Annotated in this window: 60 protein-coding genes (1 of these 60 only partly in view); 30 read left to right on the top strand and 30 right to left on the bottom strand. The window is 57.1% G+C overall.

Features of this window, described 5'->3' with window-relative positions; all coding sequences use genetic code 11:
* The 11 genes from B9Z42_RS15215 to hpaR form a co-directional block, all read right to left on the bottom strand.
* The coding region (locus tag B9Z42_RS15215; protein WP_100134269.1) for a 2-dehydropantoate 2-reductase at positions 1–1,021 on the bottom strand (1,021 nt) is incomplete at its 3' end.
* Positions 1,018–1,779 (bottom strand): class II aldolase/adducin family protein, encoded by a 762-nt coding sequence (locus tag B9Z42_RS15220; RefSeq protein WP_100134270.1) that lies wholly within the window; start codon positions 1,777–1,779, stop codon positions 1,018–1,020. The genes B9Z42_RS15215 and B9Z42_RS15220, both read right to left, overlap by 4 nt.
* Before the next feature lie 41 nt (positions 1,780–1,820).
* Entirely contained in the window at positions 1,821–2,642 is an 822-nt protein-coding gene (locus B9Z42_RS15225) for an aldolase/citrate lyase family protein (protein ID WP_100134271.1), read from the bottom strand.
* A 94-nt stretch (positions 2,643–2,736) separates the two neighbouring features.
* Complete coding sequence (hpaH, locus tag B9Z42_RS15230; RefSeq protein ID WP_100134272.1) at positions 2,737–3,552, bottom strand: 2-oxo-hept-4-ene-1,7-dioate hydratase; 816 nt, start codon at positions 3,550–3,552, stop codon at positions 2,737–2,739.
* Positions 3,553–3,575: 23 nt separating this feature from the next.
* Positions 3,576–4,049 carry a 5-carboxymethyl-2-hydroxymuconate Delta-isomerase gene (locus tag B9Z42_RS15235; RefSeq protein ID WP_100134273.1) on the bottom strand — a complete coding sequence of 158 codons (474 nt, stop codon included), beginning with the start codon at positions 4,047–4,049 and terminating at the stop codon, positions 3,576–3,578.
* Positions 4,050–4,062: 13 nt separating this feature from the next.
* Positions 4,063–4,986 carry a 3,4-dihydroxyphenylacetate 2,3-dioxygenase gene (gene hpaD / locus B9Z42_RS15240; protein ID WP_100134274.1) on the bottom strand — a complete coding sequence of 308 codons (924 nt, stop codon included), beginning with the start codon at positions 4,984–4,986 and terminating at the stop codon, positions 4,063–4,065.
* 14 nt (positions 4,987–5,000) lie between these two features.
* The gene (locus tag B9Z42_RS15245; RefSeq protein ID WP_100134275.1) at positions 5,001–5,975 is read right to left on the bottom strand and encodes a tripartite tricarboxylate transporter substrate binding protein; all 975 of its coding nucleotides are present in this window, start codon (positions 5,973–5,975) and stop codon (positions 5,001–5,003) included.
* Positions 5,976–5,977: 2 nt separating this feature from the next.
* A complete protein-coding gene (gene hpaE / locus B9Z42_RS15250; protein WP_100134276.1) occupies positions 5,978–7,450 on the bottom strand; it encodes a 5-carboxymethyl-2-hydroxymuconate semialdehyde dehydrogenase in 1,473 nt (490 codons plus the stop codon).
* Positions 7,451–7,505: 55 nt separating this feature from the next.
* The gene (locus B9Z42_RS15255) at positions 7,506–8,312 is read right to left on the bottom strand and encodes a fumarylacetoacetate hydrolase family protein (protein ID WP_100134277.1); all 807 of its coding nucleotides are present in this window, start codon (positions 8,310–8,312) and stop codon (positions 7,506–7,508) included.
* Positions 8,309–9,016, bottom strand: coding sequence for a fumarylacetoacetate hydrolase family protein (locus B9Z42_RS15260; RefSeq protein ID WP_100134278.1), 708 nt, complete (start codon positions 9,014–9,016; stop codon positions 8,309–8,311). The genes B9Z42_RS15255 and B9Z42_RS15260 overlap by 4 nt, the downstream gene beginning before the upstream one ends.
* A gap of 16 nt (positions 9,017–9,032) precedes the next feature.
* Positions 9,033–9,509: a homoprotocatechuate degradation operon regulator HpaR gene (gene hpaR, locus B9Z42_RS15265; protein ID WP_369806886.1), complete on the bottom strand. Its 477-nt coding sequence runs from the start codon at positions 9,507–9,509 to the stop codon at positions 9,033–9,035.
* A 202-nt stretch (positions 9,510–9,711) separates the two neighbouring features.
* Between hpaR and B9Z42_RS15270 the strand changes: the two genes are divergently transcribed.
* The 11 genes from B9Z42_RS15270 (at position 9,712) to waaF (ending at position 20,322) form a co-directional block, all read left to right on the top strand.
* Positions 9,712–12,459: a response regulator gene (locus B9Z42_RS15270; RefSeq protein WP_100134280.1), complete on the top strand. Its 2,748-nt coding sequence runs from the start codon at positions 9,712–9,714 to the stop codon at positions 12,457–12,459.
* A gap of 42 nt (positions 12,460–12,501) precedes the next feature.
* Positions 12,502–13,875 carry a DNA repair protein RadA gene (gene radA / locus B9Z42_RS15275; RefSeq protein WP_100134281.1) on the top strand — a complete coding sequence of 458 codons (1,374 nt, stop codon included), beginning with the start codon at positions 12,502–12,504 and terminating at the stop codon, positions 13,873–13,875.
* Positions 13,876–14,084: 209 nt separating this feature from the next.
* A complete protein-coding gene (locus tag B9Z42_RS15280; RefSeq protein ID WP_100134282.1) occupies positions 14,085–14,465 on the top strand; it encodes a DUF1924 domain-containing protein in 381 nt (126 codons plus the stop codon).
* Between the two features lie 12 nt (positions 14,466–14,477).
* Positions 14,478–14,948, top strand: a complete 471-nt coding sequence (locus B9Z42_RS15285; RefSeq protein ID WP_100134360.1) for a diheme cytochrome c — start codon at positions 14,478–14,480, stop codon at positions 14,946–14,948.
* On the top strand, positions 14,945–15,553 hold the full coding sequence (locus B9Z42_RS15290; protein ID WP_100134283.1) for a cytochrome b/b6 domain-containing protein: 609 nt from the start codon (positions 14,945–14,947) through the stop codon (positions 15,551–15,553). The genes B9Z42_RS15285 and B9Z42_RS15290 overlap by 4 nt, the downstream gene beginning before the upstream one ends.
* Positions 15,528–16,184 carry a winged helix-turn-helix domain-containing protein gene (locus B9Z42_RS15295; protein WP_100134284.1) on the top strand — a complete coding sequence of 219 codons (657 nt, stop codon included), beginning with the start codon at positions 15,528–15,530 and terminating at the stop codon, positions 16,182–16,184. Before B9Z42_RS15290 ends, B9Z42_RS15295 begins: the two co-directional genes overlap by 26 nt.
* Positions 16,185–16,201: 17 nt before the next feature.
* Complete coding sequence (locus tag B9Z42_RS15300; RefSeq protein ID WP_100134361.1) at positions 16,202–17,539, top strand: ATP-binding protein; 1,338 nt, start codon at positions 16,202–16,204, stop codon at positions 17,537–17,539.
* A 36-nt stretch (positions 17,540–17,575) separates the two neighbouring features.
* Positions 17,576–18,010, top strand: coding sequence for a glycerate kinase (locus B9Z42_RS15305; RefSeq protein ID WP_100134285.1), 435 nt, complete (start codon positions 17,576–17,578; stop codon positions 18,008–18,010).
* Between the two features lie 87 nt (positions 18,011–18,097).
* Entirely contained in the window at positions 18,098–19,048 is a 951-nt protein-coding gene (locus B9Z42_RS15310; protein WP_100134362.1) for a branched-chain amino acid transaminase, read from the top strand.
* 4 nt (positions 19,049–19,052) lie between these two features.
* Positions 19,053–19,256, top strand: coding sequence for a zinc-finger domain-containing protein (locus B9Z42_RS15315; RefSeq protein ID WP_100134286.1), 204 nt, complete (start codon positions 19,053–19,055; stop codon positions 19,254–19,256).
* Positions 19,257–19,263: 7 nt separating this feature from the next.
* Positions 19,264–20,322: a lipopolysaccharide heptosyltransferase II gene (gene waaF, locus B9Z42_RS15320; protein WP_369806888.1), complete on the top strand. Its 1,059-nt coding sequence runs from the start codon at positions 19,264–19,266 to the stop codon at positions 20,320–20,322.
* A gap of 27 nt (positions 20,323–20,349) precedes the next feature.
* Here the strand turns inward: waaF and B9Z42_RS15325 are convergent, their stop codons facing one another.
* From B9Z42_RS15325 to B9Z42_RS15335, 3 genes are read right to left on the bottom strand one after another with little or no spacing between them, the layout of a single operon-like run.
* A complete protein-coding gene (locus tag B9Z42_RS15325; RefSeq protein WP_233203671.1) occupies positions 20,350–21,585 on the bottom strand; it encodes a sensor histidine kinase KdpD in 1,236 nt (411 codons plus the stop codon).
* Positions 21,586–21,589: 4 nt separating this feature from the next.
* The gene (locus B9Z42_RS15330; RefSeq protein WP_100134289.1) at positions 21,590–22,324 is read right to left on the bottom strand and encodes a response regulator; all 735 of its coding nucleotides are present in this window, start codon (positions 22,322–22,324) and stop codon (positions 21,590–21,592) included.
* A gap of 10 nt (positions 22,325–22,334) precedes the next feature.
* Complete coding sequence (locus tag B9Z42_RS15335) at positions 22,335–23,714, bottom strand: MFS transporter (RefSeq protein ID WP_100134290.1); 1,380 nt, start codon at positions 23,712–23,714, stop codon at positions 22,335–22,337.
* A gap of 35 nt (positions 23,715–23,749) precedes the next feature.
* Between B9Z42_RS15335 and B9Z42_RS15340 the strand changes: the two genes are divergently transcribed.
* Positions 23,750–24,583 (top strand): M48 family metallopeptidase, encoded by an 834-nt coding sequence (locus B9Z42_RS15340; RefSeq protein WP_100134291.1) that lies wholly within the window; start codon positions 23,750–23,752, stop codon positions 24,581–24,583.
* Positions 24,584–24,616: 33 nt separating this feature from the next.
* On the opposite strand, the gene B9Z42_RS15345 is transcribed toward B9Z42_RS15340, so the two are convergent.
* Positions 24,617–25,255 (bottom strand): MBL fold metallo-hydrolase, encoded by a 639-nt coding sequence (locus B9Z42_RS15345; protein WP_100134292.1) that lies wholly within the window; start codon positions 25,253–25,255, stop codon positions 24,617–24,619.
* 330 nt (positions 25,256–25,585) lie between these two features.
* Here B9Z42_RS15345 and pxpB point away from each other — a divergent pair, with 330 nt between their 5' ends.
* Genes pxpB through B9Z42_RS15360 form a run of 3 tightly spaced genes read left to right on the top strand, consistent with a single transcriptional unit; the run spans position 25,586 to position 28,154 of the window.
* Entirely contained in the window at positions 25,586–26,344 is a 759-nt protein-coding gene (pxpB, locus tag B9Z42_RS15350) for a 5-oxoprolinase subunit PxpB (protein ID WP_100134293.1), read from the top strand.
* Complete coding sequence (locus B9Z42_RS15355; protein WP_100134294.1) at positions 26,341–27,402, top strand: biotin-dependent carboxyltransferase family protein; 1,062 nt, start codon at positions 26,341–26,343, stop codon at positions 27,400–27,402. Before pxpB ends, B9Z42_RS15355 begins: the two co-directional genes overlap by 4 nt.
* Positions 27,399–28,154 carry a sulfite exporter TauE/SafE family protein gene (locus B9Z42_RS15360; protein ID WP_100134295.1) on the top strand — a complete coding sequence of 252 codons (756 nt, stop codon included), beginning with the start codon at positions 27,399–27,401 and terminating at the stop codon, positions 28,152–28,154. The genes B9Z42_RS15355 and B9Z42_RS15360 overlap by 4 nt, the downstream gene beginning before the upstream one ends.
* 89 nt (positions 28,155–28,243) lie before the next feature.
* Here the strand turns inward: B9Z42_RS15360 and B9Z42_RS15365 are convergent, their stop codons facing one another.
* Positions 28,244–29,032 carry an IclR family transcriptional regulator gene (locus B9Z42_RS15365; RefSeq protein WP_100134296.1) on the bottom strand — a complete coding sequence of 263 codons (789 nt, stop codon included), beginning with the start codon at positions 29,030–29,032 and terminating at the stop codon, positions 28,244–28,246.
* Positions 29,033–29,146: 114 nt separating this feature from the next.
* On the opposite strand from B9Z42_RS15365, the gene B9Z42_RS15370 reads away from it, so the two are divergent.
* The 8 genes from B9Z42_RS15370 to B9Z42_RS15405 are packed head-to-tail and all read left to right on the top strand — an operon-like array spanning position 29,147 to position 36,815.
* Positions 29,147–30,127: a tripartite tricarboxylate transporter substrate binding protein gene (locus tag B9Z42_RS15370; protein WP_100134297.1), complete on the top strand. Its 981-nt coding sequence runs from the start codon at positions 29,147–29,149 to the stop codon at positions 30,125–30,127.
* A gap of 28 nt (positions 30,128–30,155) precedes the next feature.
* On the top strand, positions 30,156–30,707 hold the full coding sequence (locus tag B9Z42_RS15375) for a cupin domain-containing protein (protein ID WP_100134298.1): 552 nt from the start codon (positions 30,156–30,158) through the stop codon (positions 30,705–30,707).
* A 25-nt stretch (positions 30,708–30,732) separates the two neighbouring features.
* Positions 30,733–31,761, top strand: a complete 1,029-nt coding sequence (locus tag B9Z42_RS15380; protein WP_100134299.1) for an LLM class flavin-dependent oxidoreductase — start codon at positions 30,733–30,735, stop codon at positions 31,759–31,761.
* 11 nt (positions 31,762–31,772) lie between these two features.
* Entirely contained in the window at positions 31,773–32,747 is a 975-nt protein-coding gene (locus tag B9Z42_RS15385; protein WP_100134300.1) for a tripartite tricarboxylate transporter substrate binding protein, read from the top strand.
* 35 nt (positions 32,748–32,782) lie between these two features.
* Entirely contained in the window at positions 32,783–33,745 is a 963-nt protein-coding gene (locus B9Z42_RS15390; protein WP_143474105.1) for a tripartite tricarboxylate transporter substrate binding protein, read from the top strand.
* 40 nt (positions 33,746–33,785) lie between these two features.
* Positions 33,786–34,754, top strand: coding sequence for a D-2-hydroxyacid dehydrogenase family protein (locus B9Z42_RS15395; RefSeq protein ID WP_100134302.1), 969 nt, complete (start codon positions 33,786–33,788; stop codon positions 34,752–34,754).
* Positions 34,755–34,800: 46 nt separating this feature from the next.
* Positions 34,801–36,015 carry a cupin domain-containing protein gene (locus B9Z42_RS15400; protein WP_100134303.1) on the top strand — a complete coding sequence of 405 codons (1,215 nt, stop codon included), beginning with the start codon at positions 34,801–34,803 and terminating at the stop codon, positions 36,013–36,015.
* Between the two features lie 20 nt (positions 36,016–36,035).
* Entirely contained in the window at positions 36,036–36,815 is a 780-nt protein-coding gene (locus B9Z42_RS15405; RefSeq protein ID WP_100134304.1) for an SDR family oxidoreductase, read from the top strand.
* Positions 36,816–36,874: 59 nt separating this feature from the next.
* On the opposite strand, the gene B9Z42_RS15410 is transcribed toward B9Z42_RS15405, so the two are convergent.
* The 9 genes from B9Z42_RS15410 to B9Z42_RS15445 all read right to left on the bottom strand — a co-directional run bounded on the left by B9Z42_RS15410 (position 36,875) and on the right by B9Z42_RS15445 (position 42,336).
* Positions 36,875–37,135, bottom strand: a complete 261-nt coding sequence (locus B9Z42_RS15410) for a type II toxin-antitoxin system prevent-host-death family antitoxin (protein WP_100134305.1) — start codon at positions 37,133–37,135, stop codon at positions 36,875–36,877.
* Positions 37,136–37,512: 377 nt separating this feature from the next.
* Positions 37,513–37,989, bottom strand: coding sequence for a hypothetical protein (locus B9Z42_RS16150; RefSeq protein WP_143474106.1), 477 nt, complete (start codon positions 37,987–37,989; stop codon positions 37,513–37,515).
* Positions 37,990–38,044: 55 nt separating this feature from the next.
* Complete coding sequence (panD, locus tag B9Z42_RS15415) at positions 38,045–38,449, bottom strand: aspartate 1-decarboxylase (protein WP_100134363.1); 405 nt, start codon at positions 38,447–38,449, stop codon at positions 38,045–38,047.
* A 52-nt stretch (positions 38,450–38,501) separates the two neighbouring features.
* Positions 38,502–38,981, bottom strand: a complete 480-nt coding sequence (locus B9Z42_RS15420) for a cytochrome c (RefSeq protein ID WP_100134306.1) — start codon at positions 38,979–38,981, stop codon at positions 38,502–38,504.
* Positions 38,982–39,437 (bottom strand): cytochrome c, encoded by a 456-nt coding sequence (locus B9Z42_RS15425; protein ID WP_100134307.1) that lies wholly within the window; start codon positions 39,435–39,437, stop codon positions 38,982–38,984. It abuts the gene before it with no gap.
* A complete protein-coding gene (locus tag B9Z42_RS15430) occupies positions 39,434–39,970 on the bottom strand; it encodes a methylamine dehydrogenase light chain (protein ID WP_100134308.1) in 537 nt (178 codons plus the stop codon). The genes B9Z42_RS15425 and B9Z42_RS15430 overlap by 4 nt, the downstream gene beginning before the upstream one ends.
* A 12-nt stretch (positions 39,971–39,982) precedes the next feature.
* Entirely contained in the window at positions 39,983–40,573 is a 591-nt protein-coding gene (gene mauD, locus B9Z42_RS15435) for a methylamine dehydrogenase accessory protein MauD (RefSeq protein WP_100134309.1), read from the bottom strand.
* On the bottom strand, positions 40,573–41,115 hold the full coding sequence (locus tag B9Z42_RS15440; RefSeq protein WP_100134310.1) for a MauE/DoxX family redox-associated membrane protein: 543 nt from the start codon (positions 41,113–41,115) through the stop codon (positions 40,573–40,575). Before B9Z42_RS15440 ends, mauD begins: the two co-directional genes overlap by 1 nt.
* A 9-nt stretch (positions 41,116–41,124) precedes the next feature.
* Entirely contained in the window at positions 41,125–42,336 is a 1,212-nt protein-coding gene (locus tag B9Z42_RS15445) for an amine dehydrogenase large subunit (protein WP_158235975.1), read from the bottom strand.
* A gap of 119 nt (positions 42,337–42,455) precedes the next feature.
* On the opposite strand from B9Z42_RS15445, the gene B9Z42_RS15450 reads away from it, so the two are divergent.
* From B9Z42_RS15450 to B9Z42_RS15465, 4 genes are all read left to right on the top strand, one after another.
* Positions 42,456–43,451 (top strand): helix-turn-helix domain-containing protein, encoded by a 996-nt coding sequence (locus tag B9Z42_RS15450; protein WP_100134312.1) that lies wholly within the window; start codon positions 42,456–42,458, stop codon positions 43,449–43,451.
* A gap of 121 nt (positions 43,452–43,572) precedes the next feature.
* A complete protein-coding gene (locus B9Z42_RS15455; RefSeq protein WP_100134313.1) occupies positions 43,573–44,559 on the top strand; it encodes a tripartite tricarboxylate transporter substrate binding protein in 987 nt (328 codons plus the stop codon).
* A gap of 48 nt (positions 44,560–44,607) precedes the next feature.
* Complete coding sequence (locus tag B9Z42_RS15460; protein ID WP_255408008.1) at positions 44,608–46,059, top strand: amidase; 1,452 nt, start codon at positions 44,608–44,610, stop codon at positions 46,057–46,059.
* Positions 46,060–46,070: 11 nt separating this feature from the next.
* Entirely contained in the window at positions 46,071–47,504 is a 1,434-nt protein-coding gene (locus B9Z42_RS15465; protein ID WP_100134315.1) for an amidase, read from the top strand.
* A 62-nt stretch (positions 47,505–47,566) separates the two neighbouring features.
* On the opposite strand, the gene B9Z42_RS15470 is transcribed toward B9Z42_RS15465, so the two are convergent.
* Positions 47,567–48,883 carry a TIGR03862 family flavoprotein gene (locus B9Z42_RS15470; protein WP_100134316.1) on the bottom strand — a complete coding sequence of 439 codons (1,317 nt, stop codon included), beginning with the start codon at positions 48,881–48,883 and terminating at the stop codon, positions 47,567–47,569.
* Between the two features lie 96 nt (positions 48,884–48,979).
* On the opposite strand from B9Z42_RS15470, the gene B9Z42_RS15475 reads away from it, so the two are divergent.
* The gene (locus B9Z42_RS15475) at positions 48,980–49,945 is read left to right on the top strand and encodes a tripartite tricarboxylate transporter substrate binding protein (RefSeq protein ID WP_100134317.1); all 966 of its coding nucleotides are present in this window, start codon (positions 48,980–48,982) and stop codon (positions 49,943–49,945) included.
* Positions 49,946–50,086: 141 nt separating this feature from the next.
* Positions 50,087–51,181, top strand: coding sequence for a Rieske 2Fe-2S domain-containing protein (locus tag B9Z42_RS15480; RefSeq protein WP_233203672.1), 1,095 nt, complete (start codon positions 50,087–50,089; stop codon positions 51,179–51,181).
* A gap of 64 nt (positions 51,182–51,245) precedes the next feature.
* On the opposite strand, the gene B9Z42_RS15485 is transcribed toward B9Z42_RS15480, so the two are convergent.
* Positions 51,246–52,037: an exodeoxyribonuclease III gene (locus B9Z42_RS15485; RefSeq protein WP_100134319.1), complete on the bottom strand. Its 792-nt coding sequence runs from the start codon at positions 52,035–52,037 to the stop codon at positions 51,246–51,248.
* An 11-nt stretch (positions 52,038–52,048) separates the two neighbouring features.
* On the opposite strand from B9Z42_RS15485, the gene pyrE reads away from it, so the two are divergent.
* Positions 52,049–52,747, top strand: a complete 699-nt coding sequence (gene pyrE, locus B9Z42_RS15490; RefSeq protein WP_100134320.1) for an orotate phosphoribosyltransferase — start codon at positions 52,049–52,051, stop codon at positions 52,745–52,747.
* Positions 52,748–52,792: 45 nt separating this feature from the next.
* Here pyrE and B9Z42_RS15495 read toward each other — a convergent pair whose 3' ends face one another.
* The 3 genes in view from B9Z42_RS15495 to B9Z42_RS15505 are tightly spaced (at most 40 nt apart) and all read right to left on the bottom strand, a layout consistent with a single transcriptional unit that may run on beyond the window.
* Positions 52,793–53,761 carry a tripartite tricarboxylate transporter substrate binding protein gene (locus B9Z42_RS15495; RefSeq protein WP_100134321.1) on the bottom strand — a complete coding sequence of 323 codons (969 nt, stop codon included), beginning with the start codon at positions 53,759–53,761 and terminating at the stop codon, positions 52,793–52,795.
* A 40-nt stretch (positions 53,762–53,801) separates the two neighbouring features.
* Complete coding sequence (locus tag B9Z42_RS15500; protein ID WP_100134322.1) at positions 53,802–54,791, bottom strand: tripartite tricarboxylate transporter substrate binding protein; 990 nt, start codon at positions 54,789–54,791, stop codon at positions 53,802–53,804.
* Positions 54,791–55,488: the 3' portion of an alpha/beta fold hydrolase gene (locus B9Z42_RS15505; RefSeq protein WP_100134323.1), read on the bottom strand. Its footprint extends 166 nt past the window's final position; only the last 698 of its 864 coding nucleotides appear in the window; its start codon lies beyond the right edge, outside the window — the gene reads right to left on this strand; its stop codon occupies positions 54,791–54,793. Before B9Z42_RS15505 ends, B9Z42_RS15500 begins: the two co-directional genes overlap by 1 nt.

Consider the following 55,488-nt stretch of genomic DNA (forward strand, 5'->3'; position numbering starts at 1 on the left):
TCTCCTGTGCCTGCAACCTAGCCAACCCAAGCAGAGCATCGGTAAAAGGCGTTGCCACCCCCACAATCTGCCCCAACTCCCGCACCGCCCCCACCAACGCATCCAGCTCCACAGCACGCTTGGCCTCCACGTCCTGCAGCATCGAGGTTTTGAAGGCCCCCAGCTTACGCGTGACCGCATGCCGGTCCTCAGGTTGTTGGTCGATGGGAATGCCGATGGCCGCGCCAATCGCCTTGGCCTCCAACATCACCTGCGAGATGAAGCCGCGCACCAGCGGATCGTTCAAAATTTTGTCGGTCGTGGCACCCGTCAACGCACTGACGGGGTTGACCGTCATGTTGCCCCACAGCTTGTACCAAGTGTCCTTTTGAATCTGCGGCGACAGCGTGGCGTCAAACCCTGCGCTTTGCAGCAAAGCATGCAGCGCCTGCACGCGTGGGCTGACCTCGCCCGAAGGTTCGCCAATGATCAGTCCATTCCCAAAGTGATGCTGCACTTCGGCGGGGCCGCGCAGAGAACAACTTGAATGCACCACACAGCCGATGATGTGTTGTGCGGGAATAGCTTGGGCGATGCGGCCTTGCGGGTCCACGCTGGCCAGCGACGTGTTGGCGTGCTCGCCACCAAAGCCTTGCAAAAACCACCACGGCACGCCGTTCATCGCGGTCAGCACCACGGTGTGTGAGCCGATCAGTGGTGCGATGTGTTGCGCGAGCTCGGCCAACGCCGGCGCTTTGACGGCGATGACCACGAGGTCTTGCACGCCTAAATCGGCAGGCTGTGCGCTGGTCTTCACAGGTACACAAAGTGGGGATGGTTGGGCTGCGGGTGATGAAGAAGCATGAGCACCAGCCACATTGGGCGTCGTCATGTGCAAGCGCAGTCCATGTTGTTGCAACGCCGCCAGCGTGGCACCCCGTGCCACCACCGAGAGTTCTACGCCAGGCTGCTGTGCCAGTCGCGCACCGATCCAGCCGCCAATCGCGCCTGCGCCGTAAATACAAACTTTGGAAAACGTCATTGTTGGTAGCTCGCGTCGATGCGGTTGACTTGACGGACCAGCGCGTCAAACACGTCCACGCCAGCGCCGCCGTGTTGGTTGTCGAATTGCAGCGAGTCGCGGGTACATTTGGCAGCCACGGCTTCGGGCACCGCAATAGGCGCGCCCATGCTCAAGGTCGCCAGTTGAATTTCGCAGGCCCGTTGCAGGGTCCACAAAATGACGAAGGTTTCGGGCACGGTGCTGCCCCATGCCAACAGGCCGTGGTTACGCAAGATCACGGCTTGTTTGCGGCCAATGCTTTGCAGCACGCGTGGCCCCTCGTCGGCGTGGATGGTGATGCCCTCAAAGTCGTGGTACGCCACCATGTCGTGCAGCTGCGCCGAGTAAAAGTTGCTTTGCGACAAGCCGCCTTGCAAGCTGGCCACTGCCACACCGGCCGTGGTGTGGGTGTGCATCACGCAGTGCGCACCTTCTAGCCCCGCGTGCAAGGTGGCGTGCACCACAAAGCCAGCCGGGTTCACGCGGTGGGTGGAGCCGTCAAGCACTTCGCCTTGGAGGTTGATCTTTACCAAGTTGCTGGCGGTCACCTCGCTGTAGTGCAAACCAAACGGGTTGATCAAAAACTGCTTCTCATCGCCGCTCACGCTGTGCGGCACGCGCACCGTGATGTGGTTGTAGATCATCTCGGTCCAGCCCTGCATGGCGAAGATTCGGTAGCAGGCCGCGAGCTGCACGCGGGCAGCCCACTCGTCGGGGTGAAAGCGGTGTTCAGACATGGTGAGTTCCTCGCAATTCAAGGCAAAGCACAAAGCTTGTTTTAGTAAACACGGCCTTTGTCATTGGCGGGGTTGGCCGTTGGCAGGCTGTCTTTGAACTTGGCGGCGAGTGCCGAGGTTTGACGGGCCAAGATCACCGCGTCCACACCCACGGCGACAAACAAAGCGCCGAGTGACAGGTAGTGACGGGCCAAGGTTTCGTCACCCATCAAGATGCCGGGGGCCTTGCCTGCTTTGCGGATGCGGGCAATCGCATCTTCAATGGCAGCTTGCACGTCGGGATGCATGGGGTTGCCGATGTGGCCCATGGAGGCCGACAAATCGGCGGGGCCGATGAACACGCCGTCCACGCCTTCGGTGGCGGCGATGGCGTCGAGGTTGTTCAGGGCTTCACGGGTTTCGGCTTGCACCAGCACGCACACCTGTGCGTTGGCTTCTTTGCCGTAGTTGGGGTAGCGGCCCCAGCGTGCGGCGCGGGTGCCGGCCATGCCGCGGATGCCGCCTTTGCCGTCGTCTTGTGGGTAGCGGCAGGCTTGGACGATGGCGGCGGCTTGCTCGGCCGTGTCCACCATGGGCACCAACACGGTGGGGGCGCCAATGTCCAAGACTTGTTTCAGCAACGCGGGGTGGTCGTGGGGCACGCGCACCACGGGGTTGGCGCCAGGGTAGGCGGCCACGGTTTGCAGTTGCGCGAGCAAGGTGGTCAGGTCGTTGGGGCCGTGCTCGCCGTCGAGCACCAGCCAATCAAAGCCAGCGCCGGCACAAATTTCGGCGGAGACCGCGTTGCCCAAACCCATCCATAAACCGATTTGGGCTTGCTTGTTGTGAAGGGCTTGTTTGAAGGCGTTGACAGGTGTTTGCATGGTGTGGCCGTTTCAGTGAAAGTGGGTTGAAAAGTGTGTGAATGGGCGAGAGCGATGGAGACGTTGGTGATGCGTTGCGTTAGAAAAAGTTGCTTCAAACAAAGCGAAATTGCAAGCAGCCCAAAGGGCCGTAGTCTGCCTCAAAGAGGTCGCCCGCCTTGGCACCCACGGGACGCGTGAACGAGCCCGCCAGCACCACCTCGCCGGCTTGCAGGTGTTCGCCCCAAGGTGCAAGTTTGTTGGCTAGCCACGCCACGCCAATGGCGGGGTCGCCTTGCACGCCTGCGGCGAGGCCGGTTTCTTCCACCACGCCGTTTTGGCGCAGCACCGCGCCGCACCACGGCAGGTTGGTGGTGTTGGGGTCGACATGCGCGCCGCCCAGCACGATGCCCGCGTTGGCCGCGTTGTCGCTGATGGTGTCGAACACTTTGCGCATCACTTTGGTCTGGCGGTCGAATTGCTCAATGCGTGAGTCGATGATCTCGATCGCGGGCGTCACATAGTCGGTGGCGGCCAGCACTTGGGCCACGGTGACGTTGGGGCCGCGCAGTTCGTGTTTGAGCACAAAGGCCAGCTCTACCTCGACGCGTGGGGCGATGAAGTTTTTCACCGGAATGTCCAGCACTTGGCCCGGCGTGCAGGTGTAACGCATGTGCTCCAGCAAGGTGCCGTAGTCGGGCTCGTCGATCTGGCTGGCTTGCTGCATGGCTCGGCTGGTCAGACCAATTTTGTGGCCCATCACGGTGTGGCCCTCGGCGAGTTTGAGCGCCATCCAAGCGCGGTTGATGCGGTAGCCGTCGTCAATGGTCATGCCAGGAAAGCGCTTGGAGAAGTGCTCAATTTGCACGCCCGATTTTTCGGACTGGTTCAACTCAGCAGCGAGTTGTTGGATCAAGGAATCATCAAACATGGAGGGCCTTTGCTGGGGAGGAATCAGGACTTGTTGAACAGGGGGTGCAGGTTGCTGTGTTTGTTGTCGAACACCTCAGCACCCACGTCCACTTGAAACGTGATGCCGATGTGGCGTTTGGCAAACACGTCGGCCAAGTGCGCATGGGCAACGTCGGCCAGCGTTTGGCCCGCGCGTTGCAGCGTGGCTTCGGTGCGGCCTCGGCCCACGCGCAGGTTGAGGTACACAAAGGCGTAGTCGCTGGAGTCGCCCGACGCGTTGGGGCCGCTGTGCGGGTGGTCGTTGAACTGCGCGGCTTCACGGCCTGCCGTGCCGCCATCGGCCACGGCGTAGTGAGCGGCGGGGTAGGCCAGCACGCGTGTGCCGCCGGTGGGAAACACGGGCTTGCCCGCTTCGTCTTTGACGGTGAGCATGGTGTCTGCCAAGCGGCGACACAGCAGGCCCATGTCGGTTTCGCGGTCGAGTTGACCGGTGTAGAGGATGACCAAGTGCGGCATGTGTGTCTCGTTGTTAAAGGCGGTTGACCGCTTGAAAACCTTGGGCTGCGCTGGCTTGTGCCGCCGGAATGTGTTCGCCGTTTTGTGGTGTGACTGGAAACACGGCATTGAGTTGGCCTGTGCCCGACGCGCCAAAGTACGGCGTGATGATTTCGGCGGGTGCGTTGTAGCCCTTCCAGCCCAAAGCACCCAGCAGCATGGCCGTGTCGTGCATGAAGCCTTCGCCGTGGCCTTTGCTGGCGTACTCGGGCAGCATCTCGCAGAAGGTGGCCCAGTCGCCGCGCTCCCAAATTTCGAGCACGCGTCGGTCGAGCTGTTCTAAAAACGGGCTCCACACCTTGAAGGCAAATTCAGGCGCCAAGCCGTTTTGGGCGAAGCGGTGGCTCAACGAGCCGCTGGCCAAAAACGCCACCGTGCCGTCGTAATGCTGCTCCACCGCTTGGCGCATGGCCCAGCCCAAGCGGGCGCTGTCGTTCAAGTAATGCGCTTGGCACAAGGCCGACACCGACACCACCTTGAAGTGCTGGTCCGCATTCATGTAACGCAACGGCACCAGCGTGCCGTACTCGGGGGCCAGCGTGGTGGCGTCGTGCGCCAAGGTGTCCACACCCAAGTCGTTGCAGGTTTTCGCCAACAACTTGCCCAGTTCGGGGTTGCCCGGCGATTCGTAGCCGAGGTTGCTGATGAAGTGCGGCAACTCGTTGCTGGTGTACGTGCCTTTGAAGTGCGGCGCGCAGTTGATGTGGTAACTCGCGTTCACCAACCAATGCGTGTCAAACACCACCAGCGTGTCCACGCCGAGTTCGCGGCAGCGGCGGCTGATTTCGTGGTGGCCGTCAATCGCGTCTTGGCGTGACCCAAAGCGCGGCCCCGGCAACTCGCTGAGGTATATCGACGGGACGTGGGTGATTTTGGCGGCGAGGGCAAGTTGTCCCATGGTGTGTTCCTTGTTTAGCTCTCGGCGGTGATGGCCGCTTTGCGGATCACTAGCGCATATTTGTCGGTCTCGCTGCGGATGAAGGCCGCAAAGCGCTCAGGGCTGGCAGCCAGCGACACGATGCCGCCTTCTTGAAAGGCCTGCACCACCGCAGGTGCTTGCAGGGCTTTGTTGATCTCGACATTCAAGCGCTGCACCACCGCATCAGGCGTGCCGCTGCGCGTGAGGATGCCGTTCCAAGAGTTCGACTCGATCGGCAGACCCTGCTCGGTGAGTGTCGCAATCTGCGGGGCCAGTGGCGAGCGCTTGGCGGTGGCCATACCTAAAGCGACCAGCTTGCCGCTTTGCACATGCTGGCGAAACTCGGGCCAGTTGCCAAACATCACCGTCACCTGTCCGCCGATCAAATCGTTGAGTGCGGGGGCCTGGCCCTTGTAGGGCACATGGATCATCTCGATGCCCGCTTGAGATTCAAGCATGGCACCCGCCAAGTGCGCCGAAGTGCCCGCACCGAAGGATGCATAACTGAGTTTGCCGGGCTGCTTTTTGGCCGCTGCGATCAGGTCGGCGAGGGACTTGAGGTTGCTACCCGGGTGCGTGGCCAGCACATGCTCGGACATGCCCATGAGACCGACGGGTCGCAAATCGCGCAGCCCGTCGTAGGGCAGATTTTTAACCAGCGTTTGGTTCACGCAAAAGCTGTTGGCCACGGTCACCAGGGTGTAGCCATCGGGCGGCGACTTGGCGGCCAGGTCCACGCCCAGCACGGTGCCTGCGCCGGGTTTGTTGTCCACCACCACGCTCTGGCCCAAAGCCTTGGTCAACTCCGCAGCGACCAGACGCGTCACCACGTCGGTGGTGCCGCCCGGTGGGAAAGGCACGATCAGTCGAATTGGTTTGGTGGGCCAAGCCGCGTTTTGCGCCCACAACGGTGTGGCGGCGAGCGCAAGGCCCGCCGTCAAGGTTTGCAAACAGCCGCGGCGTTGCATGCTCAAACGCCCCAATGCGGAATGTGGTGACTGCCCAAACTCACCGCCACGTTCTTGGGTTCGCAAAACACCTCGTAGCTCCACGTACCGCCTTCTCGGCCGGTGCCGCTGGCCTTGGTGCCGCCGAAGGGCTGGCGCAGGTCGCGCACGTTTTGGCTGTTCACGAAGCACATGCCAGCCTCGACGGCGGCGGCCACGCGGTGGGCTTTGCCGATGTTTTCGGTCCAGACATAGCTGCTCAAACCGTAGGCAATGTCGTTGGCCAATTCGATGGCATGGGCTTCGTCTTTGAACGGGATCAGGCAGGCGACGGGACCAAAAATTTCGTCTTGTGCGATCTTCATGCGGTTGTCCACATCGGCAAACACGGTGGGCCACACGAAGTTGCCGTTTTTGACGCGGGCTGATAACTCGGGCGCATAGCTCGGGCGGTCCAAGCCGCCGCACAGCAAAGTGGCGCCTTCTTTGGGGCCGAGCTCGATGTAGCTTTTCACTTTGGCCAAATGCGCTTTGGAGATCATGGGGCCGACGATGGTTTTTTCGTCCAACGGATCGCCCACGGTGATGCGTTTGGCGCGCTCGGTGAACTTGGCCACAAAGTCGGCGTAGATGCTTTGTTGCACCAAGATGCGGCTGCCCGCGGTGCAGCGCTCGCCGTTGTTGCTGAAGATCATGAAGATGGCGGCGTTCAAGGCGCGGTCCAAATCAGCGTCTTCAAAAATCACGAACGGCGATTTGCCGCCCAGCTCCATGCTGAACTTTTTCAAGCCTGCAGTTTTGACAATGCGGTTGCCCGTGGCCGTGGAGCCGGTGAACGAAATGGCGCGCACATCGGGGTGCGCTACCAGCGGCTCACCCGTGTCTTGGCCGTAGCCGTGCACAAGGTTGAGCACACCCGCGGGAATGCCGGCCTCCAACGCTAACTCGCCCAAACGGGCAGCGCTGAGGGGCGACAGCTCGCTCATCTTGAGCACGGCGGTGTTGCCAAAGGCCAAGCAAGGGGCTACTTTCCACGTGGCGGTCATGAACGGCACATTCCACGGGCTGATCAGCGCGCACACGCCCACGGGGTGAAACAGGGTGTAGTTCAGGTGCGTGGGCGTGGGGTAGGTGTGGCCGTCCACGCGGGTGCACATTTCGGCGAAGTAATGGAAGTTGTCGCCGGCACGGGGAATGAGTTGCTTGCCCGTTTGCGAGATGGTTTGGCCGCAGTCGTTGGTCTCGGTTTGCGCGATCTCGGGCACATGCTGTGCAATCAAGTCGCCAAGTTTTCGCATCAGCTTGGCGCGTTCGGGCGCGGGGGTGTTGGCCCATTTCGGGAACGCCGCTTTGGCTGCGGCCACTGCGGCGTTGACTTCGTCGGTGCCACCTGCGGCTACGTTGGCCAGCACCTCTTGGGTGGCAGGGTTGATGGTCTCGAACGTCTGGCTGCTGCTGACGTGTTGGCCGTTGATGAGGTGTTGGATGTGTGACATGGCGGTGTGTCCGTGGGCGTGTGGGTGAGCGTGTGGTTTGGCGTGAGCTTGGGGTTCAGCGTGTGGCGAGCGTGATGGTGTTGGTCAGCGCGCCAATGCCTTCGATCTCGGTGACGATCACGTCGCCGGGCTGGCAGTCCACGATGCCGTCGGGGGTGCCCGTCAAGATGACGTCACCGGGGTTGAGCGTCATGAAGCGGCTGAAGTAGGCGATGAGGGTGGGCACGTCAAAGATCATGTCGCGCGTGTTGCCGCTTTGGGTGACTTTGCCGTTGACGGTGGTTTGCAGCGCCAAGTTCATCGGGTCGCCGTAGTGGGCGTGCACATAGGCGGCGTCGACCAGCCAAGGGCCGATGGGGGTGCAGGTGTCGCGGTTTTTCACGCGCAGGTTGGGGCGGTACCAGTTCTCTAAATAGTCGCGGATGGCGTAGTCATTGGCCACGGTGTAGCCGCGCACGTAGTCGTAAGCGTCTTCTTTGCTCACGCGGCGGGCGGTGCGGCCGATGACCACCGCCAACTCGCATTCGTAGTGCATGTAGGCCACGTCGGCGGGGCGCACGGTGAGCTGTTGATGACCGATGAACGACGCTTCGCCTTTGACAAACGCCAAGGGCTCTTTGGGTGGCTCTTTGAAGGCCAGTTCTTTGGCGTGGTCGGCGTAGTTCAGGCCCAAGGCAATCACGGTGCGGGGGCGTGCGACAGGTGCCAAGGGCGGCAGCCAATGCACTTGGTCAAAGGCGACCAAGCGGCCGTCGGCCAGCAGCAGTTGGCCGTCTTGTTCGGTGGCGTCAAAGGTGTGGCCTTCAAAGCGCACGCGGGCGTGGCGCGCGGGTTTTTGTGTGGCTGTGGGTGGGCGGGTCATGCGGGCATCTCCAAAGCGGGGGCTGCTACCAAGGTGTGGCGCAAGACGCCCAAGCTGGGTAGGTGCAGCGCTTGAATGTCGATCACGTCGCCCACGCGGGCACGGGGGCGGTGGCCAGCTTCGGGGCCATCTTGGCAAATGCCGAGTCCCAGCATCAGCACGTCACCGGCTTGCAGGGTCATGAAGTCGTTCACATCGGCCAGCAAGTCGGGCAGCAGGCGACGCATGTCGGCGAGGTGCACGGTTTGGCGCACCACGCCATTGATGCGGACTTCGAGTTGCAAGGCATTGGGGTGCGCCACATCGCTGGCAGGCACCAAGTTGGGGCCGACGCCCAAAAAGCCGTCTAAGCATTTGTATTTCACGGGCGGGCGGTAAAAGCCCTGGCCTTCGACGCTGTGCGGGATGGACACATCGTTGAGCAACACAAAGCCACGCAGATGCGGTGTGCCTGCGGCGTTGGGCAAACCCAGCACCACGCCCAGTGTGGCCCCGATTTCTACCTCGGGCACATCAGCGGGCACGGGGATGTTGCTGCCGTTGCTCGACCAGGTGTTGGCGGTTTTGACATACAACACCGGCGCGACGGGCGGCGCTTTGTACGGGGCCTCGTTCATGTGCGCGCTGGCGCTTTGCCATTCGGCGTTTGAATTCAACAGCACGCCGTAGACGGTGCCGTGAATGGGGAGTTCGTGGGTGGTCATAGGCGGTGCAGGTGCGTTATTCGGTGAAGGTGTGGGTGGAGGCGCTATCAGCAGGGGCTTCTAGCGAGATCACCTCGTCGAGCAATTCGTAAAGGGCTTGCAGCTTGGCTTTGCCCATGTGCTGTTCCATCCATTGGTAATGCGCCTCAATGGTGGTGGAGAGGGTGGCGACACGCGCTAGCCCGAGTTCGGTGGCTTGCACCACGGTGCGGCGCTGGTCGTGGGTGGCGCGTGCGCGTTGAATCAAGCCGTCGCGTTCCATACGGGTCAGCACCCCGCTCAGGCTGGGGCCGATGATGAAGGCTTCGCGGGCAATGCGGCCGGTTTCGACGCCCGTGCCGCCATTGCCATGGTCTTCGCCCAATACACGCAGTACCCGCCATTGCTGGTCGCTCAGCCCTTGGTCGCGCAGGCTCGGGCGGGTGTGGGTCATCACCGCTTCTCGGGCTTGAAGCAAGAGGCGAGGCAAATTGCGGTGGACAAAAGGTGTCATAGAGCTCATTTATTTAACATGTTAAATGCTTTTGACGGTGCAAATTCTAGGGTTTACCCGTTTCAAGGCTTTCAGATGAAGAGAAGCATCTTTTGATTTTTATGAATATTTAAGTACTCTTTAAATGGTTATAAAAGAGTAACATTCCGAACTTTTTGACCCATCGGTAAGCACTGCCCCTAGGCGCTTTAGGCCTCGCCGCATGACCCGCTCCACTATGAAAAATCTGAGTATTCGGCTTCAGTTGTCCTTATCAGCGATTGCGATGGGGTTTGTGTTGTTGTTGGCCCAACTTGGCTTGCAGTTTTACGTGCTGCGCAGCGACATCGTGCAACGCATCGAGAAGCATGAGTTCAAACAACTGACCGAGTTTGCGGGCCACTTGGATGACAAGTTGCAAGAGAGCATGGGCATGCTCTCCACCGTGGCGTTGAATGCCCCGGTTAAAAACTTGGGCGATGTGGGCAAGATGGAAAGTTTTCTGCAACGTGAACATGCCTTGCTGACGGTGTTTGATGACCTTTACGTGTTCGATGCCAAGGGCGTGCTGCAGGTAGATTGGCCGATGAAGCCCGGGCGACGTGCCTTAGACATGTCCGCGCGAGATTACATCCAAGGCGTGATCAAGACGCGTCAAACCGTGATATCTGCCCCCATCTTGGGCAAGGCAACCAAGCAGCCGATCGTGGTGGTGGCCGCGCCCATCTTTGACCAAAACAACCAATTGGTGGGCATCATGGGTGGCGTGTTGAACCTGTTCAAACCCAATTTATTGGGCGCCATCGCGAACCGAAAAAATGGGGACTCTGGTTACTTCTATTTGGTCACCAAAGACCGTGTGCGCATTTCGCACCCAGACCCCAGCTTGGTGCTCAAGGCCATTGCCCCAGGCAGTGTGAATCTTCCGCTGGAAAGTGCATTTCAAGGATTTCAGGGCACCCAAGAGGGCGTGACGGCGCGCGGCCTGAAAGGCCTGTTCACTTTCAAACAGTTGGACACCACGGGCTGGATCGTGGCCTCTGTGATTCCCTCGTCTGAGGCGTTTGCGCCAATCAACGACCTCTACCAAAAAATGATCTGGGTCACCGTGCTGCTCATGCTGACGATCACCCCGCTGATGTGGGCTTTCGTCTCGCGCTTGATTCGCCCCTTGGGCGAGGTGGCCAAGGCCATGCTTGAGACGGCCACGCGCATGCGCCAGGGGGAAACGGTGGCGCCACTGACCGAGGTCGGCGGCAAAGAAGTCAACACCGTGGTGCATGCCTTTAATGAGTTTGTGGACGCACGCATCCATGCAGAAAGCGAGTTGTTGCTGGCCCGTGATGCGGCGCAGGCGGCCAACACGTCGAAAGGACACTTTTTGGCCAATATGAGCCATGAGATTCGCACGCCGATGAACGGGATTTTGGGCATGACCGAGTTGTGCCTGCAAACCCAGATGACAGCCGAGCAGCGCAGTTATTTGGAAATGGTGTCTTTGTCGGCGAATTCGTTGCTGGCGGTGATCAACGACATCTTGGACTTTTCCAAAATCGAAGCTCAAAAACTGTATTTGGACCCGCATGAGTTTTCGCTCCACGCCTTGATTCGGCAAGCCACGCGCACCTTGTCCTTGCGGGCTACCGAAAAAGAACTGGAGTTGGTGTGTGATTTGGCACCCGATGTACCCGATCACGTGGTGGGAGACCCCTTGCGCTTGCAGCAAGTCATCACCAATTTGTTGGGCAACGCCATCAAGTTCACGGGTAAGGGCGAAGTCATGATCAAGGTGGCGAGCTTGAAAAATCCGCCTAGCGCAGAGGGGGTGTGGTTGGACATTGAAATCTCAGACACGGGGATTGGCATTCCGCCAGACAAACAGGCCTTGATTTTTGATGTCTTCACCCAAGCCGACTCCAGCACGGCTCGCCGTTTTGGGGGCACGGGTTTGGGCTTGGCCATCAGCCGTAATCTGGTGAAACTGATGGGGGGTGACGTGTCGGTGCGCAGCGACGTGGGTCAAGGCAGCACCTTCAGTTTCACCGTTCAATTGCAACGCGCGGGCCTCTCGTCTGCCATGCGCCATCAAGTGCCCGCGAGGTTGGTGGGACAAACGGTGTTGGTGGTCGACGACAACGCCAGCAGCCGTATGGTGCTGACTCAGCGTCTGACCTGTGCCGGTTTGCATGCCGTGGCCAGTGACAGCGGGGCCCATGCCCTGCACAGCCCTCATTTGGCGAAAGCACGCTTTGCGTTGATTGATGTCAACATGCCCGATATCGATGGCTACGCCTTGGCCGCTCAGCTCAGACAGACCTACAACTCTGAACAGTTGCACATCATCATGCTGGGCGCTTTGAGTGAGCAACAAGGCCAAGATGAGTTGGACCGTTTGGATGTGCAAGGTTTCTTGGTCAAACCGTTGGATTCGCAAGAGTTGGTGGCAGCGCTCAGCCAGCCGTTCATGCTCGCCCAGGCCAGCGAAGGCCAGACTTTGACCCAGCCGCTGGTTGTGCCCAAGCTGGTCACCAAACGGGTGTTGCTGGCAGAGGACACCCCCATCAATCAGACCTTGCAAACCATTTTGCTCAACCGCATGGGCTACGAGGTGAGCATTGCCAACAATGGCTTAGAGGCGGTCGAAGCCTTTCAAAGCGGTGCGTTTGACTTGGTGTTGATGGACATCCAAATGCCAGAAATGGGGGGCTTGGAGGCCGCGCAGCTGATCCGTGCGTTCGAGGATGAGCGTCAGGCGACGCGCACGCCCATCATTGCGGTGACGGCCAATGCGCTGAAGGGCGATCGCGAGCACTACATGGCCTCTGGCGTGGATGGGTATGTGTCCAAACCCATTTCATTCGAGGCCTTGAAGCTGGAAATTCAAGGGCTGTTGGCCTCACCACCGCTGGACAAATACGCGGAGCAAGGGCGGGTGTCAGATCTTGTTTCAGTGGCACAAAGCAGCAGCTGAGACGCACTTTTCCGTTTGGCGATGAGGCACACTTGAGCCCTTATGGCCAAAGAAAAAACACAGTACATCTGCACCGAATGCGGCGGCACCAGCCCGAAATGGCTGGGTAAATGCCCCAGTTGCAACGCTTGGAACACCTTGGTCGAAAGCGTGGTCGACGCCGCCGGTGCTACCAAAAACCGATACGCAGGCATGGCAGCACTCGCGCCCAGCGCCGAAGTGGCCACGCTGTCTGACATCGAAGCTGCCGAAGTGCCACGCACGCCCACAGGGCAAGAAGAGCTGGATCGCGTGTTGGGCGGCGGCATGGTCGAAGGCGGTGTGGTGCTGATTGGCGGCGACCCAGGCATAGGCAAATCCACCTTGTTGCTGCAGGCGATGGACGGCTTGCAGCGCAGCGGCATGCGCACCTTGTATGTGACGGGCGAAGAGTCGGCCGCACAAGTGGCCCTGCGTTCGCGCCGCTTGGGGCTGGACCACAGTCAAGTGCAGGTGTTGGCCGAAACCTTGCTCGAAAAAGTACTGGCCACGGTGGACAAATTGCAGCCGTCGATTGTGGTGATGGACTCCATCCAAACCGTGTATTCCGACCAACTCACCAGCGCCCCCGGCTCGGTGGCGCAGGTGCGCGAATGCGCGGCGCACCTCACACGCATGGCCAAATCCACTGGCACGGCGGTGGTGCTGGTGGGCCACGTCACCAAAGAGGGCGCATTGGCTGGGCCGCGTGTGTTGGAGCACATGGTCGACACCGTGCTGTACTTTGAAGGCGACACGCATTCCACTTACCGGTTGGTGCGCGCCATCAAAAACCGCTTTGGCGCGGTCAACGAAATTGGCGTGTTTGCCATGACCGAAAAAGGCTTGAAAGGTGTGAGCAACCCCAGCGCCATCTTTTTGAGCCAACACAGCGAGCCCGTGCCCGGCAGCTGCGTGCTGGTGACGCTGGAAGGCACGCGACCGATGTTGGTGGAGATTCAAGCCTTGGTGGACAGCGGTGGCCCCTCACCGCGCCGCTTGAGCGTGGGCCTGGACCGCGACCGGTTGGCCATGTTGTTGGCGGTGTTGCATCGCCATGCGGGCGTGGCGTGCATGGACCAAGACGTGTTTGTGAACGCCGTGGGTGGTGTGCGCATCAGCGAGCCTGCGGCTGACTTGGCCGTTTTGCTGGCGATTCAAAGCAGTTTGCGCGGCAAACCGCTGCCCCAAGGCTTCATCGCCTTTGGCGAAGTGGGTTTGGCGGGCGAAGTGCGTCCGGCACCGCGTGGGCAAGAGCGCCTGAAAGAGGCTGCCAAGTTAGGCTTTACCGTGGCGGTGATCCCCAAAGCCAACGCACCTAAAAAAGCCATTCCTGGCATGACCGTGCATGCTGTGGAACGGGTGGATGAGGCCATGGGTTTGGTGCGCGGGCTTTAAGCCTTTGGCAATCACGTAGCTTTTTTTGGCCGTGGTGCCATCGTCTGCCTCTAACACCTGCGAGTCCACAGTTTCGTAACGAACGCCATTCACAAACGATGGCGAAAGTGTGCGTACCTCACATCAAGACAGCCTTAAGGCTCTCTGTGCATGCCTTAAGAAAACCCTAAGACGCGCTCACTAGCATCGGTTTTGAAAGGCACAAAACCATGCTTCACAAGTTCTTCGCGCTCCTGCTCTTTGCATCGCTCCACACGATGGCCGCCACACCCGCCGAGTTGCTGACGAGCTACACCGCGCAGGCAGGTCAGCCTGCCAATGTCGCCAAAGGTGAAGCGTTTTTCAAAGCCAACCACGGCCAAGATTGGCAATGCACCAGTTGTCACGGCAAATCGACCATGACGGGTGGGCGTCATGCCAGCACCGATAAAGCAATTGAGCCCCTCGCACCTGCAGCCAATGCCAAGCGTTTCACCGACAGCGCCAAAGCCGACAAGTGGTTTCGCCGCAATTGCAAAGATGTGCTGGCGCGTGAATGCACAGCCGCCGAAAAAGCCGATGTGTTGGCTTGGCTCATTTCTTTGCGTTGATTGGAGTTCGTCATGCATTTACCTTCTTCATATTTAGTGCGCACCTTGGTTGCGACGGCTTTCTTAAGCATCACCGCTTCATGGGCTGACAGTTACAAAGGCCCCAACCCTCCTGCGGTGTACACCCAAGAGTGCGGCAGTTGTCATTTGGCATTCCCGCCCAACTTGCTGCCTAAGGCGTCTTGGCAGCGCGTGATGAATGGGTTGGACAAACATTACGGCAGCGATGCCTCGCTGGATGCGGCCACGCAAAAGCAAATTGACACTTGGCTGCAAACCTACGGCGGTCAAGGCAAGCGTGCGCGTGAAGAGCCGCCACAAGACCGCATCACACGTTCGGCATGGTTTGAGCGCAAGCACCGTGAGGTGAGTGTGGCCACGTTCAAACGTGCGTCCATCAAAAGCCCTGCCAACTGCACGGCGTGCCACCGCGATGCCGCGCAAGGCGATTTTGAAGACGACCGTGTGAGGATTCCAAAATGACCGATAGCGTTTTAAACCCCATCCATTTAGAGCTGCCCGCACCGAGGCCCACCCAATGCAAGCCTGTGGTCGATCTTGGTACGCGCATGGCACACGCCAGCATGGCTTTGGCGTTTTTAATCTCTTATGTCACGTCCGAGTCGGAGTACTGGCGCTTGGTGCATGTGTACAGCGGCTACAGCTTGGCGGGGGTGTTGGCGTTTCGCTTGGTGTGGGGCTGGGTCGGACCGGCTTCGGCGCGTTGGGGTTTGTTGTTGCGTCGCGTCGCCATGTGGCGGGTGTGGGCTACAAAGATCAAGCAGGGCGAATGGCTGAGCCGTAATTTTTGGGTAGGTGCCAGCAGCTGGGTGCTGAGCGCTGCGGTGTTGTGCATTTATGTGTTTTGCACAGTGGCCATTGCCAGCGGGTGGGCTACCTACAATGAACTTTTAGGCGATGGTTGGTTGAACGATGCTTTGCAAGAACTGCACGAAGGCTTGGGCAACGCGGTCATGGCTGTGGTGTGTCTCCATGTGGGGTTGGTGGTGATGTTGCGCGTATGGCGCGGCCCACAAGCCCTGCGACCGATGTGGCGAGGCTATGCGAATACTTCTGGCCGAGGATGATGAGCTGCTGGGCAGCGGCCTGCGTGCGGGCCTAGACCAGCGTGGCTTTCAGGTGGATTGGGTGCGCGATGGCGTGGCTGCCGAGCGCGAGCTCCTCAGCGCCCAGCACCAAGCGGCGGTGCTTGACATTGGTTTGCCCCGCCAAGATGGCTTGGCAGTGTTGAAGGCCGTGCGTGCGCGCGGTATCGACACCCCCGTTTTGGTGCTGACCGCGCGCGACACAGTGGCCCAACGCATCGAAGGCCTCAACCTCGGTGCTGACGACTACGTGGTCAAGCCCGTGGATTTAGACGAACTCTCCGCCCGCTTACATGCCTTGGTGCGACGCGCCCACGGCAAAACACAAACCACACTGCAACTGCGCGATGTGGTGATGGACCCCAGCGCACGTCAGGTAAGCCGAGCTGGCAAAGTCATCAACCTGTCAACTCGTGAATTTGATTTGCTGCAAGCTTTGTTGCTCAACGCAGGGCGCGTCTTGTCGCGCGAACAGCTTGAGCAACACCTGTACCGTTGGGGCCACGAGGTGGAGAGCAACACCATTGAAGTTCACATTCACCACCTGCGCCGCAAGATGGGTGCGGGGCTGATCGACACCGTGCGCGGTGTGGGTTACATCGTCATGCCTTGATGGACGGCGAGAACGCGATGGCACACCAATTTTCTTTGCAGCAACGCTTGCTCACCCGCACCTTGGGCGCGGTGCTGGTGATCTGGATAGGCACGGCCGCCTTCGTGGGCTATGAAGCCAAGCATGAGGTGGACGAGCTGTTGGACGCGCACTTGGCCCAATCGGCTGCTTTGCTGGTGGTGCAACAAAACGCCACGCCCGACGATGACGAGCCTCTGCCTGACGCACCCACGCTGCATAAGTACGCCAACCGCGTGGCCTACCAAGTGTTTGACGAAGACCGCTTGGTCATGCACTCGCCCAACGTGTCGCACAGACCGATGGCTCAGCACACGCAAGGGTTTGAGACCTTGACGTTGGCCGACGGCAAATCGTGGCGAATCTTTGCGGCGCCTGGCCAAAGCAGTGATGTGCAAATTTACGTGGCCGAGCAATTGGACAGCCGCGATGAAATTTTGAGTGCTGTGCTGCGCGGCTTCTTGCCGCCGCTCACCCTTGCGCTGCCGCTGTTGCTGATCGGTCTTTGGTGGAACGTGCGCTCAGGCTTAATGCCTTTGCAGCGCTTGCGCCAGGTGCTGCTCAAGCGCGACACCCAAACGCTAGACCCTGTCAGCCTGCCCGAAACGCCGCAAGAAGTGCAACCCTTGGTCGATGCCCTGAACGACTTGTTGCAACGCTTGGCCCTGCGCATGGAAACCGAGCGCCGCTTCACCGCTGATGCTGCGCACGAGTTGCGCACGCCCATTGCGGCCATTCGCGCTCAAGCCCAAGTGGCTTTGAGCGAGGCGACAGACGGCGAAGTGCGTCAACGTGCGTTGCAAGACACCTTGGTGGGGTGCGACCGTGCTTCGCGCGTGGTCGAACAACTGCTGACCTTGGCCCGAGTTGAGGGCCCACAAGACGTGGCTTCCGAGCCGTTCCGCCTCGATCAACTGGCGCAACAAGTCTTGGCCGATCTCACGCCCGACGCCCTGCGGCGCGGTCAAACCCTAGAGCTGCTGGCGCCTGAGCACTTGCAGGTCAAAGGCCAAAGCACGCTGTGGCACATCTTGTTGCGCAACCTCATTGACAACGCGCTGCGTTACAGCCCCAAGGGTGCAACGGTGCGCATTCAGGCGCAGCGCTTGGAGAACGGTCAGCTGCAAGTGACCGTGCAAGACAGCGGTCCCGGCTTGTTAGCCGAAGACTTGGCCCGGTTGGGCGAGCGCTTTTTCCGCGTGATGGGCACATCGGGCACGGGCAGTGGTTTGGGCTGGTCCATCGTGCGACACATTGCAGCGTTGCAGCACATTGACGTTCACGTGGGTCAGTCACCCGATTTGGGTGGCTTGCAAGTCACGCTGCGTTGTCCGTGACGTCTTGGGCCTTGAGAGCCTGAGACAATCCTAGCCATGACGAACTATCAAAAATTTCTCGTGCCTATCGGCGCTGTGGGGCTCACCGCTTGGGCTTGGCAAATCAGTGGTTGGATGGGTGTGTTCATGGTGTTCACCGGCGGCGTGATGTGGCTGCTGTTGTATTTCACCCGTTTGATGCAAATCTTGAAGCGCGCCAACAACCGCCCCATTGGCTTTGTCGACAGCGCGGTCATGCTCAATGCCAAGCTCAAGCCGGGCATGAGTTTGATGCACATGATTGCCATGACGCGCGCTTTGGGTCAGCTGGAGACCGAGAAAAATACGCAACCTGAAGTTTTCAGCTGGCGCGATGGCAGCCAATCGGTGGTGCGCTGCACCTTGGTCAGCGGCAAGCTGCAAAGCTGGACGCTGGATCGCCCGTTCCAAGCCGAAGATGTCGACCCCACCACTGTGTCTGCCAACGATTGACCTTGTGGCAAACCCGTACGGTTGGCTCGCTAAAATGTGGCCATCTGTCAAATTGGCAACCCCACTTTCAAGTCCAAAGGAAACCCCATGAGCGTAGTCATCCCTTCCATGTCTGACCGTGACGGCAAAATCTGGATGGACGGCCAGATGGTCGATTGGCGCGACGCCAAGATCCATGTGCTGAGCCACACCCTGCACTACGGTTGCGGCGCTTTTGAAGGCGTGCGCGCTTACAAAACCGAACAAGGCACCGCCATCTTCCGTTTGCAAGAGCACACCCAGCGCCTGTTCAACAGCGCCAAGATTTTGCGCATGGCCATCCCTTTCACCCAAGATCAAGTCAACCAAGCGCAATGCGACGTGGTGCGTGAGAACAACTTAGAGTCCGGCTACATCCGCCCCCTCACTTGGATTGGCGACAAGAAATTGGGCGTCTCGCCCAAAGGAAACACCATCCATTTGATGGTCGCCGCTTGGACCTGGGGTGCGTACCTTGGTGAAGAAGGCATGAAGCGCGGCATCCGCGTCAAAACATCCAGCTACACCCGCCACCACGTCAACATCACCATGACGCAAGCCAAGGCGGTGAGCAACTACACCAACTCCATCTTGGCCAACATGGAAGTGACCGATGAAGGTTACGATGAAGCCCTGTTGCTCGACACCTCAGGCTTTGTGTCTGAAGGCGCTGGCGAAAACATCTTTGTGGTCAAAGATGGCGTGATCTACACGCCTGACTTGTCGGCTGGTGCTTTGAACGGCATCACCCGCAACACGGTGTTCCACATCGCCAAAGATTTGGGCCTCGAGATCGTGCAAAAGCGCATCACCCGTGACGAGGTGTACATCTCTGACGAGGCCTTCTTCACCGGCACCGCCGCTGAGGTCACACCGATCCGCGAACTCGACCGCATTGAGCTGGGCAAAGAAGGCTATGTGGGTAGCCGTGGTCCGATCACCGAAAAAATTCAAAGCGCGTTCTTTGACATCGTCAACGGCCGCAACCCCAAGTACGCCCATTGGTTGACCAAGGTCTGAACACATGAGCCACCCTATTGAACTTCTGGCCAGTGACCTCAATGGTCACGGCGGCGTGTTTTGCCCCAGCCCGAAAGCGGACATGAAAATCTGGAACAGCCACCCCAAGGTTTACTTGGATGTGGCCAGCACCGGTGAAGCCAAGTGCCCGTACTGCGGCACCGTGTACCAACTCAAAGCCGGCGAACACGTTGGCGGGCACCATTAAACAAGCACTGGCCAAAAACGCGCTGATCATCGCGCCCCAATGGATTGGGGATGCCGTGATGACAGAGCCGTTGTTGCGCCGTTTGGCCGCGCGCGGAGAGCGCCTCACCGTGGCTGCGCTGCCTTGGATTGCGCCGGTCTACCGCGCCATGCCAGGCGTGGCTGAGGTGATTGAGATGCCGTTCAAACACGGCGGTTTGCAGCTCAAGGGCCGTTGGATGCTGGCTCGCCAGCTGCGCGGTCGCTTTGAGGCGGCTTATGTTTGCCCCAACTCACTCAAAAGCGCCCTGATTCCATGGATGGCGGGCATCCCAAGGCGCATCGGCTACACCGGCGAAATGCGCTTTGGCTTGCTGACCGACCGACTGGACAACCCCCAACTCGAAGAGCGCCCCCCCATGGTGGAGTGGTATGCCGCCCTGAGTTTGGTGGGCCAGACCTATGCACAGCCTGAGCAGCCCATGAAGCTGACGGGCGATTTGCGGCCCATCCTCCAAATGCCCCCCCAGCTGATGGACCAAGCGCTGGAAGAGTTGAGCCGTATTCCGAGCTTGCCCGTGTTGGCGCGCAACAGCTATGTGGTGTTTGCACCGGGGGCCGAGTACGGCCCTGCCAAGCGCTGGCCGGCCAAACACTTTGCTGAATTAGCCACCAAAATTGACCGTCCCGTGTTGGTGTTGGGCTCGGGCAAAGAGCACGACATTGCTGAAGAAATCACCCGAACCGCGAATGCGCAGCAGCCCGGCCATTGCCACAACTTGGCGGGCAAGACCAACTTGGTGCAAGCGTTTGCCTTGATTGCCAACGCGCAACGTGTGGTCAGCAACGATTCCGGTTTGATGCATGTGGCTGCCGCCTTCGGTGTGCCGCAAGTCGCGGTGTATGGCTCGTCCAGCCCTGAGCACACGCCGCCTTTGAACGACCGTGCCCGTGTGGTGTGGTTGCGCGTGGACCCCAACTATCAGCCGCCGTTGGCCTGTGCGCCTTGTTATGAACGCACTTGTCCGTTGGGTCACACGCGGTGCTTGGAAGACGTGTCGGCCGAGCGGGTTTACAAACTGCTCTGATTCAACTTGACGTTGTGTGCCGGTGCTTTAGATCGGCAACATCACCACAAAGTTGGCACCGCCACCGCCACGGTCTTCACAGTGCACCTCACCCCCATGACGCTGCACGATCGAGCGCACCAGCGCCAAGCCTAAACCCACACCACCTTCGCGTTCACTGGCTCCGGGCAGACGGTAAAACGGTTCAAAAATGCGCTCGCGCAAATCTGCCGGTACGCCAGGGCCACGGTCGGCCACGTTCAATTGCAGCCAAGACTTGCCGTTGCGTGTCACCCGCGCCAGTCCAACTTGAATGTCTGAGGTCCCGTAACGCCGTGCGTTTTCGAGCAGGTTGCGCAGCATGCGGCGCAGCAGTTTGGCCACGCCCGGCACGCTCTGGCTTTGTGGGTGTTCACCTAAATCTAAGGTGGCGTCGAAGCGGGCGCATTCTTCAGTGGCCAAGCCAGTGAGGTCGACCTGTTCAAGGGTGCCCAGATCCATCGCTTTGGCGTCGAGGCGACTGGCCAGCAAGATTTCGTCAATCAATTGGTCCAGCTCGCCCACACTGCGCGAGATTTCTGCTTTCATCGCGGGTGAAGGTGTGTCGCCCATCAGCTCTAGGCCCATGCGAATGCGCGTCAGCGGCGAGCGCAACTCATGTGACGCATTGGCTAGCAGCGACTTGTGTGAGGTCACCAGTTGTTCTACTTTTGCGGCTGCATGGTTGAAGCGCTGCGCGAGGTAGGTCACTTCGTCATGCCCTTCTTCGGCCACGCGTGCGGACAGATTGCCTGTGCCCCATTGCTCCACGCCTTTTTGCAAATGTTCCAGGCGGCGTGTGAGACGGCGCACGATGGGGTAGGTGCCCAGTGCCACGGCGATGCCGACGAGCCCAAGGGTCCAGAAAAAACCGTAGGGCGGGCGGCTCCAAAAACTGCGCGGAGGGCGCGGCAAATGGATGTGCATCAATTCGCCGCTGTGCATGCGCACCATGAATTCGGGCCCTGTCCCGTAATGCCCTGGGGGGTGCGGCATATCGGGTGCCGTTGGCGGCGGCGCCTCCAAGGGAAAGCCGTCTGGCGGGCGCAGTCGCGCTTGGCCTTGGCCGACCAAATCACCGTCTACGTTACGGACCATCACATCGCGCAAAGGCGGCTCTGCGGTCACGCGCATGATCCATCCCGCTAGCAGCGTCAACATGGCCACTGCCAGCACCACGGCAAACCAAATGCGCACGTACAAGGGCAGGTGCAGCAAACGGCTGCGCGTGGTGAAAAGGGGCATGGCGTTAGTCTTGATGTTTGGCAAACACATAGCCCACACCCCGCACCGTCAAGATGCGTTTGGGCGATTTGGCGTCGTCTTCAATGGCCGCACGGATGCGGCCCATGTGCACGTCGATGGAGCGGTCAAAGGCTTCGAGTTCACGCCCGCGTACCGCCTCCATGATTTGGTCGCGGCTGAGCACGCGTCCTGCACGCTCGGCCAATACCCACAACAAATCGAACTGGTAGGACGTGAGTTCGCAGGCTTTGCCGTGCACGGTGACGAGACGGGCGTCGCGGTCGAGTTCTAGCGCGCCAAACTTGAGCAACTGATGCGATGAGTTGGGGCCGCCATCAGGTGACTCACCGAGTCCATGGCGGCGCAACACCGCACGGATGCGGGCCAATAACTCGCGGGGCTCGAAGGGCTTGGGTAAGTAGTCGTCTGCGCCAATTTCGAGGCCCACGATGCGGTCCATCGGATCGCCTTTGGCGGTCAACATCAGCACCGGCGTTTGTGCCAAATGGCCGGGCAAGCCACGGATGCGGCGGCAGACGTCCAAGCCGTCGATGTCGGGCAGCATCAAGTCGAGCAGCACCAACGAGGTGGGTTCGCCACGGCTGTCGGCCTCTTGCAGCAGGCGCAGCCCGGTCAAGCCATTGGCGGCGTGTTGCACCTCAAAGCCCGATTGCCGCAAGTATTCGCCCACCATGTGGGCTAAGCGGTGGTCGTCTTCAATCAGTAAGAGTGTGTTCATGGTGTTGCCATCATGCAGGGAGAACCTTGGCATGCACGGGCAACACCCGTGACGCCAGCCAGACCAACAGCAACACCGGTGCGCCCAGCCACGCGGTGTGGGTGAAGAAGTCGGCGTAGCCGTGGGCGTCCACGTACACGCCCGAAAACCCCGCCAGCCATTTGGGCGCGAGCAGCATCATGGAGCTGAACAGGGCGTACTGCGTGGCCGAGTAATTGACGTTGGTCAGGCTCGACAAATAGGCAATGAACGCTGCCGAGGCAATGCCGCTGGCCAAGTTGTCGGCGGAGATGACCCACACCAAGGCCGTTAAATCATGACCGCGCGTGGCCAACCAAGCGAATAACAGGTTGGTCAGCGCGCTCAACACAGCACCGAGCATCAAGATGCGCATGACGCCCAAACGCATGGACAACACGCCACCAATGAATGCGCCCAGCAACGTCATGATCACACCAAACACTTTGGTCACGGCGGCCACTTCGTCTTTGGTGTAACCCATGTCCACGTAAAACGGGTTGGCCATGATGCCCATCACCACGTCGCTGATGCGGTAGATGGCGATCAGCCCCAAGATGATGGCGGCTTGCCAGCGGTAGCGGCCAATGAAGTCGGCAAACGGCGCGACCAAAGCACTTTGCAACCACTCACGGGTGTTGCGTGCAGGCGCCATGGGCTGCTGCGCGGGCTCGGGCGACAGCAGCACGGTCAGCACGCCCAAACTCATGGAGGCTGCCATCACCAAATACGCGGCTTGCCACGCAGCGTGTTGGTAGGCGGTGTCGGCATCTGCGCCGGTGGCGACGCGGGCGGCGATCCACAACACGCCTGCCCCCGCCCAAATCATGGCGAGGCGGTAGCCGGTTTGGTAGGTGGCTGCGAGCGCCGCTTGGTGCTGCGCATCGGCTGATTCAATGCGAAACGCATCGAGCGCAATGTCTTGTGTGGCCGAGCCAAAAGCCACCAGCAAGGCGCACCACACCACGGGCTCCAGCGCGAGTTGCGGGTCCAGCAAGGCCATGCCGACCAAGCCACCCACCACCAACGCCTGTGCGAACAGAAGCCAGCTGCGACGCCGTCCCAACCAGCGTGTGAGCAGCGGCAGCGGCAAGCGGTCGACCAAGGGTGACCAAACCCATTTAAAGCCGTAGGCCAAACCCACCCAGCTTAAAAAGCCAATCGTGCTGCGGTCGATGCCCGCTTCGCGCAGCCGAAAACTCAGCGTGCCTAAAACCAACAAAAGTGGCAAACCCGCCGAAAACCCCAAACACAACATCCGCCAAGACGCCGGCTCCAAATACACCTTGAACGCGGCCAACCAACTGGGCGTTTGTGATGTGGATTTATCAGGTGAAGTCGTGTCAGCGGGCTGACTTGTTGTATCGTTCATGTCTCTATTTTCAGGCTTTCGAGCCAGGACATGTCATGGTCACCAAACGTGCGTTTCTTTATGGTTGTGTGGGCTGCGCCTGCGGCCTCGGCTCGGGTGCCTTGTTGGCGCGCGAGGGCGTGGAGGTGGGCAAAGAGTCGGCGTTTGCCAGTTTGGTGCCCGCGGCCGAGGTGGAGCAATCGGCGCGTCAGCAATACGGCCAAATGCTCAAAGAGGCGGCCAGCAAAAACGCGCTGGGCCCCGACGACCATCCGCAAGTGCAGCGCTTGCGCCGTATTGCCAAGGAGATCATTCCGCACAGCTACGAATGGAATGCCCGCGCGCGTGAATGGAAGTGGGAAGTGAACCTGATTGGCTCCAACCAGATCAACGCGTTTTGCATGCCTGGCGGCAAGATCGCGTTCTACACCGGCATCTTGAACCAGCTCAAACTCACGGACGATGAGGTGGCGATGGTGATGGGCCATGAAGTGGCTCATGCACTGCGCGAACACGCCCGCGAGCGCATGGGCAAAGCCACCGCCACCAACGGTTTGGCGGCGATTGGTAGCACGGTGGCTTCTGTTTTCTTTGGTGTCAACCCGCAGCTCACTGACTTGGTGGCCAAGCAAGGTGCGGGCTTGTTGAATCTAAAGTTCAGCCGCGACGACGAAACCGAGGCCGATTTGGTGGGCATGGAGTTGGCCGCGCGTGCGGGTTATGACCCGCGTTCAGGCGTGACCCTGTGGCAAAAAATGAGCGACGCCAACAAAGGTGCGCCGCCTCAGTGGCTCAGCACCCACCCCTCAGGCACCTCGCGCATTCAAGAAATTCAGGCCAATTTACCGAAGGTGTTGCCGCTGTACGAGCGCGGCAAAAACGGGCAATAGGTTGTTGAAACGAGGCCTGCAGCCGCTGCTGCTTCAGGTCCCGCCCACGTAAGGGTTGCTGCGACGCTCACGGCCGAACGTGCTTTCAGGGCCGTGGCCAGGGATGAACACCGTGTCGTCGCCCATGGGCCATAGGCGCTGAGTGATGCTGCTGATCAAGTCGTCGTGGTTGCCTTGCGGGAAGTCGGTGCGGCCAATGCTGCCTGCAAACAGCACATCGCCCACAAACGCGCGCTGGATCTCTGGCGAGTAAAAGACCACATGGCCGGGGGTGTGGCCAGGGCAGTGGCGCACTTGAAGCGTGTGCTTGCCTAATGTGACGGTGTCGCCGTCTTGCAACCAGCGTGTGGGTGTGAAAGCACGCGAAGGCGGAAAGCCATAGTTCGCGGCGGCTTGTGCCAAGCCATCAATCCAAAACTGGTCGCCCACATGCGGGCCGACGATGGGCAACTTCAAGTGCTCGGCCAAGTCGGCCGTGCCGCCCGCGTGGTCGATGTGCGCATGGGTGATCCAGATTTGTTCGAGCGTGACGCCCAGCTGCTTGCACGCGCCAACCAGCAGCTCTAAGTCGCCACCCGGGTCAATGATGGCACCTTGCATCGTTTCATCGTCCCAGACGATGGAGCAGTTTTGCTGGAAAGGCGTGACGGGGACGGTTTCGTACTGGAGCATGGCGAGACTTAATTCGTAGGGGCTTGATAACAGTGCATCTGGATGTTACCTGCCCACGTTGTGCCTGAGCTCAGATGGCCGTGCGACCCAATTGATGGGCGGATTGGATGATGCTGATCTTCAATTCGAGCATTTATATGAGGAAAGGCTTTTCTATGGAAAATATGGTTATTGAAATATTAAAGCGTATTTTGTGTAGTTAAGAAAAGCAATAAACAGATTAATCACAAAACAGTAGTTCTAGAACTAATAGGGCATTGATTTCATCAAAATTAAAAATAGGATAACCACAAAATTCAATAGATTAACTATTAAATAGCTAGTTGTAAAATGTTAAATTCAGAAAAATCAAATAAAAAATTAAACATAAATTATAAAATTCGAGCGCAGGGTGATCGTTGTATCAATGTCGATTTTGGTGAAGCCATAGACCCTGAAATTGGCCGTATGTGCTTGAGTGCTGCAGCCATGCTCCGCAGAGCACAATTGCCCGGGGTCTTTGAAATTGTGCCATCTTATATTTCAGTTGCTTTGCATTACGCACCAACCTTTCAACCCACTGCGGGATACAGTGCATTTGAAACACTCGCAATGATGGTAGAAAATTTATTGAGCGCTGGATTAACTGAGCTGACACAAGAATCGAGAACTATTCAGATACCTATATGCTATGGCGGAGTCCATGGCCCAGATTTATTGGATATCGCTGAGCGAATTAAATTATCGCCAGAAGAGGTGATTGAGCATCATACTAAATCTATAGCGATGGTGTACATGCTGGGATTTGCACCCGGTTGCCCTTATGTGGCATTGCTTGATCCCGTTTTTGCAATTCCTCGACGTGACATGCCTTTAACCTCTGTACCTGCGGGCTCGGTTGTTGTGGCTAATCGTCAAAATTTAATTTATCCAAGTGCGTTGCCGTGCGGCTGGCATATTTTAGGTGCGACACCACTCAAAATGTTTGATCTGGATCGAACGCCGCCTGCACTGCTTGCGCCAGGAGACTATTTGGAATTTACATCCATTTGTATGGAAGAGTATGAACACATTAAAAACTCAGAGGCCGTTCTCGGTGTAAATCCATGAGTATTGAAATAATAAAACCAGGAATGCTGACGACATTTCAGGACCTAGGAAGACAACAGCACCAAAGTTTGGGAATACCTGTTGCAGGTGCATTGGACGTTAACGCCCATAGGGTCGCAAATCTTCTTGTAGGAAATAATGTCAATGAAGCGACATTAGAGGTCACAGTCATCGGTCCAAAAATAAAGTTCAACAAGCCGTGTTGCATCGCTGTCTCTGGCGCAGATTTAACGCCAGCTGTCAACGGCTATGCTGTGTCTATGAACCGCCCCTTGGTGATTCGCCCTGGAGACATACTTTCTTTTGGCGAACGCAGTCATGGTGCTAGAGCGTATATCGCCATACATGGGGGTTTTGCACTAAAACCGGTCTTGGGCAGCATGAGCACTTACCTACGAAGTGCTATTGGCGGTTTAGATGGCAGAGCCTTGAGGCCGGGAGATGAAGTTCAATTCAAAAAATTTCTTGACGAGGTTGATTTAGAAAATCTTGCGCTTGACTTGTGGGCGATCAAATACTGCATGCCTGCTTCGTTGGTGAAATCAAACAGGTCAGAGTTGCGAATCATAAAAAGTGCGCAGTGGGAAGATTTCAGTACAGAAAGTCGTGTCAATATTCTTACTGAATCATTCAAGGTAACCCCGGTTTCTGATCGCATGGGATACCGATTGGAGGGGCCACAGCTTAAATTGAAAGCCCCCCGACAAATGATCTCGGAATCGGTACTATTTGGAACAATTCAAGTTCCTGTTGGTGGCCAAGCCATTATATTAATGGCAGATAGGCAGACCACGGGCGGATATCCTAAAATTGCTTACGTCGCGAGTATTGATCATCCGTTGTTGGCGCAGATGATGCCCGGTGATCGGTTTACTTTTAAGCTGATTGAAATTGGTGATGCTCAATCATTAGATTACAAACGTGAACAAGATTTTGTGGCGCTTTCCAAGCAAACTGGTCAATTTAAAAAACTCCTTGATGAAGCGTCTAGGCTCGGTCATGAGAGACAAGTAGGCATAGAGTCTGAAAACCTGATGGAATTGGCCGGTATTAGATGAATGAAATCTTATTAATAGCACTTGTATTTTTGCTGGCCGGCTATATCAAGGGGGTGGTAGGGATGGGCTTGCCTACCGTCGCAATGGGCTTGCTTGGAATACTCATTGAGCCCGTGCAAGCAGCTGCATTATTGGTCATTCCTTCTTTGGTGACTAACATTTGGCAGTTCATGAGCGGTCCATCCCGGCTTGTGATTTTGAGAAGATTTGGACTGATGATGTTTTCCTTGTGCGTGGGTACAAGTCTTGGCATCCAGTTTTTAACAGCAACAAATAACCACTGGCCAAATATCACGCTTGGTACGGTACTCGCTATTTATGCAATCGTTGCACTTTTTCATCCGAAATTCAAAGTCTCGCTGCGCTATGAAAAATTAACATCGCCACTCGTCGGCTTGACTACAGGCGTTTTGACAGGCGCTACAGGCGTTTTTGTCATACCCGCAGTGCCATATTTCAGCTCAATGGGTTTGACCAAAGATGAGTTGATACAAACGCTTGGTTTGTCATTCACGATTTCCACCATCGCATTGGGACTCGCCCTTGGTTTTTCGGGAGCCTACTCTGAAGCGAATTTCAAGCTGTCATTGTTTGCCATACTGCCAGCCATTGCCGGCATGTTTCTTGGACAACACAATCGAGACAAGATCGATCCCATAAGATTCAAGGCATACTTTTTCGGCTGCTTATTCTGTCTTGGAAGTTATATGGCTTTGACGGCTGCCTATAAATACTTCAACGCCCTTTCATAAGCGGGGCGGCCCTCGTAGGGACCGGCTAACACGCCTTTTAGGTTGGGTGCCAGCCACGTGCCCCGTGCTTGCGGGGGCGCGAAGTTTGATTAAGTTTTCAACACGTAGCCCATCTTGGTAGAAAGCTCAAGGCCTAGCTTTTTCAACAAATGTGCGGCCTCACCATCCAAGCTTGCGTTAAAGCTCGGCGACATACCCAGTGTGGTGATGGAGGCAATGGGTTCGCCTGTTTGGTCAAACAGAGGGACCGACAAAGCGTTGAGACCCGCACGTCGAGCGCCTAGGGAACTTGCAATTCCATTTCGCTGAATGGCTTCAAAGTTTTTATACACACGGTTGATCTCACTGGGTGTGCACCTATTTTTTTCTTCAAGTTCAAGTCGGACCAAAGGCTCTGTCATGGCGCGTGGCCGATGGGCGGCGAGCAGCATGGCCGTCGCCGAAGTTGTGATGCTGAGGTGAACCCCGGGCTTCATGCGAATAGACAGAGGCGAGTTGCTCTCGAACCATTTCACAATGGTCGGACCGTTGCCAACCCATTGCCCTATGCCAACGGCTTGCCCTAGATCAGGATTGGTTAATTTCCCCACAAAATTTTCAAAATAGGGCTCAAGAAAATTGAGCAGTTCTTGACCATGCGTGGCGGCTTGGCCCAAGCGATACGTCAACAAACCCAAGTCATAGCGACTGCCCATTTGCTGCTTGGAGATCAGCCCAGACTTCGTCATGCTGACCAAATACCTGTGCAGTTTGGCCGCGTTGATGCCTGTCGCCATTTCCAGCTCTTTGAGGCGAGTCGGGCGTTGTACCTGCAGCATGCCTTGCAAGATGGCGCCGACCGTTTCAGCGGCATCAACCCCTTTTTGTTCACGTTCCATCGAAATCCTTGCCAATTGGTTTGAGTGAAAACCCGAATGACGACCGTTCAAAGTTGACCTAAGATGAATTTCACCTGATGTAATTTATTATTCTATGAGTAATTAAAGGGCTGTATGAAATTCTTCAATGTGAAACATGCGTTGCTTCTTGCTTTGAGCTTTTGGGCATGCCATGGTGTGGCGCAAGACGTCAAAAATTACCCCAATCGTTCCGTTAAATTGGTCGTTCCCTTCACCGCGGGATCGACCGTCGATGTGTTGGGGCGTGCCATTGGCGAAGAATTGCAGGCGGAGTTCAATCAGCCGTTCGTCGTGGATAACCGTGCAGGTGCGAGCACGTTGCTGGCGGCCAAACTGGTGGCCGCTGCACCGGCAGATGGCTACACCCTTTTATTTCCAACCGTCACCACACTCAGCTTGGGTCCTCAGTTGATGGCCGCACCTGGGTTTGACCCCTTCAAAGATGTGTCGATGATTGCCCGGCTCGGATTGACCAACTTTTTCTTAGTGGTCACGCCCTCATTCCCAGCCCGAAACATGAAAGAGTGGATTGAGCTGATTCGGAAAAATCCAGGAAAGTACAGCTACGGGTCGTCGGGAAGCGGATCACCGCAGCATATTTTTATGGAGTTGCTCAAGAAAGATTTGAACTTAGACATCGTTCATATCCCCTACAAAGGCAGCAACAGCTCGATGATGGATTTGCTGTCAGGCAAAGTGCAAATGGCGTTCCTGGATGGGACCTTGGCCATTCCTCATCTGAAGACAGAAAAGCTCTTCACGGTGGGAACATCGATGGCCAAGCGTACGGTCTTGATACCGAGTGTGCCGACGATTGCAGATACGGTGCCCGGCTTCGATTGGTCGGGTTGGATTGCATTTGCGGGTCCTCCCAATATGCCCAGTTCAGTGGTTGACCTGTTGGCTGAAAAAATCAGGCGTTTTCAAGCCACGCCGGCTTACACCACCTTGTTGAACAAAGCAGCCATGGAGCCTTCTGAGCCCATGACGCCTGCCATGACCAGTGAGTTTGTGAAAAAAGAATACAAGCGCTGGACCCCTGTGATTGCGGCGTCAGGCGCAGCCGTGGATTGAAACTTTGGATGACGCCAGAAAGAAAACTATGCCACACAGTATTCGCCGCATCGTCACAGGCCATGACGCCTCTGGCAAAGCCATTGTCGAGATGGATGGACCCGCGCCCAATCAAAAAATAAGAGAAGGCACAGGCTTCATCAGCACGCTGGTGTGGGTGACGGATGAAACACCCGCCCGAATGGATTTACGAGCTGACCGGGCTGACAGAACCATGGGCGTACCGCCACCCGCCATGGGCTCGGTGCTTCGGGTGGTGGAGTTTCCTCCCGTCACGAAGGCCGCTGAGTCGGTGAGCCAAGCGGACATCTTGAAGGTGATGGGCGTCAGCGACAGTGCCACGAATGGACAGCCGGCACGCCACGCGTTCATGCACCGAACCAAAAGTTTGGACTACGTGTTTGTCATGTCTGGAGAAATTGACATGTTGCTTGACGACTCCGAAGTCCATATGAAAGCTGGAGACATCATGATTCAGCAGGGTACCAATCACGCGTGGGTCAATCGCTCCTCAGGCATGTGCCGCATTGCTTTTGTGTTGATCGATGGCATTGATCCCTTGCAAAGTCAGCAACAGTAAAAGCTAATTTGAAAGAAGATGTCCTATGAAATTCGGTGTTTTTGACCATTTGGACCGTGGATCCGTGTCCATCACGGACCATTACGAAAACCGATTCAAGTTGGCCGAGATTTACGATCGCGCGGGCTTTCACGCTTATCACATCGCCGAGCACCATGGCACACCGCTTGGGCTGGCCTCTTCACCCAGCGTGTTTTTGGCGGCACTGGCACAACGTACGAAACGTTTGCGTTTTGGCCCACTCGTCTACACCTTAAGCCTGACGCACCCTCTGCGCATCATTGAAGAGGTGTGCATGCTCGATCAGATGAGCGGCGGTCGTTTGGAGTTGGGCATTGGTCGTGGCAGCTCGCCCTATGAAATGGGTTATTTCGGCGTCGACGCGAAGAACTCAGGAAAGCTGTACATCGAGTCCTACGACGTCGTCATGATGGGTTTGACTTCGCAACTGATCAATTTTGAAGGTGAGCATTTCAGCTTCAAAGATGTACCCGTGGAGTTGACGTGCATCCAAAAACCGCACCCCCCTATCTGGTACGGCATGTCTGCCCCCGCCGCGGTCCCTTGGGCCGCTGAAAACAGTGTGAACATTGTTTGCAACGGGCCATCGTTGCCTGTCAAAGCCATCACGGACAAATACCGTGAGGTGAGGGCCGACAAGTTTGGTGATGAAAATGACACCCTGCCTTTCATGGGGCTAGGACGCCACATCGTCATTGCCGACACTTACAAAGAAGCGTATGAAACAGGTGAGCATGGCTTCAACTGTTGGTACAACAGCCTTCAGCACCTGTGGCGGGCGAATGGCAATCCGATGAAGAGTTATCCGATTCCGGAAGATTTTTCCGCGGCGGTGAAAGCGGGCATTGTTCTCGTTGGGACACCCGAACAAGTCACGCACGGGCTTCAGCGCGAGATTGACATTTCAGGCGTCAACTATGTGCTGACCCGCTTTGCATTTGGCGACCTCAGTTATGGGGAGTCTTTGCGCTCCTTGACGCTTTTCGAGCAAGAGGTGATGCCGCGGTTTGAGCAAGAAGTTGTGTTGGCTTGAATCGAACCGATATGACCCCTCATTCCATCATGAAGAAATTATTTTTATGGGTTTGTCTGTGCGTGCCGTTTTTAGCAGGGGCACAAGCGCAACCATTTCCTACGCGAGCCATCACCTTGATCGTGCCATTTGCAGCAGGCGGTCCGGCCGATATTCACACCCGCGCTGTGGTGGAAGAGGCGAGCAAGGCGCTCGGGCAAACCATCGTTGTCGAAAACAAGCCCGGTGCCAGCGGAACAAATGGCGCATTGACATTGCTTCGCGCACCGGCTGACGGCTACACACTGGCGTTGCTCACGTCCACCCTGTACCGAGAGCCTCACTTGACCAAAGTGAAGTACGACCCGTTGAAGGATTTTGCGTACATTCTTTTGATGTCCGATTACACGCAGGGCGTGGCCGTGCGTGCAGATGCACCTTGGAAAACATGGCAAGAGTTTGTGGCGGATGCCGCACTCAGGCCTAACAAAATCAACGTTGGCGTCAACGGCATTATTGGTGCGCCAAGGATTGTGATGGAAGAGGCCGCTGACGCGAGTAGTGTGCAGCTCAACATGATTCCCTACAAGGGTGACTCTGAAATCGTCAATGCCTTGCTGGGCGGACACCTGGACGCAGCGCCTTTGTCGGGCATCGCCACCGCCTACATTGACGATGGGAAACTTCGCTACTTGGCGCTGTTGACCGAAAACCGCGTCAAGCGTTACCCCACTGTCCCAACCTTGAAAGAAGGCGGCATCGATGTGTGGATGAGTTCACCTTATGGTGTGGGTGCGCCCAGCGGCACCGACCCTGCGCGCCTACGAATTCTTCATGATGCTTTCAAGCGCGGACTTGAATCACCGGCGAGTCAGCGCGCCATGCAACAGCTCAACCAGCTGATGTATTACCGCAACCAAGAAGACTACCGAAGCTACGTCGTGCAAACGTTTGCGCAAGAAAAAGTGCGCGTGGAGCGGTTGCGTAAAAAGGGCCTCTTAGATTGAGGTGCGTGACCGTCATTGATCGAAAAGGGGTGCTTGTGAAATCACATGTTTTATCAGGGCTCATTGCCGCCGCCATATTCGCTGTCTCGCCTGCCATGGCGGATGTATTTCCGTCAAAACCAATTCGCTTGATTGTTTCAAATCCACCCGGCGGAACGGTTGATCTTTTGCCCCGTATCTTGGCCGACAAGCTTCGGCAACAACTCGGACAGCCCATCGTGATAGAAAACAAGGCGGGTGCTGCGGGCAACCTTGCTGCGGAGGCTGTGTTTCGCGCTGAGCCTGACGGTTATACGCTGCTCGTGTCGCCGCCGCCTGCCTTGGTGATCAATCAGAGCTTGTATCCCAAGCTTGCGTTTGATCCCCAGGCCTTCACGCCCGTTTCGGTAATGGCGAAAGTGCCCAATGCGTTGTTGGTGCGTCAAGATTTCCCAGCGAAGAATATTGCAGAATTTATCGCCTACGCCAAAGCGCGACCAAAGGCTGTGACCTATGCATCCCAAGGGAATGGCTCTACCAGTCATCTCACGGCTGAGCTGTTCAGCACGATGGGATCCATCAGCATGTTGCATGTGCCCTACAAGGGATCCAGTCCTGCACTGAATGATTTGTTAGGCGGACAGGTCCATGCCATGTTTGACAACCTCGGCGCTTCACTGGAGCACGTCAAGGCGGGTAAGTTGAAAGTGCTTGGGGTAGGCAGTGCCACGCGCGTGCCTTTTCTACCCGATGTGCAAGCCATTTCTGAAACGCTGACTGGGTTTGAGGCGGTCACTTGGTTTGGCATTGTTGCGCCGCCCAAAACGCCTGCGCAGGTTGTGGAAAAGCTTTCCGCAGCCGTGGCCGATGCGTTGCGCGATGAAGGCATACGGACTCAATTGGGCAAACTCAGTGCGACGTCGGTTGGCAGCACACCTGTCGAAATGGGTGCCTTCATGAAAATTGAAGCATCGCAATGGGGTGGCGTCATTCGCAGTGCCAATGTGAAGATTGACTGAGCCCGTGTCCCTACTGAGATTCAGCAACAGGAAATAAAGTTTGAAAAAAATTGCCATTCTGGATGACTACCAAGGCGTCGCCTTGTCGCAAGGACCTTGGCGTCGCCTTGAGTCTCGGTGTGAAATTCAAGTCTTTCGTGAGCACATGGACTCTGAAGACGAATTGGTGGCCACGCTTGCTGAGTTTGACATCGTGGTGGCCAATCGCGAGCGCACCCCTTTTCCACGAACCTTGCTGCAACGTTTGCCACGTCTGCGTCTCATCGCGACCTCGGGAAAGCGCAATGCGTCCATTGATGTAACCGCAGCGCAAGAGTTGGGCATTCTGGTGTGCGGTACGGAAACACTGAGTTACCCCACCGTCGAGTTGACTTGGGCGCTGATTCTTGCTTTGTCCCGCGATCTCGTGGCTGAAGTCAATTCGGTCAGGCGTGGTGGCTGGCAACACACCCTAGGAACAGGCCTGCATGGCAAAGTCTTGGGCGTGATTGGTTTGGGACGGCTTGGCAATGCCGTCGCGAAAATTGGCCTTGCGTTTGGGATGGAAGTCTTGGCTTGTTCACGCAGCTTGACAGATTCACAAGCCCAAGCACTTGGTGTGCAGGCCGTGTCGCTTGATGAATTGTTAGTGCGATCGGACGTCGTCACGCTCCATGTCCCTCTCAACAAACAAAGCGTGAATTTGATGGGTGCAGACCAGTTCAAGCGCATGAAGCCCAGTGCTATTTTGGTCAACACCGCACGCGGTCCTGTGGTGAATGAAGCTGCACTGATTGATGCGCTGAAAAACCAACTCATTCGCGCTGCTGCTCTGGACGTTTACAACGTGGAGCCCTTGCCGGTGAACCATCCACTGCGTGAGTGTCCGAATGTTTTGCTGAGCCCGCATTTGGGCTACGTTGTTCAAGAAAACTACCAAGTCGTTTTCGAACAGTCGGTTGAAAACATCACAGCCTGGTTGGATGGCTGTCCCATCCGCTTGATAGAAGCGCCGGCTCAATCCGCTTAAGCATTGCTTCAAACTTCATTAAATCTCTCGGTTACCAGGAGCGACCATGGCCTCTTCGACTCAAAAATCACCCCCCCGAGTGTTGCCAGCAGGCGCACGCGAGGCCATGGAAGCCCTCAATCTAGAAGCTGGACCGCTCAATATTTGGCTTCGCACACAAGCCAATTCACCCGCGCAACGGCCTTGGTTCAAAGAGACAGAGATTCGAACAGAGGGCGAATTGGCGCAGGGGCGAGTGGGTGTCGCACAGATGAAAACACGCGCACACCTTTGGCGCTGGGCGGAGATTTCGCCGTATTTACACAAGATCGCCAAGATCGCTTCAACAGCAGATATCTCACCAATTGAGTTTGCCGATCGACAGCAGTTTTTGTTGACCAATCCCGGGTTGGGGGGGCGGCTGCAGGTGACCAACTCGATGCGATGCGCGGTGTCCATCTACAACGAAGGTGACCGTGCGCCGGTCCACGTGCACACACCCAATGCGAGTCGGACGATTCTTTCCGAACGTGGTGGCTACACGATGGTGGAAGGTGAACGTTGTGAGGCGGCTCGCGGCGATTTGATCTTGACACCCAACGGGACTTGGCACGACCACGGTAACGATGCCGATGAACCCGTGATTTGGATGGATGTCCTTGATTGGCCCGTCCTTGAATTTCTAGACTGTATTTGGTTAGACGATGGCTTTGAGGGTGAATTTGGAGAACACCCACGGTCACAAAAAATGACCCACACCAATGGCTACTCAGCGCGATTCTACGGGGCAGGCGGAATGATGCCAACATTTGCCCCTGCGCAGCGAGGATTTGGCCATGAAACGAGCCCCTTGGTGCATTACAAAGGTGTGGATATACGGCGTTCCCTCAACGAACTTCGCGGCGAAAAAGGGGATGCCTATGAAGGCGTGGGGCTGCGCTTTGTGAACCCTGTGACGGGCGGCACGATTTTTCCAACGATGGACTATGGCGCGCAACTATTACGACCAGGCGAGCAAACACAAGCCAAGCGAGAAACATCAAGCACCCTCTACACCGTGCTCGAGGGGCGTGGTTACACAGACATTGGCGGTCAGCGCATTGAGTGGGAGAAAAACGACATTTTTGTGGTTCCCAATTTCACGTGGCGTGCACACGGAAATGCCAGTGCCACAGAGGATGCTGTGCTGTATTCAGTGTCCGATCGGGCGCTGATGCAGCGCATAGGTCAGTACCGCGCTCAAGGACGAGGACCTGACGCGCAAGTCATTTCTCTCGCGTAATTTTCAAAAGGAAATTCCTCATGGATTTGAGAATCAAGGGGCGTGTTGCCCTGGTGTGTGCATCAACCAGTGGCATCGGATTGGCGTGCGCCACCGCATTAGCACGTGAAGGTGTGAAGGTATTCATCAACGGCCGTGATGAAGCACGGCTCGCGCATGCACAGCAATTCATTCAAAAATCGACGGGCAACGATGTGTCGACCGTGTGCGCCAACATCAACCTCGCTGAGGGGCGGGCCAAAATTTTTGAGGCGTGCCCAACGCCAGATATCTTGATCAACAACAACGCGGGCCCCACGCCTGGAAAGTTTCAGGATTGGGATGAGGCACAGTGGTTGTCTGCATTGAATGGCAATCTGCTCGCCCCCATCTTCATGATTCAAGGCTACGTGGCAGGCATGCAAGCGCGTAAGTTTGGTCGAATCGTCAATGTGACTTCCGCCATGGTGAAGTCCCCTCGCATTCACCAAGGCTTATCCACCACCGCACGAACTGGATTGACGGCATTTTGCAAAGCCTTGTCCATTGACGTTGCACGCGATAACGTCACTATCAACAATCTGCTGCCCGAGCGCATTGACACGGGGCGACTGAAGCAGATGGTCGAGCGCATGGTTGTTTTGGAGTCCATCACCGCCGAAGAAGCACGGCTCAAGATCGCCGACACGATTGCTGCTAAACGCTTTGGCACGCCTGAAGAGTTTGGTGATGCATGCGCTTTTATTTGCAGCGCGCAAGCGGGCTATATCTCTGGGCAAAACATTCAATTAGACGGCGGCTCTTATCCGGGGCTCATTTAAGTGCGCTCGTAAAAGTTAGGTTGAATTTTTTCCACTTCTTGAGCGTAAGCTCGTGAAACTCAAGACTGTAGGTCTTCAAGTTTCACCTTGACCGTTTTGCCACCGGCACGGGCTTTGACGATTTTGGTCAGGGCTGCGTCTTCTAATTTCTTGAGCATGTCCTCATAGGTTGCCGCTGAAATCAAATAGGCCGCAGGTTTGTTGTGGTTCAAAACAGCAACAGGGGACTGGGTAGCAACCTCAATCACTTCGGCTGGGTTACGCCGCAATTCGGTCATGCCGACCGTATTTCGGGCAAAAATGGGTTGAGTGATGGACATAATTTAGCGCTTTAAAAAGCATAGCATTTGATGCGTTTTTTGATGGTGTCAAGTGTCAAACGTAATGGTTTTTTTATGAGAAGTGTCTAGAAATATGGGGGAATGCCACATATGAAAACAACGGACAGCGCACTTTTAGGCGCTAGGACTACACAGACTAGCTGGCGCTGGGTTCAACCGCAGGTCGGCTGATTTCGTGCAAATGCTTAACTTAAGGTTTTCAGCGTGAGCGTAAATCAAATCGACACTCTCCCAGCGCCTGCCAAAAATAGTCGGCAAACTAGCTTTTACAGAGCCCACAAAGCAAAAACGCACGATGGGTAGATCGTGCGTTTTTGATGAGGTGATCGTATGGCTTAAGCAATACGAATTATTAGCTACTGTTGCCAAGCATTCACCACAGCGGAAGTGACGTTATGAAAAATTTTCCCTGACATTGGCGGACAGTTCTCGGAGTAACCAGACCCAGAAACATTAAATAAAGTTTCGTTGGTTTTTACATCGACTAACTCGGCTGTAAGGTGACTAAATCTAAAACCGCCACCAAAACATCTGGTCATCGGGTCCAGTGGTGCGTAACCATCTATAACCAACACATATCGAGCAGTCGACTCGCTGAACTCTTCAACTTTGCTATCGCTAACTTGCTCACGTACTCGCTTTTGACTTGCCCACCGCAATATCTGAAATCCGTTTTGACGCAATCGATTTTCGATTTCAACAACCCATGGAGTTCGGGGTGCGTCAAGCGCGATAACTTTAGGGCCTTCAATCTTTCGCTCAACAATCACTGTTGACGAGTTGTGGGCGCACCCAACAAGACAGAGAAACAGTAGCAAGCTGAGTAATTTCATTTAATGCTTTCGAATGGTGATCGTGCGTTGATTGATATGGGCGGGCTAAATCAGCTCAACACTCATCCGCTCCATGCCCAGGCGCAGCCTGCGTGGGCACATGGTGTCGCAAGCCCACTTGCTGGTTCTTCTCATCCACAAACACCAGCTGAGGTTCATGCTTAGCCACTTGATCCTCATGCACTTGCGCAAACGAAGCAATGATCAACAAGTCACCCACGCTGGCGCGGCGTGCTGCAGAGCCGTTGACCGAAATCATGCCCGAGCCACGCTCGCCTTTGATGGCGTAGGTGATGAATCGTTCGCCGTTGTTGATATTCCAGATGTGGACTTGTTCGTTTTCACAAATGTTGGCGGCGTCCAGCAGGTTTTCATCGATGGCGCAGGAGCCCTCGTAATGCAATTCGCACTGGGTGGTGGCTACGCGGTGAATTTTGGATTTGAGCAGGGTGCGGAACATGGCAAAACAGGTTGAATCTAACAATCCCGCCATCATAGTGGCCCCCCGCTTATCAATCAGGGCTGGCTGGGTGTGGCTCAGTGGCCAGTAGGCGGGCGCGTGTGGCCATCACATCGCTCAAGGGGTTGGCCCGTGCTGCCGCAATTTCAAGGCTTGTGTAGGGCACAAAGGTTTGCGGCGCGATGTCGGTGGCCAAGGTGGTCAGCACCCAGTTGGTGACTTGGGCTACGTCTTTGTCATTCAGGCCTGAACCCATCACGCCGGGGACTTGAACCAAAAATTTACGGCCTTCGGGGTGTTGTAAAAATCGGCCTAAGCGCCGCATGTCGGGCACTTGCCCTTGCACAGAGCCAGAACCATCCATGCCGTGACAGCCTGCGCAGTGCAGCACATAGAGGCTGCGTGGGCTGCTGGTTTTGGCGACCGACTCTGCATGGAGCCGCACAGGGGCAGCGGTACCCAACACACCCGCGCCGGTCAAAGTGGCACACAGGCTGGTCAGTACTGTCGCAAAGGCGTTGCGCAGTCGCATTCAGCGTAAGCCCAATAAGGCTTGTCGTTTTTGGCGCGTTTGAGGTGGGCTACCTGCCGTTTGTCGGGCGGTCGCCAGTTCGGCGGCGGTGTAGGGTGGCTCGCCTTCGGCGCTGTTTTGCAACACACGCACATGTTGGGCCAGCAATGCTAAGGCCGCATCGTCGAGTTGTGACGCAAAGGCAGGCATGCTGCCCACAAACACTTGACCATTCACCTCAATTCGACCCGACAGGCCCTTGGTCAAAACGGTGGGCAAGTATTGGCGGTCTTTGCCCAAGGTTGGCCAGTGCGCGCCTTTGAGCGCAGGGGCCAAGCCGACCGTGCCGCTGCCGTCGGCTTGGTGGCACGCGCTGCAATGCGCTTCAAACAAGGCAGCCCCTGGGGTTTGTGCCCAAAGGCTTTGACTGGCGAAAGCGCAGGCGAGTGCGAGCAGACGATGCCGCCACCCCATCATGCCAACCCCACGATGATTGAGGTGGTGCAGTGGAACATTGAGCTGGTGTTGGCCATGCACCAGTTGATGTCGTTGTGCACACCCAGCCGGTAGCCGGGGCGTTCGCGCTCGTTGTTGTTGCACAAGCATTCGCCGCACGAGCCTTTGCCGCAACAGTCGTTGTAAGACACCAAATAGTGGCGTTCGTCTTCTGGGTTCAAGCAGGTGCCTACCCAGCTCACCTTGGACGCTTCGGTGCCCGGCGGGCATTGCGTCAGCGAGCCACCGCAGCAGGTGCACAAGTAGCCGTCGAATGCGCAGTAGCGCCAATACTCACATTGCGTAGGGTCTAAGTTGGGTGCGGCCTTTTTGGGTTGCGCCGCGTTGGTTGACATGAACTGTCCGCTGCGGTCAAACGGCAGCATGGGCAACACCGCACCACCCACCAAGGCAACGCCAATTTTGGCGATGAGGCTGCGTCGTCCGTGGTTGTGGGCCACGTTGCGCACCGAGCGTTCGGTGAATCGGTCCAGAAGTTTTAAAAGCCATTGCATGACCGAACTCCTTTATGCGGGCGAGCCGCTGAGGTATTGCTGAATCGTGGGGGTTTGCATGTCGTGCGCGTTGAGTAAGCTGTCGAGTTGTTCGCGCGAATTCACCAAACCCTTAGACACCACCACGCCTTGTTTGTCGAGCAACACAGCGTAGGGCAAGCGCGACACGCGGTACTCCATGCCGAGTTGGGTCGACAGCACATAAGGCATGTCGCCCAAACCTTGTTGTTGCACAAACTGCAAATGCTCAGACGCTTCGCCATCGCTGGCCAAGACGATGCGCAATTGTTGACGCTCGTCCTGTGCGACGGCCTTGAGTACGGGCAGCAGTTTTTTGCACACAGGGCAAGTGGGCGACAAGAAGAACACCAAGTTGGGTAAGGCTTGGTCGCCACCAATTTGCACCACTTCCGATTGGATGCCCGTCAGCTGAAACACCGGCGAGGGGGCGCCCACGGGTGGGCCCGAGTCGGTGACTAAGGCACCCATGGGCGCGACGCGCTCAAACAACACACCCACTTGCCGCGAGATGGCCCACAACAGCACAGCCAACACCAGCACCGCGACCCACAACAAGACCACAGAAATTGTCAAAGCGTTCATCACAAGCTCCCAGAAAACAGACGCTGGCGCAGCAAAGCTTGCTGCATCAGTACTTGGTGAATGGCGGTGTAGAGCACCACCATCAGCAACACGGCGGCCACCACCACGCCAAAGTCGACCCAGACCAACTCGCGCATGTCGGCGGGTTGACTGGCGGTCCATGCCAAGGCGACCAGCAAAGTGTTTCGCAATACCAACACCCACGACACGGGCAGGGCTTGGCCGCCACAGCCGCAGTCGATCACACGGCGTTGCAGCAATTGCAAGGCCATGGCCAAGGCGTAAACGCCCAAGAGCAGTGCGGCCAAGCCAGCGCCTAAGTTGCGCCATGGCGAAAGAAGTGCCACAGCGCTGAGGCTCTCTAGTGCGATCACCGCGCGTGCCACGATGGCACGTGCGTTCACAGGCACGCCGTAGCCTGCCAAGTGATGCACCAGTAAATCTAGGTCGGTCACTTTGAGCAGGGCTGCATGGGCAAACAACACGGTCAGTGCCGCTGCTGCAATCACGACCCACAGAGGGTTGTTCCAGATCATGTCCATGTCGTGTTCCTAGTCGTGCGATTCAAGGTGCATGGACGACTCGCCCGCCTTGACGACCGTGGTTTGCACGCGCTTGGGGCCGGTGTCTGACCAGCGCCAAATGGTCATGCCGCCGCGTTCGCCATCTAAGCCCTGCAGACGTTGGCCGTCGCGTGAGAAGGTGAGCGAGATCGTGCCGCGTCCTGGCACCGTGCTTAGCCGTTTGCCGCTTTGCAGGTCAAAGGTCCACAGCTGTTGGGCAGGGCGCTTGTGTGTGCCTTCGCTGCCTTGGGCGTGCATGGCGACAACAAGGCGTTGGCCGCTGGGGTCGACCGCAAAGTTTTGGTAACCGCCCGGACGCCAGCCTTGACGCGCTGCGGCGGCATTGACCAAGGAGCGTGTCTGACGCACAACGGCCACGGGGCCGCTGACATCGAGTTCGGTGAGTACGCCTTTAAAAGAGACAAACCAATAACGGTCGCCCACTTGCTCTGCGTGGTGAAACCATGCATCCAGATCCGCGTCAAACAGCTGGGCGGTGGTTTGGCGATCCGTCACTTGGCCTTGTTCGTTGAGGGTGACCGTGGCCACTTTGCCGTCGCCGCACAGCATCGAAAAACGCATGGCATGTGTGGCCGATGGCAGCACGCCCCAGCAGCCGGGTGTGGCTACTTCGGTCAGTACTTTGCGTTGGTTCAAGTCCACCACGGTGATCGAGGTGGCGGGCGTCGCGTTTTGTACCAGCACCCAATTCCCTGTGCTGTTGGTGCGCACCAAGCCTCGGTAGTTGAGGGCTTGGGCACGTTTGGGCGGCAAGATCACCTCGTACTTAAAGCCCAAGGTTTCGGTGTCGTGCACCTCCAACACATCGGTGCGATCACCGCGTGAACTGCGACTCAGATGTGTGGTGGCCACGTACAACTCGTGGGCTGCTGGATTGACGGTGAAATTGCCTGCGTAGGCGGTGGACACCATGCCCAAGAACTTGCCCTGCTTGGCGTCAAACACTCGAATGCGGCCGTCAGAAATATGGCCAATCGCGATGTCGGCGACGTACACGCGTTGTGTGGCTTCTGGCGCGATGCGGCTGACTGTCAATGTCTCGGCAGGCAAGGGCTCCATGGCCACCCGCGCAGCGGGTGCAGCGTGACACAGCAACCCCGCAGCAGCCCACACCGCCCCAAGCGCGCTGTGGGTTAGCCAACGTGGCGCATGGCGTATGGTGAATATGTGCAAGGTCACAAGCCCCTCCTTCATCAAAATTTGTTTCATCCTAAGAAGGCGTGGGGCAGAGCCGCTATCGAGATTTGGCACAGTTGATTCGGGGTTTGTACTAGGGCGCAGCTGACTAAACTCACACCATGTCCAACACTTGTGTTTCTGACCACCGCTTGGGGGGCCCCGCCACGCAGCCTTGGTCACGCTTTGTCACCACCCATGATGCGCATGAGCAAGCGCAGGCGCAAGCGGGCTGGTCGCTGCAGTACGACCAAATGTCGTGCGGCAAATTTGCGGGCCAAGTTCACCTCATGCAATTGCCAGGCGTGAGCTTGGTGCATGAGGGCGCCAACCAGGCCATTCGGCAGCGCGGTGATTTGGGGGACGACAGTTATTTGTTTGCCTTGCCAGCTTCGGCAAACGCTGGGTCGGCCTTGTTCTCTGGCGCAACGGTCGGGCAGCACGACATCATGGTCGGCCCTAGCGATGGCCTCGATTTGTGCAGCCCTGCCCATTTCAATTTGATTGGCATCGTGGTGGATGCCGAGCTGTTGGAGTCGTTGTGGGCGCGTACCCATCACCCGTCGATGGCGGCGTGGGTGTCGCAGCAGCGCGTGGTGTCGATTGGCGCTGACCGAGCGCAGCGTTTGCTGGCTTTGCACCATCAAATTTTTGAATGTAGCCAATCGGGATTGCCACTGGCTGCCAATACCAAGGCGCTGGAGACTTTGCGTGACGATGTGATTTTGGAATGGGTTGACACTTTGCCCTCGTTTTGCGACTTGTCTGACGTGCGTGCCACCAGCATGCGCAAAGCCGTGGTGCACCGAGCCTGTGAGTGGATGCTGCAAACCAGCGACGACGAAGCACTGTCCATGCTCGACATTTGCAAACGTGTGGGCGTGAGCAGCCGCAAGCTCAATTACTGTTTCCAAGAAATTTTGGGCATGAGCCCGATGAAGTACCAGCGCATCACGCGGCTCAACCGGACGCAGCAAGCGCTCAAGCAAGCCCATGACGGACAAAGCGTGTTTGACATCGCTTCGCGCTGGGGCTTTTGGCACATGGGGCAGTTTTCGCAAGACTACAAACGCCTCTTTGGTGAGCTGCCCTCGACCACCTTACGGGCTTCTGCATAACGCCCTTTTGAATTGGGCGCGGGTAATCCCGATCATGAAATTGCCAATTTTTGATAGCTCTTGCGCCGCGGCGCGGCCATGCTTGGGGTTTTGACACACCTCGTCTTTGCGAAGGACTCTTATGCATTTGTTCACCTCCACCAAACGCGCGTTCATGTTGGCGGCTTTGAGCGCTGTGGCGCTGTCTTCTTGGGCCCAAAACTACCCCAGCCATTTGCTCACGATGGTGGTGCCTTACCCCGCAGGCGGTGGTTCTGACTTTGTGGCGCGGCAAATTCAGCCTGAGTTGTCCAAGCAATTGGGGCAGCAGGTGATGGTGGAAAACATTGGCGGCGTGGGCGGCGCTTTAGGCGTGCAGAAAGTGTTGAGTGCACCCGCTGATGGTTATCAGTTGGTGCTGGGATCCCCCATGGAGTTGATGCTGGCGCCCTTGGCCATGAACGCTGTCAAGTACAAACCGGAAGACTTGAAGCTAGCGGCTCAATTGGTCACCACCACCATGGTGCTGTTGACCCGCAAAGACTTACCCGCCAACAACGTGAATGAGTTGATTGAGCTGTCCAAAAAGCCTGGCGCCAAAGAGCTGTCTTACGCCAGCGTGGGACCTGGTTCGCTCTACCACTTGGTGGGCGAGCGCTTCACACAACTCACCAAAGCCAAAACCCTGCATGTGCCTTACAAAGGCATGGCACCCATCTTGACCGACTTGATGGGCAGCCAAATCGACATGGTGTTCATGCCTTTGGTGGGCAACGTGCCTGCCTTGATTCAAGAGGGCAAGGTGAAGGCTCTGGGCATCACCGCCAAGCAGCCTTTGGCCCGCTTTCCACAATTAGAGCCTTTGGCCATCAACAAAAACTTAGAGGGCTTTGAATTTGATTTGTGGGCCGGCATTCAAGTGCCCAAAAACACGCCTGCCGATGTGACCGCCAAACTCAACAAGGCCATTTACGACGGCCTGCAAAACCCAGACATTCGCAAAGCCTACGAAGGGACCGGTAACTCCTTGCCAAAGCCCATGACGCCCGCAGAGTTGGACAAGCTTTACGTTTCGGAAATTGCGCGTTATCAAGCGATTGCCAAATCGATCAATTTGCAACCTCAGTGACGCGCTGTTTCAGTCAGACGCTGCCCGCATGAAGCTCAGCGCGCGACCCTGATGTTTGACACGGCCACCTCGCTGCTGCGTCAACTCAAAGCAGGACAGACCTCCAGCGTGAGGCTGTTAGAGCAGCACATCGCTCGAGTCGAGCAACTCGACAGTCGCATCAACGCCGTGGTTGTGCGCACTTTTGATGCCGCCCGTGAACGCGCAGCAGAGGCCGACGCGGCGCGGGCTCGGGGCGAAGACTGGGGGGCGTTGCACGGCCTACCCATGACCGTCAAGGAAGCGTTCGATCTACCGGGCACGCCCACCTGCTGGGGCTTCCCGGACTACAAGGACAACATCGCCCAACAGCCCGCTGTGGCCGTGCAGCGCCTGCTGGACGCAGGAGCCGTGGTCTTTGGCAAGACCAATGTGCCCGTTGCACTGAGTGACTGGCAATCGTTCAACCCCGTCTATGGCACCACGAATAACCCTTGGGACCTGATGCGCACACCCGGCGGATCGTCTGGCGGAGCCAGTGCCGCGTTGGCCGCAGGCATGACTCCGCTGGAGCTGGGTAGCGACATCGGTGCCTCGATCCGCAACCCGGCGCATTACTGCGGTGTGTATGGCCACAAACCCACTTGGGGCGTGGTGCCCATGCAAGGCCACCAGCTGCCAAGCGTGCGATGCATCGACAGCCTCGACATTGCCGTGGCTGGGCCACTCGCACGCAGCGCACAAGACCTGCAACTGGCCATGCAGGTGCTCACCTCGCCGCTAGAGCAGTTCGGCCCGCTGGGCTGGACGCCTGCCCAATGGCGGCATACCGACAGAGCACCTTGGCAATGCCGTGTGGCCATCTTCTACGACGATGCCGAGGCGCGTGTCGACAACAGCATTCAGGACCGGCTGAATGCGCTGGCCGATTTTTTGCGCGCACAAGGTGTCACTGTGCTGGACGACCATCGCCCAGTGGACAGCGCTCAGTCGCACCGTGTGTACATGCACCTGCTGCGCTCGGCCACGGGGGCCTTGCTGGACGACGCGACCTTTGCCCGCTTTCAGGCGCTGGCTGCGCAAAGCGCCCCCTCGCTGGACACCATGCGCGAACGCGTCTGGCGCGGCAGCACCTTGACGCACCGTGATTGGGTCGAGTTTGACCAGCAACGCGCTGTGCTGCGCGCCCAGTGGCGCAGCTACTTTGAATCGGTGGACCTGCTGATCACTCCGGTAGCCACCTCGCCCGCCTTTTTACACAACCAACAGGGCGAACGCTGGGAGCGCATGTTGCAAGTCAACGGGCAAGATCAGCCCCACACCGACAGCCTGTTCTGGGCGGGCTACCCTGGCGTGGTCGGCCTTCCCGCCACCGCCATTCCCATCGGGAAAAGCTCTGAAGGTCTGCCCGTGGGGGCGCAGATCATTGGCAACACATTTGCCGATCCGCTGTGCTTGAAAATGGCCCATTGGCTCGAAAACGAATGGTGCGGTTTTGTTGCACCTGCACACCTTGGATGAGATGAATTCATATGACCCATATCACCGACCTTAATGCTTGCGAACTGTCCGAACTCATTCATCAGCGTCAAGTCTCTTGCGCCGAAGTAATGCAGGCTTACCTATCGCGCATTCATCAACTCAACCCGATCTACAACGCCATCGTCAACATGGCACCCGATGACGTTCTGCTCGCACAAGCCGATGTGTGCGACGCAGAATTGGCGGCGGGGCATACGCGGGGGTGGATGCATGGCATGCCCCAAGCCATCAAAGATACGGGTTCGACGGTCGGATTTCCGACTACTTTTGGTAGCCCTTTGCTGAAAGGTGCGATGGCGCAAAAAGACTGTGTGATGGCCGCGCGCATGAAAGCGGCGGGCAGCATTGTGGTGGGCAAAACCAACATGCCCGAGTTTGGTTTGGGTTCGCACACCTTCAACGAATTGTTTGGGGCGACTCCCAACGCGTGGGATCGCCAAGTAAGTGCAGGTGGCAGCAGCGGTGGTGCCGCCGTAGCTTTGGCGCAGCGCATGTTGCCTGTGGCCGATGGTTCGGACTTCATGGGCTCGTTGCGTAATCCCGCCGGTTGGAACCACATTTTCGGCATGCGGCCCAGCCAAGGCCGCGTGCCGTTTGGCCCCAGCGCCGATGTGTGGTTGGACCAACTCGGCACCGAAGGTCCGATGGCCCGCAACGTCACCGATTTGGCCAAGCTGCTGCAAGTGCAAGCGGGCCACGACCCACGCGTGCCGTTGTCGCTGTCGTCGCCATTCAGTGCCGAAGGGTTGGCGTGCGATGCGTCCCGCATGAAGAGCGTGCGCATTGGTTGGCTGGGTGATTTGAATGGCTATCTGGCCACCGAGCCCGGCATTTTGGAGGTGTGCGAGCAAGCCTTGCAGCGCATGGAAGCGCAAGGAGCCATCGTCACGCCGCTGTCGCTGGGGTTTGACACAGACCGTTTGTGGCAATGCTGGCTGGCTTGGCGACGTGCTTTAGCGGGCCAGCGTGTGGGTGAGTTGCTAGCGCTGCCGAATGCGCGTGCGCACATCAAGCCCGAGGCGCTGTGGGAGTACGACCATTCGCTGACCTTGAACTACACCGATTTCTCCAAAGCCAGCCAAACCCGCACTAGCTTCTACCACCACCTGCTGAGTTTGTTTGACCAGGTGGACGTCATCGCTTTGCCCGTGGCGCAGGTGTGGCCCTTTGCAATAGAACAGCGTTGGCCCCAACAGATTGGTGAGCGCACGATGGACACCTACCACCGCTGGATGGAGTCCACCATTTACGCCACCTTGGGTGGCTTGCCGGCCATCAGCGTGCCGGCTGGTTTTCATGCCACACAGCCTTGGCCCATGGGCTTGCAACTGATGGGCCGTCCGCAAGGCGATGCGGCGTTGCTGCAAGTGGCTGCCGCTTACGAAGCGGCGAATGCAGAGTTGCTGGCCAAACGCCCTGCTTGAAGCGGGTGACGCCCCCGCTGACTGGGCGTTTGAGGCGCGGTTCTAGAGCGCTTTTACCCCGCTTATTTCGACAAAAACGCGCTCGCGCCTTGCCCTGCCAAGCGGCCGCTGGCCAAGCAGGCGGTGAGCAAGTAGCCGCCTGTGGGAGCTTCCCAGTCCAGCATTTCACCGGCCACAAACACGCCGGGTAGGGCCGTGCTCATCAGCGTGTCGTTCAAGGCTTCCAAGCGCACACCGCCTGCGCTGCTGATGGCTTCGTCGATCGGGCGTGTCGCGGTCAAGGTGACGGGCAAGTGTTTGATCGCCGCTGCGAGTTGGGCAGGGTCGTTCATGGCTTCTTTGCTCAGCACTTCATGCAACAGCGCCAAGTGCAAGGCCGTGAGGTTGAGGCGGCTTTTCAAGTGGCTGCTAAGTGAGCGCGAGCCGCGTGGGTGCTTCACTTCGGTCAACACGCGCTCTGCGGTGAAGTCAGGTTTGAGGTCGAGGTGCAGCGTGGCGTGGCCGTGGCGCTCAATCTCGTCGCGCAGTAAAGCCGATGCGGCGTAAACCAAGTTGCCTTCAATGCCCGTGGCCGTCACCACAAATTCGCCTTTGCGCTGGAAGCTGTGGCCTTGCGTGTCGGTGAATGACAGTGCCACCGACTTCAAGGGCGTGCCTGCAAATTGGCTCGCTAAGTGCTGGCTCCAGCCTGTGGTGGCGGTGCCATCTGCGCTGGCGCGACCTTGCACGTCAAAGCCACAGTTGGCGGGGCGCAGCGGTGCCACGTCGACGCCAGCATCTTTGAGCCAAGGCTGCCAAGCGCCGTCAGAACCCAGCTTGGCCCAGCTGCCGCCACCCAGCGCCAACACCACGGCGTGGGCTTGTGTGGTTTGCGGGCCATTGGGGGTGTCAAAGCTCAGCTGAAATGCACTGGCTGACGTGGCAGTGTTTGTAGTCGTTTGGGTCAACGCGCCATTCCAACGGTGGCGCATGTGAAACGTGACGGGCGTGCCCTGCACGGGGTGGCGCAAACGGTGCAGCCAAGCGCGCAGCAGGGGGGCGGCTTTCATGTCGGTGGGAAATATGCGCTGCGAGCTGCCTACAAAGGTGTCAAGTCCCAAGCCTTTGACCCATGCACACACGGCCTCAGGACCAAAGGCGTTGAGCCACGCGGCGCAAGCCTCGCTGCGTTCGGCGTAGCGTTGAACGAAATACGCAAGGGGTTCGGCATGGGTGAGGTTCAAGCCGCCCAAACCGGCCAGCAAGAACTTGCGGCCGACGGAGGGCATGGCGTCATACACATGCACGTTGGCGCCTGCAGCGCTTAAAATTTCAGCAGCCATGAGGCCGGCTGGGCCTGCGCCAATGATGGCGACTTGGGGTTGGGTGGAGGCGGTCATTGGAGCGATTGTCGCTGCAGCGCGCAAGGGTAAGTACTCTTGAGAATGGGCACAAAACAAAAGTAAATATTGCGACCATCAACCAAAGAAAAAAGCATGTCGATATCACGCCGAACCCTTCTCGCCAGCTTGTCAGCAGTCACAGTCCCACACGTTTGGGCTCAAGGCGCCGCGAGCTTTCCTAATCGGCCGATCAAGATCGTTCCATTCGGTACGGCGGGTGGCCCGATTGACACCTTGGCCAGAATTTATGGCGACAAATTGCAACAGCGTTGGGGTCAGCCCATCGTTGTGGAGGCACGACCTGGCGCCAGCGGCATCATCGCCGCAGATTACGTCGCCAAAGCCGCACCCGATGGCTACACAGTCATGATGACGTTGCCCCTCACGCATGTGAACAATGCCATCTTGCAACCCAAGCTGCCCTATGACCCGGTCAAAAGCTTTACGCCGTTGAGCATGTTGGCCGTTGGCGGGCCGATGGTGGTGGTCCGTGCCAATGCCCCCTTGAACACGCTCAAAGATTTGCTTGAATTTGCGAAGAAAAAGGGCAGCCTGAGTTATGGAACTTGGGGCAATGGATCGTCTGCCCATCTCTTTGGTGAATTGTTGGCGCAGCAATCAGGGACAAGCTTGGTCCATGCGGCGTACAAATCAGAAGCTGCCGCACACAACGATTTATTTGGCGAATTGCTCGATTTCGCTTGGGCGAATCCATCCACAGCAAAGGCTCAGGTGCAGGGCGGGAAAATGAAGGTTTTGGGCGTCGCCGGTACGCGCAGAGTATCGACCATGCCCCAAATCGCAACTTTTTCAGAACAAGGATTCAAGGGCTTCGACTTGGACAGTTGGATTGGCATGTACGCGCCTGCCAATCTACCGCTTGAATTGCAAAACACGTGGGTCAATGCGCTGCGCGAGATCACGGCGATGCCAGACGTGCAAGCCAAGCTCATCAGTTTTGGCTTCGAGCCACTGGGCAACACGCCCCAGCAATTTATGGAGGTCTATAAAACAGACTATCCAAGGGTTGCTGAGCTGATCAAAGCCGCTGGCGTATAAATCCGCGCAAGTAACCACATGAGCGATCTACCACCCACTCCATCTCGCACGATTCCAATCCACGTGGACACAGGAACGGCTTATCACAAGCGTCAAGCAAGCTCCAATTTGGAAATGACCGAAGTTGGTCGCGGAACGCCCATGGGCGAACTAATGCGTCGCTATTGGCATCCGGTCGGCGTCAGCGCGGATGCCAACGCTAGGCCGCGACAAGTACGTATCTTGGGCGAAGACCTCATTTTGTTTCGGGACAAAAAAGGGCGTCCAGGACTGGTCTACCCCCATTGCGCGCACCGCGGGACATCGTTGTTTTATGGCAAGGTGGAGGAAAACGGCATCCGTTGCTGTTATCACGGTTGGTTGTTTGATGCAGAAGGGCATTGCTTGGAACGCCCTTGCGAGCCAAAGGACGATGAACATCGCCACAAAATAAGGCAGCCTTGGTACCCCGTTCAGGAACTTTACGGTTTGATTTGGGCTTACATGGGCCCACCGGAAAAGAAACCCGTGCTACCTCGTTATGAGTGCCTTGAAACTCTGGAAGAGGGTGAGTTTTTGGAGGTCAATGACAACAGCATTGGCGGTGGAGGCCCGCAAATCATTCCTTGCAATTGGCTGCAGCATTACGAAAATTTGGTCGATCCCTTCCACGTTGTGATTCTGCATTCGTCATTCAGTGGCACTCAGTTTGTGGAACAAATGGCGCTGATGCCAAAGGTGACTTGGGAAACACAAGAGCACAGCGTTCGAACAGTGTCGCTGCGAGACCTGCCAGACGGCCAAACCTTACTTCGCATCAGCGAAGCCGGATTGCCAACCTTGCGAGTGATCCCCAGTCCACGCATTGGGAAATATGGGATGGTTGAATCTTTGGGATGGGTCTTGCCGATTGATGACCATTCCTTCCGCATTTATGTTGTGGGTCGCGTGAAAGAAGAAGGTGAGCTCGTCAAAATGCGCTCACGTCTCAATGGCAAGTTGTGGGAAGAGTTGACAGAAGCCGAGCACCAACAATTTCCCGGCGACTACGAGGCTATGGTCAGCCAAGGCGCCATTGCCCATCACTCCGAAGAGCACCTTGCGACATCAGACATCGGCATTGTGAAGTTGCGTCGTCTTTTGCAGCAACAACTTCAGCGTGTCAGGGACGGACTTGATCCCGCTGGCGTGAGCTTTGACCCGCAAAGTGAGCCAGTTAAATTTACGGCAGGTAATTTTTTGGTGACACCCAAGTAAAGCAGCGATGCATCAATCACAGCCCCTCGTTGCTTTACACCTACGAAAGGGTGTGAGATGACCGTCAGATCAAACCGTTGTAGGTGATGGTGACCGGCGCATGGTCTGAGAACTTCTCGTCTTTGTAGATGTGCTCTGCATGCGCCTTGGCCGCCACGGCGGGCGTGGCCAAGTGGTAGTCCAAGCGCCAACCCACGTTGTTGGCATAGGCTTGGCCACGGTTGCTCCACCAGGTGTAGCAAGCGTCGGTGGTGTTGGGTTGCAGTTGGCGGTACACGTCGACGATGCCACCTTGCGTTGTGAGCTCCGTCATCCAAGCGCGTTCTTCGGGCAAGAAGCCGCTGTTCTTTTTGTTGCCTTTCCAGTTTTTCAAGTCGGCCTCGTTGTGCGCAATGTTGATGTCGCCGCACAACACAAACTCGCGGTCTTGTTTCAAGGCGTTGAGGTGTGGGTAAATGGCGGCCAAGAAACGAAACTTCGCATCTTGGCGCTCAGGACCCGATGATCCGCTGGGAAAGTAGCTGCTGATGATGGACAGCTTTTGGGTGGGCGTGTCAAAACGCAGCTCAATGTAGCGGCCTTCGGCATCGAACTCGCCGCCGTCAAAACCCACGATCACGTCGCTGGGCTCGTGCTTGGTGTACACGCCTACGCCCGAGTAGCCCTTTTTCTCGGCGTAATGAAAGTGGCCTTTCAAGCCTGCCAATGTGTCGAAGTTGCCCGCGATGTCTGGGGCTTGGGCTTTGATTTCTTGCACGCAAATACAATCAGGGCTGGCTTTTTCGAGCCAAGCTTCCACGCCCTTGCGGGCGGCTGAACGAATACCGTTGAGGTTGAGGCTGGTTAGTTTGAACAAGGAATTTCCCCATGAGTCAGAGTGCGGCTGCCAACGACGTGTTGGCGCAAGAGTTTGTGCAATTTTCGCTGGATTGTGGCGTGCTGAAATTTGGGGAGTTCAAAACCAAAGCGGGCCGCATGAGCCCTTACTTTTTCAATGCGGGTTTGTTTGACGATGGCGCCAAACTCGGTAAGTTGGCCAGCTTTTACGCGCAGCGCTTGGTGCAAAGCGGCATCGAGTTCGACATGATTTTTGGCCCCGCTTACAAAGGCATTCCGTTGGGCGCTGCGGTGTCGATTGAGTTGGCGCGCTTAGGCCGTAACGTACCTTTCGCTTACAACCGCAAAGAAGCCAAAGACCACGGTGAAGGCGGCAGCTTGGTGGGCGCACCGCTCAAAGGCCGCGTGTTGATCGTGGACGACGTGATGAGCGCAGGCACTGCCGCTCGCGAATCGATTGCTCTCATCAAAGCCGCAGGCGCCACGCCGCATGCGGTGGCAATTGCATTGGATCGCCAAGAAATGGCGACCGAAAAACAAGCCGATGGCACCACCAAAGATGTGCCCTACAGCGCCGTGCAATATGTGCGTGAACAAGTCGGCTTGCAGGTGTGTGCGATTGCGGAGCTGAGTGATTTGCTGACGTATTTGAACGCGCAGCCTGACAACGCGATGGGCGAGCATTTGGTGCGCACGCAGGCTTATCGCGAGCGCTACGGCGTGAAGTAAGACGAGCCCCAGAGGGGGCTCGCAGTTGGAGAGTTTGCGTTGCTGTTAAAGCGGCTTGAACCCCATGTTTTTCACCACTTTGCCCCAGTTTTCAAAATCCTTGTTCATCAAGTCTGTGAAAAATTCTGGCGGTTCGGTGTGAATTTCTAGGCCCAGTTTTTTCATACGTTCACGCACATCGGGTTGCTGCAAGGCCCAGTTGACCTCTTTGTTGATGAGGTTCGTGATCTCGCGTGGCACACCGGCCGGGCCGATGATGCCAAACCAGCCGCCAGACGCATAACCGGGCACGGTCTCCGCGATGGTGGGGATGTTGGGGTAGTCGGGAGAGCGTGTTGCGCGTGCGATGCCCAACAAGCGAAGCTTGCCCGAGTCGATCAAGGGTTGCACAGAAATGAATGAGCCAATCGACGCTGAAATCTCGCCCCCCAACATCTGGGTAAACACAGCACCCATGTCTCGGTAGGGGACGTGCATGTAGTCAAAGCCTGCCATCATGCGAAATTGCTCGGTCGCAAAGTGCAGGAATGCGCCCTCGCCATTGGTACCGAACGTCAATTTACCGGGATTGGCTTTGCCGTAGTCAATCAACTCCTTGACCGTTTTGAAGGGGGTCTTGGGACTGGCCACCAAGGCGACAAAGTTGGAGGCCATCATGGCCATGGGCGTGAAATCTTTGCGCGAGTCGTAGGCCACTTTGGCGTAGGCCAAGGGCACGATGACCATGTTGCCGCCTTGACCACAGCCCAAGGTGTAACCATCGGCAGGTGCTTGCTTGATCAGCGTCAGGCCGAGTTGGCCGGCAGAGCCCGCGCGGTTGTCAATCACAATGGGTTGGCCTAGCCGCTCCGTTAATTTAGGGGCAATCAGGCGGGACAAAATGTCACAGCTGTCACCAGGCCCCGCAGGGACAATGATGCGAATCGGCCTGTTGGGATAGGCTTGGGCCAGAGCTTGGCCACCCACACCAGCCAGTAGTGCAGCGGCAATCAGAGATAGCGTTTTTTTCAGCATGTTCGAGTTCTTTCAGGTTAGACAAATTCAGGGTTTGATTTCATTCGGCTTTGATGTTCCCGTCTCGGATCACCTGCCCCCAACGTAGCAATTCAGACTTGATATAGGCCGAAAATTCTTCGATGCCCTCCCCACCGAGCTCATAGCCCAGGCTTTGCGCATCGGCACGAAACGCGGGTGTGGACATGACGGCTGCCACATCACTTTGCAAACGCTGCACCACGGCACTTGGCGTGCCGGCTGGGACGAACAAGCCATTCCAACCCGACGCTTCGACATCAGGCAAGCCGGCTTCTGCCAGTGTGGGTACCTCGGGCAGGATTGAAATTCGCTTAGCACCCGCAACACCCAAGGCCATCAACTTACCCGAACGGATGTGCTGAGCGACCACCGCAGGCGCTAAATACGCAGCAGTCACATGGCCTGCTATCAAATCGGGAAGCTCTGCACCAATCGCTTTGTAGGGAATTTCTCGAACCTGAAGCCCCGTCACCATGTTGATCTTGGTGCCCAGTAACTGGGTGATCGAACCCGTGCCACCAGAAGCAAACGTCAGAGATTGAGGCTGACTTTTGCCCAGCGCCAAATACTCCTTGAGCGTTTTGACGCCTGTGCCTGGAAACACCACAAATACCAGCGGTGTGCTGGTGAGTTTGGTGATGGGAATGAGGGCTTCGTTTAGACGACAGCAAGGGTCCTTGGTCAACAAGTCGTTCAGTGAGTTGTTGATATTCGCGTGAAATAAGGTGTGTCCGTCTGGTGCTGCGCGGGCTGCTTCGCGAGCGCCCAGAGCGCTGTTAGCACCTGGTCTGTTTTCCACCACCACGCTTTGCCCCAGCCGCTGCGAGAGGCCTTGTGTGAGTTTGCGCGCAAATACATCGACCGCGCTTCCAGGGCCTGCAGGTTCGATGATGCGAATGGTTTTGCTTGGGAAGTTTTGAGCGTGTACGCAGGGAGAGAGCGGCAACATAAAACTGGCCAATCCCAGCATCAGCGCACGGCCGCTGAACCTTGAAAAATAGGGTTTCATCAATTGCTGGCTCCATTCAGTGCGGTGTTGCTCACCGAGTTCATAAAGTCGGCAAAAACAGTGGCGAGCGTCGCTTCATGCGCAGCCCAATCAGAAAACGGCAGCACCGCAACATCCTGATCTTGGATGGGCAGTTCGTACAAGATGCTGTTGGGAATCAAGGCTGCCGCAGCATGGCCGTTGACGGACGCATGGGTTTTGTCGTTGCCCGGCACGACGATGGTGGGCACACGAATAGCGCGCATGACATCGTCTTCCATCCCCAGCACGGGTTTTCGCGGTCCTCTGAGAAATATCGAGAGCCAATGTTGCATCACACGGATGTATTCGGCGGGGTCCATCGCCATCAAGCGCGGTAAATTGGCGGGGTTGGCTTCGATGCGTTCGCGGTATTGGTCGGTCTCGCAAACAGCTTGCATGCCGCCTTGTTGTGCTGCCTCAATGAACTGACCGTAATACGTGTGAGGCAAACGTCCCGCCGCAAAGTCGCCGCCGGTGATGCGCATCAGCACCAGCCCTTTGACCGCTTCCGGATGGCGTTGGTTGAACAACATGGACAACCGTGCACCCGACGAAGTGCCGCCAATAAAGGCAGGCGTGGCGTGCAATTGCCTAAGCAACTCGAACAAATCGTCGGCCCAAATTTCTTCTTCGCCATCGTGTCCTGCGATCAAAACATCGGAGGCACCGGTGTTGC

This window comes from Limnohabitans sp. B9-3 (genome assembly GCF_002778325.1).
In the GTDB taxonomy this organism is placed as follows: domain Bacteria; phylum Pseudomonadota; class Gammaproteobacteria; order Burkholderiales; family Burkholderiaceae_C; genus Limnohabitans; species Limnohabitans kasalickyi.

Excerpts from the sequence above, each read along its gene's own strand:
- B9Z42_RS15495 (WP_100134321.1), bottom strand. The coding sequence starts at position 53,761 with ATGCTGAAAAAAACGCTATCTCTGATTGCCGCTGCACTACTGGCTGGT.
- hpaH (WP_100134272.1), bottom strand. The coding sequence starts at position 3,552 with ATGTTTGATGATTCCTTGATCCAACAACTCGCTGCTGAGTTGAACCAG.
- B9Z42_RS15290 (WP_100134283.1), top strand. The coding sequence starts at position 14,945 with ATGACCGATAGCGTTTTAAACCCCATCCATTTAGAGCTGCCCGCACCG.
- B9Z42_RS15480 (WP_233203672.1), top strand. The coding sequence starts at position 50,087 with ATGGGCGAACTAATGCGTCGCTATTGGCATCCGGTCGGCGTCAGCGCG.
- B9Z42_RS15365 (WP_100134296.1), bottom strand. The coding sequence starts at position 29,032 with ATGGAACGTGAACAAAAAGGGGTTGATGCCGCTGAAACGGTCGGCGCC.
- B9Z42_RS15220 (WP_100134270.1), bottom strand. The coding sequence starts at position 1,779 with ATGTCTGAACACCGCTTTCACCCCGACGAGTGGGCTGCCCGCGTGCAG.
- pyrE (WP_100134320.1), top strand. The coding sequence starts at position 52,049 with ATGAGTCAGAGTGCGGCTGCCAACGACGTGTTGGCGCAAGAGTTTGTG.
- B9Z42_RS15340 (WP_100134291.1), top strand. The coding sequence starts at position 23,750 with ATGGTCACCAAACGTGCGTTTCTTTATGGTTGTGTGGGCTGCGCCTGC.
- B9Z42_RS15455 (WP_100134313.1), top strand. The coding sequence starts at position 43,573 with ATGCATTTGTTCACCTCCACCAAACGCGCGTTCATGTTGGCGGCTTTG.
- B9Z42_RS15385 (WP_100134300.1), top strand. The coding sequence starts at position 31,773 with ATGACCCCTCATTCCATCATGAAGAAATTATTTTTATGGGTTTGTCTG.
- B9Z42_RS15225 (WP_100134271.1), bottom strand. The coding sequence starts at position 2,642 with ATGCAAACACCTGTCAACGCCTTCAAACAAGCCCTTCACAACAAGCAA.
- B9Z42_RS15255 (WP_100134277.1), bottom strand. The coding sequence starts at position 8,312 with ATGACCCGCCCACCCACAGCCACACAAAAACCCGCGCGCCACGCCCGC.
- radA (WP_100134281.1), top strand. The coding sequence starts at position 12,502 with ATGGCCAAAGAAAAAACACAGTACATCTGCACCGAATGCGGCGGCACC.
- B9Z42_RS15325 (WP_233203671.1), bottom strand. The coding sequence starts at position 21,585 with ATGCCCCTTTTCACCACGCGCAGCCGTTTGCTGCACCTGCCCTTGTAC.
- B9Z42_RS15500 (WP_100134322.1), bottom strand. The coding sequence starts at position 54,791 with ATGAAACCCTATTTTTCAAGGTTCAGCGGCCGTGCGCTGATGCTGGGA.
- B9Z42_RS15410 (WP_100134305.1), bottom strand. The coding sequence starts at position 37,135 with ATGTCCATCACTCAACCCATTTTTGCCCGAAATACGGTCGGCATGACC.
- B9Z42_RS15245 (WP_100134275.1), bottom strand. The coding sequence starts at position 5,975 with ATGCAACGCCGCGGCTGTTTGCAAACCTTGACGGCGGGCCTTGCGCTC.
- B9Z42_RS15305 (WP_100134285.1), top strand. The coding sequence starts at position 17,576 with ATGACGAACTATCAAAAATTTCTCGTGCCTATCGGCGCTGTGGGGCTC.
- B9Z42_RS15330 (WP_100134289.1), bottom strand. The coding sequence starts at position 22,324 with ATGAACACACTCTTACTGATTGAAGACGACCACCGCTTAGCCCACATG.
- B9Z42_RS15440 (WP_100134310.1), bottom strand. The coding sequence starts at position 41,115 with ATGGACATGATCTGGAACAACCCTCTGTGGGTCGTGATTGCAGCAGCG.
- B9Z42_RS15425 (WP_100134307.1), bottom strand. The coding sequence starts at position 39,437 with ATGATGGGGTGGCGGCATCGTCTGCTCGCACTCGCCTGCGCTTTCGCC.
- B9Z42_RS15315 (WP_100134286.1), top strand. The coding sequence starts at position 19,053 with ATGAGCCACCCTATTGAACTTCTGGCCAGTGACCTCAATGGTCACGGC.
- B9Z42_RS15300 (WP_100134361.1), top strand. The coding sequence starts at position 16,202 with ATGGCACACCAATTTTCTTTGCAGCAACGCTTGCTCACCCGCACCTTG.
- B9Z42_RS15295 (WP_100134284.1), top strand. The coding sequence starts at position 15,528 with ATGCGAATACTTCTGGCCGAGGATGATGAGCTGCTGGGCAGCGGCCTG.
- hpaE (WP_100134276.1), bottom strand. The coding sequence starts at position 7,450 with ATGTCACACATCCAACACCTCATCAACGGCCAACACGTCAGCAGCAGC.
- B9Z42_RS15260 (WP_100134278.1), bottom strand. The coding sequence starts at position 9,016 with ATGACCACCCACGAACTCCCCATTCACGGCACCGTCTACGGCGTGCTG.
- B9Z42_RS15405 (WP_100134304.1), top strand. The coding sequence starts at position 36,036 with ATGGATTTGAGAATCAAGGGGCGTGTTGCCCTGGTGTGTGCATCAACC.
- B9Z42_RS15370 (WP_100134297.1), top strand. The coding sequence starts at position 29,147 with ATGAAATTCTTCAATGTGAAACATGCGTTGCTTCTTGCTTTGAGCTTT.
- B9Z42_RS15355 (WP_100134294.1), top strand. The coding sequence starts at position 26,341 with ATGAGTATTGAAATAATAAAACCAGGAATGCTGACGACATTTCAGGAC.
- B9Z42_RS16150 (WP_143474106.1), bottom strand. The coding sequence starts at position 37,989 with ATGAAATTACTCAGCTTGCTACTGTTTCTCTGTCTTGTTGGGTGCGCC.
- B9Z42_RS15430 (WP_100134308.1), bottom strand. The coding sequence starts at position 39,970 with ATGCAATGGCTTTTAAAACTTCTGGACCGATTCACCGAACGCTCGGTG.
- B9Z42_RS15475 (WP_100134317.1), top strand. The coding sequence starts at position 48,980 with ATGTCGATATCACGCCGAACCCTTCTCGCCAGCTTGTCAGCAGTCACA.
- B9Z42_RS15280 (WP_100134282.1), top strand. The coding sequence starts at position 14,085 with ATGCTTCACAAGTTCTTCGCGCTCCTGCTCTTTGCATCGCTCCACACG.
- B9Z42_RS15270 (WP_100134280.1), top strand. The coding sequence starts at position 9,712 with ATGACCCGCTCCACTATGAAAAATCTGAGTATTCGGCTTCAGTTGTCC.
- hpaD (WP_100134274.1), bottom strand. The coding sequence starts at position 4,986 with ATGGGACAACTTGCCCTCGCCGCCAAAATCACCCACGTCCCGTCGATA.
- B9Z42_RS15450 (WP_100134312.1), top strand. The coding sequence starts at position 42,456 with ATGTCCAACACTTGTGTTTCTGACCACCGCTTGGGGGGCCCCGCCACG.
- B9Z42_RS15420 (WP_100134306.1), bottom strand. The coding sequence starts at position 38,981 with ATGCGACTGCGCAACGCCTTTGCGACAGTACTGACCAGCCTGTGTGCC.
- B9Z42_RS15335 (WP_100134290.1), bottom strand. The coding sequence starts at position 23,714 with ATGAACGATACAACAAGTCAGCCCGCTGACACGACTTCACCTGATAAA.
- B9Z42_RS15470 (WP_100134316.1), bottom strand. The coding sequence starts at position 48,883 with ATGACCGCCTCCACCCAACCCCAAGTCGCCATCATTGGCGCAGGCCCA.
- B9Z42_RS15285 (WP_100134360.1), top strand. The coding sequence starts at position 14,478 with ATGCATTTACCTTCTTCATATTTAGTGCGCACCTTGGTTGCGACGGCT.
- B9Z42_RS15465 (WP_100134315.1), top strand. The coding sequence starts at position 46,071 with ATGACCCATATCACCGACCTTAATGCTTGCGAACTGTCCGAACTCATT.
- B9Z42_RS15235 (WP_100134273.1), bottom strand. The coding sequence starts at position 4,049 with ATGCCGCACTTGGTCATCCTCTACACCGGTCAACTCGACCGCGAAACC.
- B9Z42_RS15310 (WP_100134362.1), top strand. The coding sequence starts at position 18,098 with ATGAGCGTAGTCATCCCTTCCATGTCTGACCGTGACGGCAAAATCTGG.
- B9Z42_RS15375 (WP_100134298.1), top strand. The coding sequence starts at position 30,156 with ATGCCACACAGTATTCGCCGCATCGTCACAGGCCATGACGCCTCTGGC.
- pxpB (WP_100134293.1), top strand. The coding sequence starts at position 25,586 with ATGTTAAATTCAGAAAAATCAAATAAAAAATTAAACATAAATTATAAA.
- B9Z42_RS15380 (WP_100134299.1), top strand. The coding sequence starts at position 30,733 with ATGAAATTCGGTGTTTTTGACCATTTGGACCGTGGATCCGTGTCCATC.
- B9Z42_RS15400 (WP_100134303.1), top strand. The coding sequence starts at position 34,801 with ATGGCCTCTTCGACTCAAAAATCACCCCCCCGAGTGTTGCCAGCAGGC.
- mauD (WP_100134309.1), bottom strand. The coding sequence starts at position 40,573 with ATGAACGCTTTGACAATTTCTGTGGTCTTGTTGTGGGTCGCGGTGCTG.
- panD (WP_100134363.1), bottom strand. The coding sequence starts at position 38,449 with ATGTTCCGCACCCTGCTCAAATCCAAAATTCACCGCGTAGCCACCACC.
- hpaR (WP_369806886.1), bottom strand. The coding sequence starts at position 9,509 with ATGACACCTTTTGTCCACCGCAATTTGCCTCGCCTCTTGCTTCAAGCC.
- B9Z42_RS15360 (WP_100134295.1), top strand. The coding sequence starts at position 27,399 with ATGAATGAAATCTTATTAATAGCACTTGTATTTTTGCTGGCCGGCTAT.
- B9Z42_RS15345 (WP_100134292.1), bottom strand. The coding sequence starts at position 25,255 with ATGCTCCAGTACGAAACCGTCCCCGTCACGCCTTTCCAGCAAAACTGC.